At 45.0% G+C, this 50,544-nt stretch carries 47 protein-coding genes and 3 tRNA genes; 19 read left to right on the forward strand and 31 right to left on the reverse strand.

Annotated elements, in window-relative coordinates; all coding sequences use genetic code 11:
* Positions 1 to 508: 508 nt before the first annotated feature.
* The 14 genes from R7M92_RS21695 to R7M92_RS21760 form a co-directional block, all read right to left on the reverse strand.
* The gene (locus R7M92_RS21695) at positions 509 to 1,663 is read right to left on the reverse strand and encodes a flagellin (RefSeq protein WP_005382038.1); all 1,155 of its coding nucleotides are present in this window, start codon (positions 1,661 to 1,663) and stop codon (positions 509 to 511) included.
* 427 nt (positions 1,664 to 2,090) lie between these two features.
* Complete coding sequence (flgL, locus tag R7M92_RS21700; RefSeq protein ID WP_047102907.1) at positions 2,091 to 3,284, reverse strand: flagellar hook-associated protein FlgL; 1,194 nt, start codon at positions 3,282 to 3,284, stop codon at positions 2,091 to 2,093.
* A 13-nt stretch (positions 3,285 to 3,297) separates the two neighbouring features.
* Positions 3,298 to 5,238, reverse strand: coding sequence for a flagellar hook-associated protein FlgK (flgK, locus tag R7M92_RS21705; RefSeq protein WP_171345126.1), 1,941 nt, complete (start codon positions 5,236 to 5,238; stop codon positions 3,298 to 3,300).
* Between the two features lie 160 nt (positions 5,239 to 5,398).
* Positions 5,399 to 6,325 carry a flagellar assembly peptidoglycan hydrolase FlgJ gene (gene flgJ / locus R7M92_RS21710; RefSeq protein WP_031779079.1) on the reverse strand — a complete coding sequence of 309 codons (927 nt, stop codon included), beginning with the start codon at positions 6,323 to 6,325 and terminating at the stop codon, positions 5,399 to 5,401.
* A gap of 16 nt (positions 6,326 to 6,341) precedes the next feature.
* Entirely contained in the window at positions 6,342 to 7,433 is a 1,092-nt protein-coding gene (locus tag R7M92_RS21715) for a flagellar basal body P-ring protein FlgI (RefSeq protein WP_258635339.1), read from the reverse strand.
* Between the two features lie 43 nt (positions 7,434 to 7,476).
* The gene (gene flgH, locus R7M92_RS21720) at positions 7,477 to 8,256 is read right to left on the reverse strand and encodes a flagellar basal body L-ring protein FlgH (RefSeq protein WP_005382033.1); all 780 of its coding nucleotides are present in this window, start codon (positions 8,254 to 8,256) and stop codon (positions 7,477 to 7,479) included.
* A 30-nt stretch (positions 8,257 to 8,286) separates the two neighbouring features.
* Entirely contained in the window at positions 8,287 to 9,075 is a 789-nt protein-coding gene (flgG, locus tag R7M92_RS21725) for a flagellar basal-body rod protein FlgG (protein WP_005382032.1), read from the reverse strand.
* 18 nt (positions 9,076 to 9,093) lie between these two features.
* A complete protein-coding gene (gene flgF / locus R7M92_RS21730; RefSeq protein WP_005382031.1) occupies positions 9,094 to 9,843 on the reverse strand; it encodes a flagellar basal-body rod protein FlgF in 750 nt (249 codons plus the stop codon).
* A gap of 330 nt (positions 9,844 to 10,173) precedes the next feature.
* Positions 10,174 to 11,487 carry a flagellar hook protein FlgE gene (gene flgE, locus R7M92_RS21735; RefSeq protein WP_005382030.1) on the reverse strand — a complete coding sequence of 438 codons (1,314 nt, stop codon included), beginning with the start codon at positions 11,485 to 11,487 and terminating at the stop codon, positions 10,174 to 10,176.
* Positions 11,488 to 11,517: 30 nt separating this feature from the next.
* The gene (gene flgD, locus R7M92_RS21740; RefSeq protein WP_005382029.1) at positions 11,518 to 12,228 is read right to left on the reverse strand and encodes a flagellar hook assembly protein FlgD; all 711 of its coding nucleotides are present in this window, start codon (positions 12,226 to 12,228) and stop codon (positions 11,518 to 11,520) included.
* Between the two features lie 17 nt (positions 12,229 to 12,245).
* Complete coding sequence (gene flgC / locus R7M92_RS21745) at positions 12,246 to 12,659, reverse strand: flagellar basal body rod protein FlgC (RefSeq protein WP_005393132.1); 414 nt, start codon at positions 12,657 to 12,659, stop codon at positions 12,246 to 12,248.
* A 5-nt stretch (positions 12,660 to 12,664) separates the two neighbouring features.
* Positions 12,665 to 13,060, reverse strand: coding sequence for a flagellar basal body rod protein FlgB (flgB, locus tag R7M92_RS21750; protein ID WP_005382026.1), 396 nt, complete (start codon positions 13,058 to 13,060; stop codon positions 12,665 to 12,667).
* A gap of 303 nt (positions 13,061 to 13,363) precedes the next feature.
* Entirely contained in the window at positions 13,364 to 14,191 is an 828-nt protein-coding gene (locus R7M92_RS21755) for a protein-glutamate O-methyltransferase (protein WP_318134278.1), read from the reverse strand.
* Between the two features lie 11 nt (positions 14,192 to 14,202).
* Complete coding sequence (locus R7M92_RS21760; protein WP_005382022.1) at positions 14,203 to 15,129, reverse strand: chemotaxis protein CheV; 927 nt, start codon at positions 15,127 to 15,129, stop codon at positions 14,203 to 14,205.
* A gap of 76 nt (positions 15,130 to 15,205) precedes the next feature.
* Between R7M92_RS21760 and flgA the strand changes: the two genes are divergently transcribed.
* The 3 genes from flgA to R7M92_RS21775 all read left to right on the forward strand — a co-directional run bounded on the left by flgA (position 15,206) and on the right by R7M92_RS21775 (position 16,836).
* Positions 15,206 to 15,952, forward strand: coding sequence for a flagellar basal body P-ring formation chaperone FlgA (gene flgA, locus R7M92_RS21765; RefSeq protein WP_005382020.1), 747 nt, complete (start codon positions 15,206 to 15,208; stop codon positions 15,950 to 15,952).
* A 116-nt stretch (positions 15,953 to 16,068) separates the two neighbouring features.
* Positions 16,069 to 16,383, forward strand: coding sequence for a flagellar biosynthesis anti-sigma factor FlgM (gene flgM, locus R7M92_RS21770; protein ID WP_005382018.1), 315 nt, complete (start codon positions 16,069 to 16,071; stop codon positions 16,381 to 16,383).
* A 27-nt stretch (positions 16,384 to 16,410) separates the two neighbouring features.
* Positions 16,411 to 16,836, forward strand: a complete 426-nt coding sequence (locus R7M92_RS21775) for a flagella synthesis protein FlgN (protein WP_005382015.1) — start codon at positions 16,411 to 16,413, stop codon at positions 16,834 to 16,836.
* Positions 16,837 to 16,938: 102 nt separating this feature from the next.
* Here R7M92_RS21775 and flgP read toward each other — a convergent pair whose 3' ends face one another.
* Positions 16,939 to 17,370 carry a flagellar assembly lipoprotein FlgP gene (flgP, locus tag R7M92_RS21780; protein ID WP_005382014.1) on the reverse strand — a complete coding sequence of 144 codons (432 nt, stop codon included), beginning with the start codon at positions 17,368 to 17,370 and terminating at the stop codon, positions 16,939 to 16,941.
* A gap of 9 nt (positions 17,371 to 17,379) precedes the next feature.
* On the reverse strand, positions 17,380 to 18,018 hold the full coding sequence (locus tag R7M92_RS21785; RefSeq protein ID WP_005382013.1) for a FlgO family outer membrane protein: 639 nt from the start codon (positions 18,016 to 18,018) through the stop codon (positions 17,380 to 17,382).
* Between the two features lie 169 nt (positions 18,019 to 18,187).
* Here R7M92_RS21785 and R7M92_RS21790 point away from each other — a divergent pair, with 169 nt between their 5' ends.
* The 3 genes from R7M92_RS21790 to R7M92_RS21800 all read left to right on the forward strand — a co-directional run bounded on the left by R7M92_RS21790 (position 18,188) and on the right by R7M92_RS21800 (position 20,359).
* A complete protein-coding gene (locus R7M92_RS21790) occupies positions 18,188 to 19,321 on the forward strand; it encodes a flagellar assembly protein FlgT (RefSeq protein ID WP_005382012.1) in 1,134 nt (377 codons plus the stop codon).
* 175 nt (positions 19,322 to 19,496) lie between these two features.
* A tRNA-Arg gene (locus R7M92_RS21795) sits at positions 19,497 to 19,573 on the forward strand.
* Positions 19,574 to 19,852: 279 nt separating this feature from the next.
* A complete protein-coding gene (locus R7M92_RS21800) occupies positions 19,853 to 20,359 on the forward strand; it encodes a hypothetical protein (RefSeq protein WP_005382011.1) in 507 nt (168 codons plus the stop codon).
* A gap of 114 nt (positions 20,360 to 20,473) precedes the next feature.
* Here the strand turns inward: R7M92_RS21800 and R7M92_RS21805 are convergent, their stop codons facing one another.
* From R7M92_RS21805 to chiP, 4 genes are all read right to left on the reverse strand, one after another.
* Positions 20,474 to 21,436 carry an OmpA family protein gene (locus R7M92_RS21805; protein WP_318134279.1) on the reverse strand — a complete coding sequence of 321 codons (963 nt, stop codon included), beginning with the start codon at positions 21,434 to 21,436 and terminating at the stop codon, positions 20,474 to 20,476.
* Positions 21,437 to 22,076: 640 nt separating this feature from the next.
* A complete protein-coding gene (gene gltX / locus R7M92_RS21810; protein ID WP_005384075.1) occupies positions 22,077 to 23,504 on the reverse strand; it encodes a glutamate--tRNA ligase in 1,428 nt (475 codons plus the stop codon).
* Positions 23,505 to 23,681: 177 nt separating this feature from the next.
* Positions 23,682 to 24,278 carry a DUF2057 domain-containing protein gene (locus tag R7M92_RS21815; RefSeq protein ID WP_031780870.1) on the reverse strand — a complete coding sequence of 199 codons (597 nt, stop codon included), beginning with the start codon at positions 24,276 to 24,278 and terminating at the stop codon, positions 23,682 to 23,684.
* A gap of 123 nt (positions 24,279 to 24,401) precedes the next feature.
* The gene (gene chiP / locus R7M92_RS21820) at positions 24,402 to 25,523 is read right to left on the reverse strand and encodes a chitoporin (RefSeq protein WP_005382007.1); all 1,122 of its coding nucleotides are present in this window, start codon (positions 25,521 to 25,523) and stop codon (positions 24,402 to 24,404) included.
* A 478-nt stretch (positions 25,524 to 26,001) separates the two neighbouring features.
* Here chiP and R7M92_RS21825 point away from each other — a divergent pair, with 478 nt between their 5' ends.
* Positions 26,002 to 28,698, forward strand: coding sequence for a heavy metal translocating P-type ATPase (locus tag R7M92_RS21825; RefSeq protein ID WP_318134281.1), 2,697 nt, complete (start codon positions 26,002 to 26,004; stop codon positions 28,696 to 28,698).
* A 21-nt stretch (positions 28,699 to 28,719) separates the two neighbouring features.
* A complete protein-coding gene (locus R7M92_RS21830; RefSeq protein WP_005382005.1) occupies positions 28,720 to 29,169 on the forward strand; it encodes a DUF411 domain-containing protein in 450 nt (149 codons plus the stop codon).
* 65 nt (positions 29,170 to 29,234) lie between these two features.
* On the opposite strand, the gene R7M92_RS21835 is transcribed toward R7M92_RS21830, so the two are convergent.
* Together R7M92_RS21835 and R7M92_RS21840 are read right to left on the reverse strand one after the other, a co-directional pair.
* Positions 29,235 to 29,927: an oligogalacturonate-specific porin KdgM family protein gene (locus R7M92_RS21835; protein WP_005382004.1), complete on the reverse strand. Its 693-nt coding sequence runs from the start codon at positions 29,925 to 29,927 to the stop codon at positions 29,235 to 29,237.
* 439 nt (positions 29,928 to 30,366) lie between these two features.
* A complete protein-coding gene (locus R7M92_RS21840) occupies positions 30,367 to 33,018 on the reverse strand; it encodes a beta-N-acetylhexosaminidase (RefSeq protein ID WP_318134283.1) in 2,652 nt (883 codons plus the stop codon).
* Between the two features lie 494 nt (positions 33,019 to 33,512).
* Here R7M92_RS21840 and R7M92_RS21845 point away from each other — a divergent pair, with 494 nt between their 5' ends.
* Positions 33,513 to 34,385, forward strand: coding sequence for a TraB/GumN family protein (locus R7M92_RS21845; protein ID WP_253657014.1), 873 nt, complete (start codon positions 33,513 to 33,515; stop codon positions 34,383 to 34,385).
* A 151-nt stretch (positions 34,386 to 34,536) separates the two neighbouring features.
* Positions 34,537 to 34,920 (forward strand): hypothetical protein, encoded by a 384-nt coding sequence (locus tag R7M92_RS21850; protein ID WP_411974286.1) that lies wholly within the window; start codon positions 34,537 to 34,539, stop codon positions 34,918 to 34,920.
* A 442-nt stretch (positions 34,921 to 35,362) separates the two neighbouring features.
* Here R7M92_RS21850 and R7M92_RS21855 read toward each other — a convergent pair.
* Positions 35,363 to 35,439 (reverse strand) — tRNA-Pro (locus tag R7M92_RS21855).
* 259 nt (positions 35,440 to 35,698) lie between these two features.
* Here R7M92_RS21855 and R7M92_RS21860 point away from each other — a divergent pair.
* The 3 genes from R7M92_RS21860 to rluF all read left to right on the forward strand — a co-directional run bounded on the left by R7M92_RS21860 (position 35,699) and on the right by rluF (position 37,805).
* Positions 35,699 to 35,839 carry a DUF3149 domain-containing protein gene (locus R7M92_RS21860; protein ID WP_005382236.1) on the forward strand — a complete coding sequence of 47 codons (141 nt, stop codon included), beginning with the start codon at positions 35,699 to 35,701 and terminating at the stop codon, positions 35,837 to 35,839.
* Between the two features lie 132 nt (positions 35,840 to 35,971).
* Positions 35,972 to 36,553 carry a DNA endonuclease SmrA gene (smrA, locus tag R7M92_RS21865; protein WP_005382233.1) on the forward strand — a complete coding sequence of 194 codons (582 nt, stop codon included), beginning with the start codon at positions 35,972 to 35,974 and terminating at the stop codon, positions 36,551 to 36,553.
* Positions 36,554 to 36,647: 94 nt separating this feature from the next.
* A complete protein-coding gene (rluF, locus tag R7M92_RS21870) occupies positions 36,648 to 37,805 on the forward strand; it encodes a 23S rRNA pseudouridine(2604) synthase RluF (RefSeq protein ID WP_238952230.1) in 1,158 nt (385 codons plus the stop codon).
* Positions 37,806 to 37,869: 64 nt separating this feature from the next.
* Here rluF and ybaK read toward each other — a convergent pair whose 3' ends face one another.
* The 8 genes from ybaK to hemA form a co-directional block, all read right to left on the reverse strand.
* Positions 37,870 to 38,343 carry a Cys-tRNA(Pro) deacylase gene (gene ybaK, locus R7M92_RS21875; protein ID WP_005382231.1) on the reverse strand — a complete coding sequence of 158 codons (474 nt, stop codon included), beginning with the start codon at positions 38,341 to 38,343 and terminating at the stop codon, positions 37,870 to 37,872.
* 102 nt (positions 38,344 to 38,445) lie between these two features.
* The gene (gene ushA, locus R7M92_RS21880; protein WP_005382230.1) at positions 38,446 to 40,128 is read right to left on the reverse strand and encodes a bifunctional UDP-sugar hydrolase/5'-nucleotidase UshA; all 1,683 of its coding nucleotides are present in this window, start codon (positions 40,126 to 40,128) and stop codon (positions 38,446 to 38,448) included.
* Between the two features lie 220 nt (positions 40,129 to 40,348).
* Positions 40,349 to 41,200, reverse strand: a complete 852-nt coding sequence (gene kdsA / locus R7M92_RS21885) for a 3-deoxy-8-phosphooctulonate synthase (protein ID WP_318134287.1) — start codon at positions 41,198 to 41,200, stop codon at positions 40,349 to 40,351.
* A 53-nt stretch (positions 41,201 to 41,253) separates the two neighbouring features.
* Complete coding sequence (locus R7M92_RS21890) at positions 41,254 to 42,063, reverse strand: SirB1 family protein (RefSeq protein WP_318134288.1); 810 nt, start codon at positions 42,061 to 42,063, stop codon at positions 41,254 to 41,256.
* 6 nt (positions 42,064 to 42,069) lie between these two features.
* A complete protein-coding gene (locus R7M92_RS21895) occupies positions 42,070 to 42,453 on the reverse strand; it encodes a SirB2 family protein (RefSeq protein ID WP_005382225.1) in 384 nt (127 codons plus the stop codon).
* A 40-nt stretch (positions 42,454 to 42,493) separates the two neighbouring features.
* Positions 42,494 to 43,348 carry a peptide chain release factor N(5)-glutamine methyltransferase gene (gene prmC, locus R7M92_RS21900; RefSeq protein ID WP_017634841.1) on the reverse strand — a complete coding sequence of 285 codons (855 nt, stop codon included), beginning with the start codon at positions 43,346 to 43,348 and terminating at the stop codon, positions 42,494 to 42,496.
* Between the two features lie 3 nt (positions 43,349 to 43,351).
* Positions 43,352 to 44,440, reverse strand: a complete 1,089-nt coding sequence (gene prfA / locus R7M92_RS21905) for a peptide chain release factor 1 (RefSeq protein WP_005382222.1) — start codon at positions 44,438 to 44,440, stop codon at positions 43,352 to 43,354.
* A gap of 29 nt (positions 44,441 to 44,469) precedes the next feature.
* A complete protein-coding gene (gene hemA, locus R7M92_RS21910; protein WP_005384104.1) occupies positions 44,470 to 45,726 on the reverse strand; it encodes a glutamyl-tRNA reductase in 1,257 nt (418 codons plus the stop codon).
* A gap of 134 nt (positions 45,727 to 45,860) precedes the next feature.
* On the opposite strand from hemA, the gene lolB reads away from it, so the two are divergent.
* The 6 genes from lolB to R7M92_RS21940 all read left to right on the forward strand — a co-directional run bounded on the left by lolB (position 45,861) and on the right by R7M92_RS21940 (position 50,542).
* A complete protein-coding gene (lolB, locus tag R7M92_RS21915) occupies positions 45,861 to 46,499 on the forward strand; it encodes a lipoprotein insertase outer membrane protein LolB (RefSeq protein WP_318134290.1) in 639 nt (212 codons plus the stop codon).
* The gene (gene ispE, locus R7M92_RS21920) at positions 46,496 to 47,368 is read left to right on the forward strand and encodes a 4-(cytidine 5'-diphospho)-2-C-methyl-D-erythritol kinase (protein ID WP_213869001.1); all 873 of its coding nucleotides are present in this window, start codon (positions 46,496 to 46,498) and stop codon (positions 47,366 to 47,368) included. Before lolB ends, ispE begins: the two co-directional genes overlap by 4 nt.
* Before the next feature lie 27 nt (positions 47,369 to 47,395).
* Positions 47,396 to 48,340, forward strand: coding sequence for a ribose-phosphate pyrophosphokinase (locus R7M92_RS21925; RefSeq protein WP_005393176.1), 945 nt, complete (start codon positions 47,396 to 47,398; stop codon positions 48,338 to 48,340).
* A gap of 151 nt (positions 48,341 to 48,491) precedes the next feature.
* Positions 48,492 to 49,082: an aminoacyl-tRNA hydrolase gene (pth, locus tag R7M92_RS21930; protein WP_005384112.1), complete on the forward strand. Its 591-nt coding sequence runs from the start codon at positions 48,492 to 48,494 to the stop codon at positions 49,080 to 49,082.
* Between the two features lie 10 nt (positions 49,083 to 49,092).
* Positions 49,093 to 50,184, forward strand: coding sequence for a redox-regulated ATPase YchF (gene ychF, locus R7M92_RS21935; RefSeq protein ID WP_318134293.1), 1,092 nt, complete (start codon positions 49,093 to 49,095; stop codon positions 50,182 to 50,184).
* Between the two features lie 284 nt (positions 50,185 to 50,468).
* A tRNA-Met gene (locus R7M92_RS21940) sits at positions 50,469 to 50,542 on the forward strand.
* Positions 50,543 to 50,544: the final 2 nt, after the last annotated feature.

Genomic DNA, 50,544 nt, shown 5'->3' on the forward strand with positions numbered 1-50,544 from the left:
ATGGTGATTTCTCCAATTGATTTTCCGGTGTAGCGGTTTCCGACGTCTCGGAAAACCAAGTAGTTCTCTCAAAGTTATTTCTATTAACGACACCAAATTCAGAAGCTTTAGAAAAAAGTTTAAAAAAATAACATTGCGAGATTTAGCTAATAAAATTGAAGAAAAGTAAGAAAAAGTGCTCAAGTTTCCACAAATCGAGCCGAGAGGGATAAATTGTATAGAAAACCAGCAAAAGGAAACAATTGAAGGTAAGTTCGCAGACGATAGACGTGAAAATTAGAAAAGAAAAAGCCCCTTTTCCTTTGAGAGAACTGGGGCTAGGTTGGTCGCCAGAGCCTATGTGGAGATCAAGAGAAATGAACACATTTCCGGCATACCGAGTGCAACTTTACATTGAAAATGATTGGCAGGTGAGAGATGAGAGAGCCGCTCATTCTATTGTAAAGTTGCTTGCCAAAAGCCTGCATTCCCATCCACGTCTGAATGTATTGAGTACAGGCTAAGTAAACTACTGCAATAGTGACATTGCAGAGTTTGGCAACTGTTTCGCTTGAGCAAGAATCGATGTACCTGCCTGTTGCAAAATTTGTGCTTTGGTCATTTGCGTGGTTTCTTTCGCAAAATCTGTATCTTTAATTCGGCTGTTCGAGGCGTCAACGTTTTCTTGGATATTCGCCAAGTTGTTGATGCTGTGACTCAAACGGTTTTGCTTCGCACCTAAGTCTGCACGTTGCGAGTCTACGTATTTCAGTGCCGAATCCAGCACAGAAATCGCGTTTTGAGAGCCTTGTACCGTGGTCATATCAATATCTTGTACTGACGTTCTGATAGGTTCATCACTCAGGCCAAGCTCAGATGCTAATCCACCAGAAATGGAAATCTCGCCCTGAACGTTTGGGTGCGCGACAAAAACTTGCAGCTTGCCATCTTCACTTACAGACGCATTAATCATATCAGACTGACCATTAATGTAAGTGGCAAGCTCTTCGATGTCGTCGCCCGCTTTAGCATTAATATTGATTTCTAGATCATCAACATTGCCGTCTTCGTCTTCACCCATACCTGGTAGCGTGATCTTCAAGTCAGATTTAGCTGGGTCAACACTCCAGTTTTTATCTTTACCGTTCTCAGATAAGAAGGTCACACCGCCCATGCGAGTATCGTCCGCACGAATGCTGGTGAGTCCCATGATCATGGCTTCACCTGAGCTCGCACCAATCTGGAATGCCGCTTCACCGAATGAGCCGTTCAATAGACGACGACCACCAAATGAAGTGGTTTCTGCAATACGGTTTAGCTCGTCAATCAATGCCATTGACTCTTCGTTGATCGCCTGACGCTCAGCTGGAGAGTTAGTACCGTTCGATGATTGAATCGCAAGGTCACGCATTCGTTGCATGACAGAGGTTGCCTCATTCATCGCACCTTCAGCGGTTTGTGCAATCGAGATACCATCGTTCGCGTTACGCATTGCGACATCTAGGCCACGAGACTGTGCAGTTAAGCGGTTAGAGATCTGTAGACCTGCCGCATCATCTTTTGCACTGTTAATCTTATGTCCTGAAGATAAGCGCTCCATCGACGTGTTTAATTCATCAGTCGCTTTGTTTAGGTAACGCTGCGCGGTCATCGCGGAGACGTTAGTACTAACTGTTACAGCCATTTTGCTCTCCTGTTGAGTTCGCAAGCTTTTGCGAAGCGGCCAGCTTTACTCTCATTTGGATAAGCACTGACCGTAAAAGTTACTTGCTAAATCTGCCTTAAACGCAGGGTTTAGAATCTCTAAATCTGTTCTGATATTTTCAATACAATTTGTGTGCCAACTTGCGTAAATTATTTAACTAATTTTAAAAGAATCAGATAAACAATAAGTTAGCTTTATCATTAAGCTATTTCAGGTTTGTCAGACTCATCTTAGCCCAAGGGTATTGAACGCTGCCCTGTTGCCGCCCGACTTGCCTCCCGCATCATTGCCGCTTTGGGTAAAATCGTGCCGCATGACATCTCAGACTCTCAGGTTACGCCGACTTATCGCGCTTAAGGCTTTGCACATAAGGCATCAAAATCAGACAATGTGTATGAGTGTCATACTAGATGTAGTTAAACAACGTTAGATCTTTGGTCTTACCGAATGCTTGTTGCGATGCCTGTAACGCTCGCGAGTTTTCACTGAACTCGATCACGGCTTTAGAGTAATCCAAGTCCTCAAAGTTGCTCTTCGCTTTTGCGAGAGACAAATTAAAGTCTTCATGATTTTGCTCTTGGATATCCAGCGTACTCAATCGAGCACCGGCATCTGTACGCGCTTTATTCAAATGGATAAAAGCAGCGTGGAATTCTTCTGTCATTTGGTGCAATTTGGCGGTCGCCGACGTGTCCGAAACCGATTTGTCTGACCATGCCATTGCATCCTTGAAGGTATCGAAAATGCTGAACTCTGCCCGCTTTTCGATCTCAATGCTGTCACCAGGCGTAATTTGGCCTTTTACGTGCACTTTCAGGCCTTTGTATTCAATCCCTTTCTCTGGAGAAAACTCATCGGCATCCACTACTTTGCCGTTACGCTCTAATTGGTAACCAAATTTGCCGTTATTCATATCGACAAATGTCACGCGATACGCCGCATCATCCTTCGTATCAACGTTAGTGGCTCTGTTTAATAGCAACTCAGAACCGTTTTGTAGATCGTAATTCGGCTGATAATCGCCAAATGGGTTTGGTATCTCCATAAACAGCTTGCTGCCGGGATCGTTCATTGGCATCTCAAGCATGCTGGAGACTTTCATTTTGCGCTGATAATCGTCCCCAGCGTATTGCACGCTACCATCTTTATCGCGATAAAATGGTTGGCTTTTTGGCTTAGTGCCAGCAAACACGTAGTTACCAGATTCATCTTGCGAGTTCACCAAGTTAAGGAAGTTGTTCGCAATCTCTTCTAGCTCACGCTTCTTTGCTTGTCGGTCTTCCGCAGAAAACGCACCGTTAATCATCTCCATCGTTAAGCGCTTCGACTCGTCGGCAAAATTCTCCGCATTGGCGATATTAACTTCGTGGTTTTCTAGACGATTACGCACCAACACTATCGAGCTAAGATATTGTTGTAGCTGTTCTTGTTGCTGGCTAATGTTTTGGATGTAATGCGCAGCGAGGGGGTCGTCACTAGGTTTCAGTAACTTTTTCCCTGAAGCAAGTTGCTCTTGGTTGTGGTGAACCTTATTCTCTTGACGACGCAGATCATTTTGTACGGACTGATAGTTATGGAAACTAGAAATTCGGGTTAGCACTTATCTCTTCTCCTTACCTCAGTTGTAAAATGGTATTGAAGGTATCATTCGCCGCTTGCATCACACGTGATGAAGCCATGTACGCTTGTTGAAACTTCATCATGTTGGCCGCTTCTTCATCGAGGTTAACACCAGAAATAGAAGCAACGCGCTCTTGCGCCGCTTCATGCTCTAAACGAGCGACGGAGGCTAAACGGTTTGCTGTAGAAGACTTCAGTCCAACTTCGGTATTGAGGTTATGATAAACATCGATCAAGGTACTGGATTTTCCATCCATCATCTTGTCTGTTTGGATCTTCTGCATTTTTCGCAAGTTGCCGTTACCACCTTCAGAAGGCACCAAGTTTGCGGTGAATTTATCATTCATCAGTGCGCCTTCGCTCAACTCAAACACGGTTGCATCGCCGTTTTTATACAGCGGATGGCTTTTCGGCACTGAGATTTCAATCATCGGGTTATCTTTATCTATCGGGTATGAGTATTTGTCCGATAGTAAATTACCCTTGTTATCCGTGATCTTTAACCACGGCTTATCATGCTTCTCGTCGGCTGGTTGTACGGTAACCTCAAACTCTTTAACATCCCCCGCCTCACGAATTTTAAACTTGGCGTTACCTTGTGCAAAAGTGGTTGAGGCTTCATAACTTTGTGCGGCAATAGCTTTTGCATCATTGGTTTCCATCTTTATGATGGCTGCACCAGTTCTCGTTGGGCGGAGCAATACGCGCTCACCGGCGGCAAGGCCTTCACCAATTTGCACTTTCATACCATCCAGAACAAACGACGAATCCGAACGGTCGATGTTCAACGACATTTGCTCACCTTTCGGTGTTGTCACGCTGTATTGGTCGCCATCATAACGCAGCGAATATTCACCACCTTTGATCGCGGAAATATCCTCGATGTAAACCGCAACATCAGCTTGAGAGTCAGGCGCAGCAAAAACTCGAGATTTTGCCACCAGCTCAGAGTTCACATCGGTAAATACGTCTTTACCTATCTTACCGTTGAGATCCAGACCTTGAGATTGCAGCTGATTAATTTTGTAGGAGAAACCCGTCGCTAAACGGCCCATTTCATCTTGCAGTTGTGGGATGTGTTTGTCGCGCATTTCAAGTAAAGCGCCGATTTTGCCATCCATATCATCAGACTTGATCGCTTTAATGCCATTCCCTTCCACCATTGCTAATCGTCTTTGATGAACATCCGGATAGCCATCGATCATTTTGAGCTGGCTTGCTTCCGTACCAGAAACAAGTGTGTGTCCATTGCCGATATGAACATTAAACCCTTCCGCATTTTTGCGTGGGGTTACAGTAACTTTGGTGTACTCTGACAGCTCAGTAACCAGCTTTTCATGCTGATCCATTAGGTCATTATGTGGGCCGGGGGTGCGCATCATCAGTCGATGAATATCGCGAATTTCCAACGCAAGTTGGTTAACGCGCTCAATGCCCATATCCAATTTTTTATTGGTGACATCAGATTGCAGTCGAACGGTTTCGTGGAAATCATTTAATGTATCAGAGAAGATTTTCGCCTTTTCCAATACCACTTTTCGTGCCCCTAAATCGTTCGGGGTATCTGCCATGGTTTTTACCGCATCGAACCACTCATTCAGGTTCTCGGGAATTTTCTTCGATGCTACGGAGCTCAACATGCTAGAGAGCATATCAAGATTGTCTTGGGTATCCGTTTTGTTGGCATTGTTGGTCGACGACAGGTTCAGTTCATTCACGGCAAACTGATCCCACGAGCGGCGAACATTTTCCACATGCACACCCATGCCGTAGGTAGAACCACCAAACATGCGCGGATCATTCGTGCCTTGGATAACAGACTGACGGCTATAACCCTCTGTATTAACATTAGAAATGTTATGACCAGTGGTGTTTAATTGTCTCTGAGCAGTAAGCACACTTTGAGTACCTACATTCAGAAGATCTGACGCCATACATGCCCCCGAAAACGAAATATAAATCGGCAAAACCGATCACCTAGACACATTAAAAGCAAAAGATGTGCCAAGTGATAGAAAGGCGTAAATGTTCAGATAAAGTGAAGGCTTGCACTATGGCAAGCCTTCGAGAACGTCATAAATTGTCGCAGAAACATTACATACTTTCGATTTTATCCTTCACCTGCAGGACTTTATCTGCGTAATTCGGATCGGTCGCGTAACCCGCACTGTGGATACCGCGAATAAACGACTCTGAATTCCCGCGTTGCTGTAATGCTGTCTCGTAACGTGGGTTGTCATTCAAAAATCGTACAAAGTCATTAAAGCTGTCTTCGTAACTTGAGTAGGAGCGAAACGCTGCCGTCTCTTTCACTGGCGTGTTATCGTGGAACTCTAAAGTTTGAGTCGTCACTTTGTCACCCTGCCAGCTTCGATCTGCTTTGATATTAAATAAGTTGTTGCTGCTGCCACGCGCGTTCTTCACGACCTTTTGTCCCCACCCCGTTTCCAAAGCGGCTTGCGCAAGTAGCAGAGATGGCTCGACACCTAAGGCTTTCGCAGCTTTCTCCGCGTATGGCTTCATCGAGTTAACAAAGGATTCTGGTGAATCGAATCGAGTGGGTTCATTGCTTGGTCGAGATAGCTGACCAGACTCAATCAAGCGCTGTTCAATCTCGCGCGCTTTTTTCGGGTCAACACGACGATATTCCGCAGCATTGTTTGCCGCATCACGCATAGCCGTTTCTTTTTTGTCGTTCCCTTGCCCAGCCGTTAATTGCTTAACAATCATATCGGCCAGTCCCATTGAACCAGACGAACTCAATTCACTCGCCATCTGTTCATCCAACATTTGTCGGTAGAACTTCTCGTTTTGGCTGTTCATCATGTTGGACTCAAAGCCCTCATTGGCTTCACGCATGGATTTCAACATCATGGAGGTGAAGATCGATTCGAACTGACGAGCAGCCGCATGCAATGCTTCTTGCTCGCCATCTTTTCCCTCTTTCACTGCTTTTTGACGCAGAGTATCCAGAGAACTGATGTCATGGATAAAACCAATGTCGTTAGGATTGTTCATTATACCTACCTCCTAACCATTAAATGATGATCAACTGGCCTTCAATGGCACCAGCTTGCTTCAATGCTTGTAAAATTGCCATCAAGTCCGAAGGCGCAGTCCCGACTTGGTTCACGGCACGGACCAAATCATCCAACGTTAAGCCTGGTTCGAACTTAAACATTTTGCCTTGCTCTTCGCTGACTTCGATATCCGAGTCTGGTACGACTACGGTTTGCCCACCAGAAAAGCCGTTAGGCTGGCTAACATTCAGGTTTTCTTTGATCGCAACCGTCATGCCGCCGTGCGTTACTGCTGCTGGTTTAAGACGCACATGCTTACCAACTACGATGGTGCCCGTGCGAGAGTTAACGATGATTTTGGCTGCACCATCTGCTGGGTCGAACTCTAGGTTTTCGATTGCCGATAAGAACGCAACACGCTGGCTGACGTCACGAGGAGCACGCACGCGCACTGATGTCGCGTCAACAGCGCTCGCCATTTGTGGGCCAAGGAAGTTGTTTACAGCATCCGCCATACGTTGAGCCGTTGTGAAGTCTGACTCAAGCAAGTTGAACGTGATGTAATCACCACGACCAAATGGGTTTGGAATTTCTCGCTCTACTGTCGCACCACTAGAGATAAGACCAACGGTTGGATTGTTACCTACGATTTTAGAACCGTCAGCGCCTTCAGCACTGAAGCCGCTCACTACTAAGTTACCTTGAGCAACCGCGTAAACTTGACCGTCGAGACCTTTGAGGAACGTTTGTAGTAGCGTACCACCACGCAAACTTTTAGCACTTCCGATGGAAGAGACTGTCACGTCCACTTGCTGACCCGGTTTAGAGAAAGGCGGCAATTCTGCCGTAACCATGACTGCGGCAACGTTTTTAATTTTTGGCTTTGTGCCCGGCGGCATCTGAATGCCGAAGTTTTGCAGCATGGCGGCGAAACTTTGCTCTGTAAACGGGTTCGCTTCACCCGTACCAGGTAAGCCTGAAACCAAACCATAACCCACGAGTTGGTTGCTTCGTACACCTGCCACTTGCGCGACGTCTTTGATACGTGCGGCTTGGGCTACGGTAGAAAACAGAGCAACGCTCATCAGTACTAAAAGGAGTTTTTTCATGCTTACTTATCTCTTGCAGTCAAATTGCCGTCAGCAGGGCGTGTTATAGCGCTACATTAAAGAATCGTGCCAAGAAGCCTGGCTCTTGCATATCTTGTTGCAAACCAGTGCCAGAGTACTGAATTCTTGCGTTAGAAACGCGATTTGATGCAATGGTGTTGTCGAAATTAATATCATCCGGACGAATAGTGCCACTTAAACGTATGTACTCATCACCTGTATTTAGCGTCATCCACTTCTCACCGCGGATCACGAGGTTGCCGTTTGCCAGTACTTCAATCACCTCAACAGTAATGTAACCACTGATGCTGTTGCTCTGCTTTGCAGAAGAGTCACCTGCAAATGAGTTGGAGTTGTTTAAGTCATAAGAGAAATTATATTTTCCGCCAATTTGCAGCTCTTCTCCGCCCACTTGAAGCGGGTCCATTTGCGCTTCATTGGTTTTCGATAAATCGGCATTTGCGCTTTTCGTCGCACTGGTTGTCTCATCAAGTGTTACGGTAATAATGTCGCCAATACCACGTGGTTTAGAATCGTCGTAGAGATCGGTAATGTGCTCGGCGCTAAACAACGAACCTGTTGCAGCAGCGTAATGCTCAGGTTTGTTTTTCGGATGAATTGGAGCCCAAGCAGGGTCGCCAGCAACCGGATCGCTTCTACCACGTAAAGTATCTACAATACCGCTGCTCTCTTCTTTCGATTTATCACCTTCTACTGCGTCGACCACAGTGGTTGCTTGTGTCACTTCATCCGTTTCAATCGGTTCCAACATGGCACAGCCCGACATCGTAGCAATCAAAGCGAGTAGGCAAATACGTTTCATCGTGAGCTCCTCAAATCTTGCTCTTAATCGTTACAATTGCTGGTTAACGAAGCTCATCATCTTATCGACTGACGAGATCACTTTTGAGTTCATTTCGTAAACGCGCTGGGCTTCGATCATATTGACCAACTCTTCTGTTACATTCACGTTGGACGCTTCCAGCATGGATTGACGAATTTCCCCCAAACCGTCCAAACCAGGAACACCCTCTTGTGGATCGCCACTGGCACCCGTTGGTAAGTAAAGGTTCTGACCAATTGGCTCTAGGCCACCCGGGTTAACAAAGTCTGTAATGGTTAGCTGACCAACGACTTGGTTGTCTTGCTGACCTCGGACGCGAACCGACACTTCACCATCCGTACCGACAGTAATAGAAATCGCATCTTCTGGAATCACAATTTCAGGCTCTACAGGGTAGCCAGAACCCGACGTGACTAACGTGCCTTCACCATTGAGCGTGAACTGACCGTTACGGGTATAACCGATGTTGCCGTCCGGCAATGTCACTTGGAAAAAACCGTCGCCTTCCACCATCATGTCCAGTGCGTTGGTCGTTGTCTGTGCATTACCGTGCGTGTGCACTTTTTGCGTCGCAACCACTTTAGAACCCGCACCTAGCATCAAGCCACTTGGCAGTTCCGTGTTCTGAGATGACTGGCCGCCAGGCTGGTTGATGTTCTGATAGAACAAATCTTCGAATACTGCACGGCTCTTTTTGTAGCCGACAGTAGAGGCGTTCGCCAAGTTGTTCGAAATCGTGGCAATGTTGGTTTGTTGGGCGTCTAGACCTGTTTTACTTACCCATAGTGCTGGATGCATAGTGAACCTCTAACTCTGTTAACTCATACGAAGCAGTGAATCTGAAGATTTATCCATTTCTTCAGCTGTGCTCATCATCTTGACTTGCATTTCAAACTGACGTTGTAAGTCAATCAATGCGGTCATTTCACCTACGGCATTCACGTTACTGCCTTCTATCGCTCCCGTCTGGAGACTAACAGTCGCGTCTGCTTCGTAAGGTTGGTTTGGAGTTTTATGGCGAAATAAGCCATTGGTGTCTTTAAACAAGCTTTGATCATTAGGCTTAACAAGCTTAATGCGATCAACCGCTTGGAATTCTTCTGCCGGGGCACCTTGAGGAAGTACAGAGATGGTGCCATCCCGACCGATTTCAATTTTGGAGAGAGGAATAGGCAAAGTAATCGGCGCGTCGTTTTCACCCAGCACCAAATGACCACTTGCGTTCGTAAGCATGCCATTTTGATCGACTTTTAGGTTGCCGTTACGGGTCAACCCTTCTTTCCCTGTGTGATCGAGTACCGATATCCAACCGCTGCCTTCAATCGTCACATCCAGATCACGCCCTGTTGTAATCACGCTACCTTGAGCAAAGTTATGCCCTGGACGCTCTGTCATGCTGAACACACGTGAAGGATGGCCTTCACCATAAGCCTGCATTGAGCGAGCCTGTGCTAAATCAGCCCGAAATCCGGTCGTGCTTACGTTAGCCAAGTTATTAGCGCGCAATTGTAGTGCCTGCATATTTTGCTTGGCGCCACTCATTGCGAGAAACAGTGCGCGATCCATAAATTACTCCAAAAAATCTCTCTGTACACGGAGTAAAAGCAATAGTTATGCCAAAACAAAAATAGGCTTATCAATCAATACTTTGAATTAACAATCAACAATTAAAAGAGGTCAATAGGGGCAGAAAACTGTAACGAGAGGCAAGGTTTTGATCCATACGGCGGCAACAGCGGCAAATCGTAGATCAAAGCATGCTTAGCCTGAGTGAGGTGTATTCAGGCTAAGCATCAGATGAATGTCATGATGAAAGTGAACAAAGCGGTAATTACTAAGAAGCAACCACACGCCATTGCTTACTCAAGCAGAGTATCGAATGACCCAGCTAGTGCTCTAGCGGATCTGTAAGATATTCTGTTGTAGTTGGTTGTGTACTTCTAGCGAACGTGAGTTTGCTTGGAAGTTACGCTGAGCAGAGATCAGGTCCACCAACTCCTGCGTCATATCAATGTTTGACTGTTCCAGCATACCGTTATTGATGGTGCCGAAAGAGCCTTTATTTGATTCACCCCAGATCTTGTCACCAGAGAACTGCGTTGAATCCCATTGAGTGCCGCCTTTCTTATCCAGACCTTGCTCGTTTGGAACACGTACGAGAGCAACACGACCCAATGTAACGTTTTCACCGTTTGAATAAGTCCCCAATACGCTGCCGTTTTCATCGAAGTCAACTTTGGTTAGGAAGCCCGTTGTTGCACCGTCTTCGTCAAACTTAGTCAGTTCGAACGGAGCCGCAAACTGTGTTGCTGAGCCTAAGCCGAAGTTAAGCGTCTGCGCAGGATCAGCACCATTCATATCGACTGGTGTCGTATTCGTCGCTGGATCGCCCAGAGCCACAGAAGTGATTGGCTGACCATTGTTCAAGCTCGCCAACGTACCATCGTTGTTGAACTTCATGGTATGCCCCACATGACCTGTTGGCGTTTGCGCATCACCAGCCGCAACATTTAAAGGCTTTTCACCTTCTTTATCTGTCACGGTGTAGTAAGTGTTCCATGTATTTGGCTGAGTCTGATCTTTCAAGTAATACGTCGTTAGCTTGTAAGACTGACCCATCGAGTCATAAATTGTCGAAGAGGTTGAACGGTTGTATGTATCTGGGTCTGAAAAATCAAACTGAGTCGGATCTTTCAAATCGCCGTTAGCTGGCAAGTTCACGCCCACTTCAATGTTTGCTGTTTGCTTTGGCTTACCAAATTCAGCAGGAATATTGATAGGTTGTGGCTCGTATGAAGAAACCTCACCAGAGCTTGGGTCCACTTGGTAACCTAATAAGAACTCGTCGTTCGCGGTCACCATGTAGTTTTCTTTATTTAAGTGAAATGCACCATTACGTGTCAGTTCATTCTGTTGTGGAGTTAGACGCTCTTTCGCTACAGCGAAAAAACCTGTCCCCGAAACACGCAAATCCATTGGGTTGTTGGTGTAAATGCTAGAGCCTTCATGGAACTGCTGTGCCACTTGGCTTGCTTGCGCACCACCACCCGGTGTGGTTTTTGCGTTAGTAAATAAAGAGTTAGAGTAGACATCAGCAAACTCAGCACGGGACTCTTTAAAGCCGTAAGTGTTGGCGTTCGCAATGTTGTTACTGGTGGTGTTCAAATCCAGTTGGGCGGCGGACAAACCGCTTAAAGATACATATGACATTCCAAAATCTCCTAATCTAGCGAGCTATGACTACGCTTTACCGACTTCCAATACTTCTGCAAGTCGAACTGGCGATTCAAAACCAGCCAGATTGAGTAATACGTTTCCGTCACCTTTGCCAAGCAATACGCTGTTTACGTTGGCATACGTCGATACTGGGAACTCTTGCGACTCCCCTTCAACTAAGCCAGACGCTTTCACTTTGTATTTGCCAGCTGGCAGTGGATTTCCGCTTTCATCTTTACCGTCCCAAAGCACACGCGTGTCGCCGGCTGGTTTCGCCCCTACCTCAAAGGTACGAACCAGTTGGCCAGCTTCATCCTCTACACGAACAAACAGATTATCGATAGATTGTGAAAGCTTAACCATTGCCGCCATTGGTGCGTCGTCCTGCTTCACACCTGCTGCTCCTGGGACCAATACGTCACGCCCTACCAAAGAGGAAGCTTGTAACGCTTGATTTGATGTCATTGACGAATTCAAACTCTCAAACTGAGTGTTCATCTTGCCAATGCCATCAACGGTCGCAAATGAAGCCATTTGCGCAATCATCTGGTCATTACTTACCGGCTTAAAAGGGTCTTGTTGAGACAGTTGCTTCGTGAGCAATGATAAGAAGTCTTCCTGTTTTAGATCCTGCTTACCCGTGCTCTCTTCCGCTTTCTTGTTACTCTCTTGTAGACTTTTAAGCTGGTCGATATAGGACAAGCCGCTTTGACCAACGTTGTTAATTCCGGCCATACGCTACCCCCTTATCCTTATTGACCCATCTGCAGCGTACGCAGCAGCATTTGTTTACTAGAATCAGCGACCTGTACATTAGTTTGGTATGCACGAGAAGCTGAAATCATGTTTGCCATTTCTTCCATTACATTGACGTTAGGCTTGTAAATGTAGCCTTCTTCGTTTGCAAGGGGATGGTCTGGGTTGTACTCCGCACTCAGCGGTTTATCACTTTCTACAATACCCATCACTTTCACTGGCACCGTATCACCGCCACGCATGGCGTTACTTAACTCTGCACCAAACACTGCATGACGCGCTTTGTAAGTGTCTTTCGCAGAGCTGCTGACACTGTCGGCGTTCGCCAAGTTGCTTGAGGTAGTATTCAGACGAACGGATTCAGCGCTCATTGCGGAACCTGTCACATTGAAAACGTTAAATAAGCTCATCTAAATTATTCCCCTTTGATTGCTTTGGTTAAGTTCTTGAATTTGCTGCCTAGAAAGTCGAGTGATGCTTGGTGTCTGATTTGGTTTTGCATAAACAAGTTACGCTCTAAATCCAAGTCTACCGTGTTGCCATCTCCCGTATCTGGTTGCGTAGGAAGGCGATATAACTTGTCCCCAACCAACGTCGTAGTGGCAGGAATATGCCGACCATCTGTGCGACTAAGACCAATGCTTGCCCCAGATGTTGCCGCTTGCAATTCCTTCGCAAAGTCTAAACCTCTTGCTTTGTAACCAGGCGTGTTTGCTTGTGCGATATTGGTGGAAATCACCTCTGCATTGCGCTCACGTACGCCCACCGTGTGCTGGTGGATGCCTAGTGCATTGTCAAAAGATATAGCCATGTTTGCCTCTACAATTAAGAACTGACCGTGATTGATAACCAAAAAGCAATTAGCATGCCAAAACCTAAAGCATTACACCAACCTAGTGGTTACCGTGAATTGAAATAGCAATAAGTGAGCCAAAGTAACTGGAATGTCATGTCGTATCACTTTGTTCACTTAATAAAGATACACCGTGTTGAGGGCACAAGGCAAAAACGCGCTTCAACTAATTGAGTGATACATGAAACGCTCGGCGCAGAAAGGTCACAAACAAAAAAGCCTGACACGAAGTCAGGCTTTTCTATCAATGAAGAGATACCGCTATTTAAGCTTGTAAATGATGCCCGGATTACAGCGCACCATTTCAAATTTATCAGTCAGACCAGTTAGCGACTCTGATGCCCCTAACAGCAAGTAGCCACCAGGGTTTAAACTGCTCGCCATTTGGTTAAGCACTTTAGACTTCATTTCTGGAGAAAAGTAAATCAATACGTTACGACAGAAAATGATGTCGAACTTACCCATCAGTGCGTAACTGTCCATCAAGTTTTGTGGACGAAAGTTCACCAAACGCTTGACGTTATCTTTGACTCTCATGCGACCACCGTCCGCATTTTCAAAGAAGGTGCGACGACGTTCTGGTGAAAGCCCGCGACCCAAAGCCAAGTTGTCGTACACCCCTGCACGACACATATCGAGCATACTTGTCGAAATATCTGTGGCTGTAATGGACACGTTTGGTAACAAGCCAGGCTTGCGCTGTTGCGTTTCCAGGATCGTCATTGCAATAGAATACGGTTCTTGGCCCGATGAACTGGCAGCAGACCAGATCTTAATTGGGCGCTTGCTTGCCGCTACTTCTGGCAATAATTTGTCAGCTAAAACCGTGAACGGATAAGTATCTCGAAACCACAAGGTTTCGTTAGTCGTCATCGCATCCACAGCGGCGACTCGTAATTCTCGATTACGCCCTGTAACAACATCACGAAGCAAATCTGATAACGATGCGAGCTTAAACTTCGTCACTAAAGGACTCAGTCGGCTACGCACGAGGTATTGCTTGCTATCACCTAACACGATGCCACATTGCGATTCTAGAAAACGGCTAAAGTCACGATACTCTTGATCACTGATTGTAATAGCAGTCATTAATGTCTCTTTTATTGTGTTAATGCAGATTTAACCGCGTTACCCAACTCATCTGGGTTAAATTTCGCAATGAAGGTGTTGGCACCTACACGCTCAACCATAGCTTGGTTGAATACACCACTTAATGAAGAATGGAGGATAACATAAAGGTCTTTCAAATCGGCATGTCTGCGAATTTCAGCCGTTAAGGTATAGCCGTCCATTTCTGGCATTTCAATATCGGAAATAACCAACGAAATTTGATCGTAGATATTGCCTTCTTGAGCCATTTCAATCAACTTATTGTACGCTTCTTTGCCGTCTTTGACAGATACGACCTCAAAACCGATGGATGTAATCGCACGCTCTACCTGTTTACGCGCGACCGTCGAGTCATCAGCAATCAGTATGCGGCGTACAATAGGCTTTTCTTGTTCTGCTTGTGCGATTTCTTCGCCAATAGCGGAATCCATCGTTTCATCAACTGGCGCAATTTCTGCCAGGATTTTTTCAACGTCAAGGATTTCAACCAGCTCATTGTCAATGTTTGTCACGGCAGTCAAGTAGTGCGCTTTACCTGCGCCGTCTGGCGGTGGCAAAATCGCTTCCCAATGCATATTGATAATACGCTCAACCGATGATACCAAAAATGCTTGGATCGTACGGTTAAATTCTGCAATAACAACAAAACATTTATCTAAATCAGTGGTTGGGCGGCCACCAATTGCCAGGCTCAAATCAATAACGGACACGGTATGGCCGCGGATATGAGCGATACCTTTAACCAGAGGGTGTAGATTTGGCATTGAAGTCAGCTTAGGGCACTGTAGTACTTCTTTCACTTTGAATACGTTAATGCCGTAGCGCTGTCGGCCCATCAGTCGAAAGGTCAATAATTCCAATCGGTTCTGACCGACGAGTTGCGTACGCTGATTCACCGAGTCAAGAATCCCCGTCATATGCTCATCTCCATCTCAAACTTTTTGTTTTTAAATGATACTCTACCACTGGCAAGCACGATACCAGGGAGACAGTATGGCGTATTTCACTTTCACTTCGACACCATTGACTATGACAATATGTAGAGCGCTAATTACAAAGTACGCTAAGTCTATCGGCATTTTGCTCAGTATGTTTAGCTTTTTTGTTCATTCAGCTTCAGATAATCAGATCGAGCAAATAAAAACAGCAGCAGAACAACATATTCTTGCTACGGTTGATCAGCCTGATGGTGGCGAGCTATCTGTTAATGCGGCAGAGATCGACTCGAGAATAAAAGCAACGGATTGCCCTGTTCCGTTAGACACATCTGCCTCTTCCACCAGCAGCACGAGAAGTAACATCAATGTGTTAGTGGAATGCCAACCGGATGACTGGAAAGTCTATGTTCCTGTGAGGATCTCGGTATCAGTACCAATGATCGTCGCGACACGAACACTAGGGAGAGGAGAAATCGTCAGCGCATCGGATGTTACCACTTCCATGATCGAGCTACAGCGCTTTCGTAAAGATGGATTTTCTAGCTACGATCAAGTGGTTGGGGCCAAGCTAAAGCGTAATGTTCGCTTAGGCGATGTCGTAGAGAGAAATGATGTTTGTGTGGTATGCCGAAATGAAAAGGTCATTATCAAAGCGGTGAATTCTGGCATGACGATCACAACGCAAGGCACAGCATTGCAGGATGGTTCAGCTGGCGATCAAGTAAGAGTGAAAAATGATAAGTCACAACGTATAATAGAAGGCATAGTGACTGACATTGCGGAAATCACTGTTAATTTTTAATACCCACTGGTAGCGTGTTTAAACTGATCAATAAAAATGCAAAAAATGACTAAAGTTATTTTTGCGCTGGTCGATAGTCTGGATACCAGTATTACGATACAAGGCAAAGGTTAAACATGGCAGGTATAGATAATATACGTTCAGGGCAAATGATGACGACAACAAGTCGCGCACCTGCACGTAACGATTCCAATGCTACCAGCACGACAGAATCAAAAAAGGCGCCAGCGCAACAAGACGCAGTATCACTCAGCCAGCAAAGTAAAGCCGTCAGTAAACTCCAGAAGGATATGGCAGCTTCTCCGGCATATGACAGCGCCAAAGTTGCAGCAATCAAAGAAGCTATCACAAACGGTTCATACAAAGTCGATCCTGAAAAATTGGCTGACAACATGATTAAGTTTGAAAACGAATTGCAAGGCAAAAGCTAACTGACTTAGGCCGAAGGTAAGTATTTTATGGCAGCATTAGTCGATCTCGTTAATTTCCAGCTAGAAAATGCTAAGGCACTTTCCGCTGTTTTACGCCAAGAAACACAAGCAATCACGGCGCGTGTCTCTACCGAGATTGAGAACATTGCCAAACAGAAGATGACGCTCATTGATCAGCTCAGAACAACTGATCAGCGAATCGCCTCTCACCCGCACGTCAATCAACTTACTGAAGATGAGCACCTAAGTCAGGTTGTTGCTCAGATCCAATCGATCGTCCTCGACTGTCAACAAGTTAACCAAGTAAATGGCGAATCGCTTAGTCGCGCACAGCTGAGCTTCAATAAACTCAACAACATGCTCCAGCGAACTCATGGCAAAGTTGGCATGACCTACAATGCGGGCGGAAAAACCCACACCATCTCGACGCTTGGCACCAATATAAAAGCTTAAACGTCACTCCTACCCTCAATTCCCGCGCTCACGTAGATATAAAAAAGCGACTCATTGTTACCAATCAGCCGCTCAAAAAGATTATCTGTCTAGTGAAATGGTTTAAAACAAAGTTTGCTGACGCTTCTCAGGCACTTGCTGAACTTCTCCATAATCACGTAGCTTATCCATCTTACGGATATCCAGACGCAGCTCAGTCACATAACTGTCTTCAACAAGATAACTACGCACAACTTCTGCACCACGAATTACACCATCGACGGCACCAGTGGTGCTTTCAATACCCAAACGCTGGTCTTGCAGCTCTGCACGTCCACTAACACGCATGCCATAAACTTGCTCTGCTAGCTCACGATAAGCATCAATTTTTGATGCGCGCATTGCTCGTACACGCTTTTCTTCTACTGTGCGGCCTGTTTGCTCACTGACGCTGGCGTAGCCCACCGCCACTAAGATTTCATCTTGACGCATCTGTTGTAATGGCTGACACCCAACCAATATCAGTGTGGCAACAATAAATAATAACTTCTTCATGCTTCTATCCTATGGACGGAGAATCACAGTGTACGGCTGACGAATGGTAGGGTCAGAACGAATCAACACACCATCTTGTGTGCGGATGCTATTTAACGTATCTAAGTCACGCCCAATACGGTCAGCCGGAAGGAAACCTTGCGCTGTCGCTACAACTACACGGCTTTGCATGCCAACCACGCGTGCATTGACAAGCACTCCCCCCTCTTGGCGCAGCATCGTTCCGGTCAATACATACTGAATTTGCTGCTCTTGAGCTAAATCTTGCCAATCACGACTTAAAGCAAAATCGCCCTGTTGCGTCACTTGAATAGAGCCCGTAGTTTTGAAATCAACCACTTTAAACCCTCGGCGCTGAAACTGATGGATAAAACCTTCAGAGACCGAGTTACCTAACCAGTTTGTTGCATCCATATTTTGTAGATCAACAAACGAGGTAATCGCAATCGGTGTCCGCGCTGATACTGCCACATTAGAAACCATCAGGTCTTCTGTCATGCTCTCAATGAAAAAGTCCATCGTATGACGCGGACTATCCATCAGCATGAACTGGCTTCCCGAGTAAGGTTCTTTACCATTGTAAATCGGTGAGTACGCGCACGATGTCAGAAGCGTCATCATCGATGCAGCGACAAGCCACTTTTTCATGGTTTGATTCTCCAGATAATCTTAGGTGATACCGTTCTTTATTAATTCCTTTCCAAGAAAGTGAATATTGGAACAGTCTTTGCTTTTCTTTGTTTGCCTAACGAAGAAAAACCCACCAAACTTCACTGAATTTGTTAAAGCAATATTTATACCCGAACGGTTGTAACCAATGAAAAAAATATTAAACAGTCTGTTTTCAATCACTTTAGTGATGCTTGTGCCTTTTAAGGTAATGGCATCTTGGTATGAAGTCACAGGCGTTGCCACCATCGTTTCTTCAGAAGAGACGGCAAGGCTCCATGCGTTGGAAGACGCGCTGTTCAAAGCCGTCAATTTTTCGGGCGCAGATATTGGCAGTATTAGCAACTTGATGCCGCTATTAGAAGAAAGTCGCAACGAATACCAGTTTACCAATCATGAAGTCCGTTACATTTTGGTGGAGTCTGAACGCAAACGTCGCGGTAAAGTCGAGGTAAAAATCCGCGTTGATATTTATCCATCGGCAACGGGTTGCCACACCGATCAATACAAAAAGACAATGCTGGTCGGCAATATTGAGGTCGCATCACCACAACAAGCAGTGATGGGACAAATTTATCAAGTTGGTGACGATTTTAGCCACGTAGTGAACCGTCAACTTGATCAAACCTCACGCAGCTTTGTGTCTGTTGGTACAACGGACTACTCAATAAGCAGCAACTATCCTGCTCGCACTCAAATGATCGCGCAAGACAATGGCGCACAATACATCATTGGAGGGGTCATTACTGATCTCACTGCAACGGTCGAATCTCAACTATTGCAAGATGACATCATCAATCGTCAGTTTGCGTTAGAAATGAAAGTATTTGATGGTAAAACTGGCCATGAAATCTTCAACAAAGCCTACCGTGAGGTCGCGCGTTGGCCATTTGCTAAGACGAGTCAAGTGGACACTCGTAGTGCACGTTTTTGGGCATCGACCTATGGCGAGATGATGCTTCGCGTTAGTCGCAATATTATGTTGGATCTGGAGTCGGAGCTATCTTGCAAAATTACACTGCCAGAGGTTGTGGCAGTCTTCGGAAATACCGTAACGATGGATCTCGGCCGTATGCACGGCGTAAAAGAGGGAGACAAATTGCAGCTTTGGCACACCGCGTCGTTTATCGACCAAAATGGATTGCCAAGAAACAAAGTCTCGCAAAGCGAAATTACATTAACGGTATCACGCATATACGAACACGAAGCGGAACTGACGATTGATCAGCCAAATTTAGCATCTAGCGTTCAAATTGGCGACGTAATGAACAAGATCCTATAAAAGCAAACATTAAGTCTTGAGATATGCTCACTTTTGAATATCATAGGCAGCGCATCTTATTTGATTATACCAATGACCGTAGCGAATCGTTCAACGTGATGCTGATACAGATCTGGTAGATTGCTAGATTTGAACTCAGTAAAACAGTGCAATGAACTGCAACTATTGGTATTACGCCCCCATGGCACAGCTGGATAGCGCAGTCCCCTCCTAAGGGACAGGTCGTAGGTTCGAATCCTACTGGGGGCGCCATATCATAGCCTTAGCTCCCACTTGAGCTAAGGCTTTTTTGTATCTTCAATTTCAAGCCTCGCACTGCTCCCCCTAGTACATCGTGTTAGGTAATCTTCCCAGTAATCAATATGATCGGATCAGGTGTTTCGGTTACGGGATAAAGTCTTCTACTGATCTGACTTCTTCCCCTTGAAATCATTTCAACAAGCCCTATTTACAGTTTTGTATTTTATTACTTTAATTATCTATGAGTTTTGCTTACCCTTTTAGCTATTAATAAAATTATTAGTTAGCACTATGTCTAAGAGCAATTTAATAACTAACACTGGACACCGCTTTATTTCTAAAGGCAAGACAGCCTTTAAGATACATATCCATACCCCCGAGGATACGGTACTACACCGCTCGGTAGGATTTGTTCGTATTGGAGAAAAGAAAGGCTTACAAAAAGCCATTAAGCTGAGAAACGAGTTAGGCCGGCAAATGTGGGGCAAATTCTGGCGACGTCTTTTGAAAGACCCTTACCTAATGACCAGGCTTCCACATAGCGTTGAGCCTAAAATCGTTCACAAGCCTAACCCTACTCTTGAAAACCCTGACAACCGAGATACGTGTTACATCGCCAAGTGGCGAGAGTTCAATGATGACGGTGAGTATAAATATAAAACGGTGGTTCGCTCTATTAGTAAGTACGGCAAACTTGCCGCCTACATGCAAACCAAAAAAGCGTTGTTAGAAGCACATAAAGATAACTTGGAGATCCTGACATTTATGGGGCGTTTAAACAGCATTGATCTTAAGTAATACCTAGCCACTTTGAACATTTCAGTCAGTTTTTAAAGAGAAATAAAAAGCCCCAAAGAGCGAACTCTTTGGGGCTTTCAGCTTCAGTCTTCTATACTACGGTCGAATAGGAGCTTATTGCTGAACTTGGTATTCAAATTCTGGAACAACGATTTCTACGCGACGGTTTTGTTGACGACCTTCACGAGTGTCGTTTGAAGCGATTGGGTTGTTTTCACCTTCGCCACGAGCTTGGATACGTGATGAATCAATACCTTTTTCAACGAGCGCGTTAGCAACAGACTCAGCACGTTTTTCAGAAACCTTTAGGTTGTAAGCTGCTGGACCAGACGTATCTGTGTAACCTACAACTTCAACGTTCGCTTGTGGGTGCTCGTTTAGGAAAGCAACTAGGTTATCAAGTTTTGCAGCGCTCTGTGGTTTTAGAGTTGTGCTGTTTAGATCGAAGCTACCTGTACCAATTGTTTGAGTTTCGAATGTTTTCGTAACTACAACTGGCTCTTCTACCACTTCTTCTACAACCACTTCTTCAACAACAACTGGCTCTTCTACGATTACTGGCTCATCGTTGCCGCCGAATTTGAAAGAAACACCTAGTGTTGCAGTGTTACCTGTCGCACGAGTTACATCGTTGCTGATGTCAGTCAGTGTTTGGTATTCCGCACGAGCTGTTACGTTTTGGCTTAGGTTGAATTCAAGACCAGCCGCGCCTAGGTAAGAGTAATCATCTTTGCCATCAAACATTACGTAAGCGCCACCCACTTTACCGTAAAGTGCGATGTCTTCAGTGATTGGTAGGCTAAATTTAGGAGCAAGAGTGATCGCTTCTACGTGGCCACCGAAAGAAGTTTGGTTAAAATCACCGATGTTGTCGAAACCCGCTTCTACTGCGAAGTATTTATTCATTTCGTAACCAACAAAAGCGCCAAGAGTAGAATCGTCTTTGTCACAAGCCTGGCCCGCTACACACGCGTCTTCCATCCATGACTTACCCATCTTACCACCAACGTATACTTCTGCTTGTGCTGCTGAAGCCATAAGTAGAGACGCTGAAATTACCGCTGCTAATTTTTTCATTATTGATTCCTCTAAAGAAGTTCTTTTGTTAGATGCCGAAATGCGCCGTCTGACTGACGTTGTATTTCAATTCTTTTTATTCATTCCTTGAGTGAGATACTTAGTCAGCTTCTTTTTATGCACATGCATTTTTTTTATGGAAGCAACTTACGTACATTTCCTGTTCAGTGATACACATCGCCATCTCGGTATCGCTGACGGGATGAACTATAACGCTAAGAAATCGCGAGAAAAATCCCAATTCTGTCAATTTATTGTCATCAAAAATCTCGACAACATGTGATCTTAAGCAAAAAAATCCCCACGCAACCACGACGCAAACGTTTGCTTTAATTTTTGGAACAACATAGCTAAAGCAAAGATTTTTCTTAAAAATGAGACAAATAAAATGGAACTTTAAGGAACATGGATAAAAATCAATCAGATATTTGATATATAATCGCTCGTTTTTTATTCATGCCAACGATATTTGGATTAAAAAATCTTATCCATATTGAGGTAAATTACAGGTGAAACCATCTCTTCATTCACCAATATGAGAGAAAGTTTCTCGTTATCTAAATTGAAGATACAAAAAAGCCGCGGTTGCTCACCGCGGCTTTGTGACTATTTATTCAAAAGAACGTTCAGTTCAAAGCAATTATGCGTTTGCTTCACGCTCAGCAATGAACTCAAGCGCCATCTTAATGCGAGCAATACAGCGCTCTTTTCCAACCAGCTCCATTACTGCATCGACAGAAGGAGACTGACCCCCGCCTGTTACAGCAACACGTAATGGCATACCGATTTTGCCCATGCCGATTTCCAACTCTTCACATACTGCTGCGATAACGCCATCTTTGATGTTCGCTGTCGTCCATTCAGTTAGTGCTTCCACTTTCGCTAATGCAAGTTCTAGAGGCTCTTTAGCCACGCCACGCAGGTGTTTCTTCGCTGCGCCCGCTTCAAACTCAGAGAAATCTTCATAGAAGTAACGGATTTGCTCAGCTAGCTCAACTAGTGTGTTGCAACGCTCACCCACCAGCTTGATCACGTCAGTAATAGCAGGACCATTCGTTACGTCTAGTTTTTGTTGGTCTAGATGCCATTGTAGATGCTCAGCAACGTACGCAGGATCTGAGTTCTTGATGTAGTGGTTGTTCAACCATTGCAGTTTGTCAGTGTTAAAAGCAGACGCTGACTTAGATACTGCGTTTAGGCTAAATAGATTGATCATCTCTTCTTGAGAGAAGATTTCTTGGTCCCCATGAGACCAACCAAGGCGCACTAGGTAGTTGTTTAGTGCCGCAGGCAGGTAGCCCATATCGCGGTATTGCATGACTGATACAGCGCCGTGACGTTTAGACAGTTTCGCGCCGTCATCACCCAGGATCATTGCACAGTGTGCAAATGTAGGTACTGGCGCACCTAGTGCTTCGTAGATGTTGATTTGACGAGGCGTGTTGTTGATGTGGTCTTCGCCACGAACAACGTGAGTGATACCCATGTCCCAGTCATCCACTACTACACAGAAGTTGTAAGTAGGTGAACCGTCTGTACGACGAATGATTAGGTCATCCATTTGATCGTTGCGGATTTCAATGCGACCACGGATTTGATCATCAAATACTACGCTGCCTTCTTTCGGGTTACGGAAACGGATAACACATGGATCGCCATCTTTTGCCGCTTCGTTTGCTGCTTTGATTTTTGGATGGTTAGCATCGTAGCGAGGCATTTCTTTATTTGCTTCTTGCTCTGCACGGATTTCATCTAGCAGCTCTTTAGACGCGTAACATTTGTAAGCTTTGTCTTCAGCAAGAAGCTTATCAACCATTTCGTTGTAACGGTCAAAACGTTGAGTTTGGTAGTAAGGACCTTCATCCCACTCCAAGCCTAGCCATTCCATGCCTTCAAGAATTGCATCAACCGCTTCCTGAGAGTTACGCTCAAGGTCTGTATCTTCGATACGTAGAACGAATTCACCACCTTGGTTTTTAGCGTATAGCCAAGAGTAAAGTGCAGTACGCGCACCACCAACGTGTAGATAGCCAGTTGGGCTAGGAGCAAAACGAGTTTTAACCGTCATTTGAGTTCCTTAGGGGTAATGAGCAACGAGAGATCTCTCGTTGTAATGTCAAGGATAAAAGTGGCGACATTTTACCACCGTAAGTCAATTCTACAATCGGTTTGACACCAGAAATAAAAACAGGGCAGAACCAAAAAGGCACAGCCCTGCTATTTACTGTTAAAGCACGAGACGAAATTACTTCAGGTTACGCATTGCCCATTGCATAAATTCTTGCTGCTCTTCACGGCTCAATTCATTAAACGATGCTTTGATTGTTTTGGTTTCCGCTGGAGAAGACGCAATGCTTGCCTTAGTCGATTCTTTATTCATTGCGTTATTATAGTCGGCAACTTCTCGTTCGTAATCACGAAAACCTTGCAAACCACCTTTACGAAGTTGAACCATAGAGAATGCCACTTCTTTTCCGTTTTTGTCTTTCAATACCACTTTAGGATCGAGTTCGAAGGCTCTCGCCTCTTCAATAGTACGGAATGTTTGATAAGCCAGAGAAAGCTCGGTGTCTTTTTCTGCATCAAACTCTAATACCAGCGGCTGCGAATCGAATTTACGGCGCTTTCCATCTTCAAATACGATTTGTCCAACCGTTACCGCTAATTGGTTTTCCCCATCCTTTAACTCGATGCTGTTGTTCTTGGATATCCACTCAGGGTAGACGAACTCGCCGTTGAGAACGCGAGGAACTAATTCAGATTGCAGAGTGAGTTGAGCAGCAAAAGCTGGCGCCGAAAGCATTGCGCAAAGTCCGAGAAGTGTCGTTGTTTTTTTCATCATGGTTTCTCACTTTATACCAATTTAGATAAGCCTCTAAAATTTACAGGCCAGTCATTTCAAAGGCTTATTTGAATAAGTATCAAGATAAAAAGGGCGTTTCCGCCCTTTTAGCTGCTTCTTTAGTTAGAAGTAGTATTCAACGCCTACAGAGAACTCGTCGTAGTCAGCAGACTTCCAACGTGCTTCTGTTGGTTTATCTAATTGAGACGCACCGTCGCCAAAGTCTAGAGTACGAGCACGTACGTACAGCACTGCCGATGGGTCTACGAAATACATAACTTGTGCTGATAACACATCGTCCGCTGTATCGTTAATTTTCTTACCATCACGCTCTAGATCAAAGTTAGCGGCGTAAGCCAGTTTGTATTGCCAATCACCCGTGGTGTACATGATAGCGGCAGACATTGCATCTTGCTTTTCACTCACACCATTGCTTGCGTCCGCCTCCATGTATTTGTATTGGGCGAAGAAAGAGATCCCGTTATCAAACCAGCCTTGTGCCCCTACCAAGTACGTGTTGTTTTCCCACGTTTGGCTTTCCATCTTGATATTACGGTTACCTTCATATGCCGCATCTAACTGGATAGGACCAATTTTGTAGTGTGCTGCGATACCACCCCAGTAGTCATCCCCTTCACCTAGACCTGCTTTATCACCTGCACCAGCTGCGATATCTAGGGAGAATTTGTCAGCAAACATTGGAGAGTCCCAGCGGATAGTGTTTGATTGACGGTCTTGGTACTTGGCGCCACCAATAGCACCACCCCAGTCGTATACATCGCCCAGGCCAGGGTTAGATGCTGGCCAGTCAACCAATTCGTACATAGGTGTCAAAACGCGACCCAGGCGAATTTGCCCCCAAGATGCACTTTCAAAACCGACGAATGTGTCACGTTCACCAAGACCTGCGCCCTCGCCACCAAAGCTAGGGTCTACATAACCGCCTTCGATTTGCCAAATAAAAGTAGGGTCGAAGTTAGCAAATTGTTTCTTACCACGGAAACCGATACGAGATTCGTTGTTTAGCTGCATGCCACCCAAGTCATCGTCCGTTGCTTTGCTGCCAGAATCGTAATCGCGGTACGCGGCCTGCATCGCGATGATCCCGTAAACTTCATAAGAAAATGAATCTTTGGTTAGAAACTCTTTTGCTGCGTCACTGTTTGCACCATCAGCAAATGCAGCACCACTGAACATCATGCCGGTAATTGCCGTGGCAAGTAGGCTTTTCTTTAGGTAAGACATTATAAACCCCTATATTTTTAGTTTTTTCCATTTTCAAATTCACTAACTAGGACATGGCAGGAACTTGAAACAGTGTTTGGACGGGGCAAATATGACAAACTTTTTTCGTACTAAAAAACTTTCCCTACAGCAATCTGAGCGACTTCAAAATGAGAAGATCAAAAATAAAATAAATCAATAAAAAACAACTATTTAACATCAACTATAAAAAATAAAAAACGTTAAAAGTACGTTTTGACACTGAACTGACATTGAGAGCATCTAAAAAACGTGAGCGACTTCATTCATCTTTTAGGTGTTTTAACGGAACTTTATATTCAAAGAGAAAAAACCTTGAGATCACTCGCAAGTAAAATGACCGTGCACTTGTGGGATTCGAGAGATTTTGACGAAATTGTTGTGAGTAGCAAATGGGTATTGACCTTACCCTTGCAGGAAGGTTTAAGCTCATAGCATCACTACTATTGAGGTGCAGATTATGTATCAGTTAGTTATACCTTTATCAGGGCTCAACTGCATGGGCTGTGCGAGAAAAGTTGAGAATGCTTTACATGCGAATCACGATGTGGAGATCCTCAATTTGTCCCCGACGCAAGTAGAGGTCAAAACCGAGTCTTCTCTTAAAGAGCTCGTCTCGTCGATTGAATCTCTTGGTTACCAAGCAGGAAATCACTACGAACTAAGCCTTTCAGGCTTAAGCTGTGGCGGTTGCGTCAAAAAACTTTCATCTTTATTAGAATCTAATCAAGACGTTATTTCTTTTGAGGCTTCAACAACGCACTTAGAGATTCGTACCCTCCTCTCCGAGCAACAAGTGATCGACTTAATAGCAACACTCGGCTATACCGCCAACCTTGATTCTGTTGAAGTAGAGAACGAAAGCTCACCAGAGACCGAACAGGTAGAAAAGCAAAGCAATATTAAAGATACGCAGGTGCCACCAGCGAGTATTCAATTGCAAATGCTGATTCAAGGCATGACGTGTGCGAGTTGCGTATCTTCAGTAGAGAAAGCACTTACTAACGTAGAAGGCGTTGAGAAAGCACAGGTCAACCTTGCAGAACAAAGCGCACTAGTATTCGCAAGCCAAGACTCTGATGACCTCCTTAACGCAATTGTTGAATCGGTAAAACAAGCCGGTTACCAAGCAGAGATCCTACAAGACGCCGCAACCCAGCAAGAAAAGCAAGCACAGCAACAACGTCAGCAACAAAAACGCTTTAAACTGGATGCTATTGCTGGCCTTGTCGTCGGTGCCCCTTTAATGATTTGGGGCGTAGCTGGCGGCAATATGATGATTCGCAACACCAACGACCAATTAGCTTGGGGCGCGATCGGTATCGTATGTTTACTCCTTCTTGCCACAGCAGGGAAACACTTCTTCAGTAACGCTTGGTTAGCAGCTACTCACAAGCGCGCCACCATGGACACGTTAGTCGCGCTCGGTACTGGCGCAGCGTGGTTCTATTCGATGCTTGTGGTGATTTTCCCAGACTGGTTCCCTCTTGCTTCACGCCACGTGTACTTTGAAGCGAGTGCAATGATCATCGGCTTAATTTCTCTTGGTCACTATATAGAAGCAAAAGCCAAAGCAAACACAACACGCTCATTGCAAGCTCTGATTAACCTGCAACCTCAGCAAGCTACGGTAATCACGGAACAAGGCGATCAACAAATCGCGGTTGAGCAAATCACGTTAGGCATGAAACTGCGTATCAAACCAGGCGAGAAAGTGCCTGTTGATGGTGTTGTGATTCAAGGTGAATCATACATTGATGAGTCGATGCTCACTGGTGAACCAGTACCAGTGTTAAAAGCGCAAGAGGCTCAAGTGTCTGCTGGGACATTAAATACCGATGGTGGATTAGTCATTGAGGCAACGGGCATTGGCGCAAATACCATGCTGGCTCGTATCATCCGCATGGTGCGCACAGCGCAAAGCAGTAAGCCAGCCATCGCGAAACTGGCAGACCAGATTTCATCGGTGTTTGTCCCTGTCGTTGTTGGCATAGCAATACTGGCCGCGCTCGTTTGGTTTGCCGTTGGCCCAGAGCCAAAAGCGAGTTATATGCTGGTGGTCACCACAACCGTCCTGATCATCGCCTGCCCTTGCGCCCTAGGCTTAGCAACCCCACTTTCTGTCACGGTGGGAGTGGGTAAAGCCGCAGAGCTCGGCATTCTGATCAAAGACGCCGACGCCCTTCAATTGGCAAGCAAAGTCGACACGGTTGTATTCGACAAAACTGGCACGCTTACCCAAGGTAAACCTAGCGTTCAGCAAGTGTTTACTCACGCCACCAGCCAAGAAGATCTATTGGCTTTAGCGTATGCGGCAGAGCGTCAGTCTGAGCACCCACTGGCAAAAGCGGTATGTGATTACGCCAAACGACACGACGCAAAGGATGTCTCATTAGACAAGTTTGAGAACGTTCGCGGGCGCGGCATTTTGGCGACGTATCAAGATAAACCGCTGCTCATTGGTTCGCTTCAATTTATGCAAGCAGAGAACGTCGAGACTAGCGCACTAAAATCTGCCATCGATGAATGCGCAAAAAATGCGTGGACTCCGGTAGCTGTGGCATTGAACGGCGAACTGATCGGTCTGATCGCCATTGCCGACCCGATCAAATCAGATGCGAAACAAGCGCTCTCTGCATTAAAATCGCAAGGCATCAAAACGGTAATGCTGACGGGCGATAGCCAACACGTTGCCAATGCTATCGGCCAAGAACTTGGTATTGATGAAGTGATTGCCCAAGTAATGCCAGATGAGAAAGCTCAGCACATTGAGCAACTTCAATCTCAAGGACATGTCGTGGCAATGGTGGGGGATGGCATTAACGACGCCCCTGCTCTCGCGTTATCCAACCTCGGTATTGCTATGGGTAGCGGCAGTGATGTCGCCATTGAAAGTTCGCAAATGACCATCCTGAACACGTCACCAATGGCGGTAGTACATGCGATTGAACTCTCTCGCGCTACACTTAAGAACATGAAGCAAAACCTATTTGGTGCCTTTGTTTACAACTCGTTGGGTATTCCAGTTGCCGCTGGTGTGCTTTATCCAGCGTTTGGATTTTTGCTCAGTCCTGTTGTCGCAGGAGCGGCAATGGCACTGTCTTCAATTACTGTCGTTAGTAATGCAAATCGACTACGACTGTTTTCAGTAAAATAACCACTTCTTTTTGAGGGTATTATGAAGTTGAAACTATTGACCTTTGCAATGCTTGCGACCGTGTCCGCCAACGTATTGGCAGCCGATGTCATTAACCATAAATCGCCATACTGTGGCTGTTGTGGAGAATGGACAAAACACATGGAAGAGAACGGCTTTACGGTCGAAGAAAAATTGCACGATGACATGAACGCCATCAAACGCGATCTAGGCATCAAGAATGAACAGCTTTACTCTTGCCACACGGCAGAGATCAACGGCTATCTGTTTGAAGGTCACATTCCAGCCGAAGACATTAAAGCGTTTTTGAAAAATCCACCACGTAACGCAAAAGGCCTATCAGTACCGGGCATGCCAATGGGCTCCCCTGGTATGGAATATGGCGACAAAAAAGACAGCTACACCGTTTACGCCTTTAACGAAAAAGGCCAAGTGTTCGAATATAGCCACCACGAAGGCAACGACCAATAAAAACAAAGCCCAGCGAGATAAACCGCTGGGCTTTTTCTTAATGGACAGTTAAGACAAATATAAAATTAGAAGCCGTAAGAGGCACCAAATACAAAAGCGTTATTCACTAGACTGTCACCACTCGCGTTTTCTGCACCGTGTGCTTGACTACGGAACTCAAAGTAAGGTTGAACACCTTTACGAGTCCACGTTGCACGAAGCTCGTGGTCCATGGTTTCCGCTTCAATCATGTAGACGTTGTTGTAGCTTAGCGTCACATCCTCATTCATCACGTAACCGATGCGGTTGTCCATGCGGTAATCTGTATCCGCATCTGCGTCTGTCGCATCAATGTGCGCACGAGTACGGTTACTTAAGGAGATGCCGTTATCGAAGTTGTAACCGATCTTAACCAATGGACGGTACTGTACATTCTCGCCAGCAGAGAACAGGTGTTGGTAACCAGCGGCAACCCATAAATGATCGGTAATATTAAATGACTGCTCACCACCCACAGTGATTGCTGGTGTTGTGTTACCTGCGCCACCGTTTTCTGTTTCCAGTTTACCCAACTGAATACCATCAAATTCGGTGTAAACCGTAAAGCCGCCGAATTGGTTATCAAAAGTATGACCAGCTTCCAGTGTAGACGTAACGTCCGAACCATGAATTCGACCATCATCGTGGAATTGAACATTACCTGTTACGTAAGAAGAACCAGCAAAAGCGCTAGAAGCGAAAGCGAGAGAAAGAGCACTCAGTGCAAAAATGTTTTTCATAATTACTGCCTTTATTTATTCACGTTATGCGATAGTTTTAGAGGGCATCTCTTCCCTTTTATCGCAAACTTTGGAATGTGCCTCCTTGGCGTTCGCAATATTGTTTCAATTAATTCGCGATGGAAAATAAAACATTTTAAAAAGTGATCTTGTTCAAACCGACGCTCAACAACCCTGATAAAAACATGGAAAATACAGTCACTTATCGTATTTTTATAAAATTATTCAAAAAATAGAAGTGTGATCGTAAACAGATAATTTATTGATATTTAGCAGATTAAGTCGATCCAGTTCACAATAACCTTGACCATTACAACCCAAAACTTATTTATCAATGAAAAATAATTAGACATCGATCACGCTTAATTTCCTCAAAAAATAAAGAAAGCCCCAACATGATGTTGAGGCTTTGCCAAAAAATTAACTTACAAGAATTGAGTTATTTCACGCTGGTCACTCGACTTGCTTTCTCACCGGTTGCTGACACGGAACGGATAAACACTTCACCTTTCACATTTGGACGAGCATTATCTGCGTAAGTTAGCCAGTTCTTGCCGTCTAGAGAGTATTGAAGCGTCACCCCTGGGAACTGAACGTTCATTGCTAGCTTGCCATCTTCTACTTTCGCACCTGGTACAGGCAGGCGGTAGTCGATACCTGATTTTTCTAGCTTAGCCAGTTCACGTTGGCCAAGTACGTTCGCAAAGCGGTTGTAGTCTTGGTTTAGCGCGACTTTGTCTACTAGGTTAGAGTTTTGCGAGTATTCAACACCCACTTTGTAGTCGTTTTCCCAATCAGCACGGTGCCATGCACGCTCAGCGGCTGCTAGTACGCGAGGGAATACCATGTACTCGTATTGCTCGTCGTTACGTACTGTCTCAGACCACAGCTGTGCTGATAGACCATAGAAAGGTTTCGCTTCGATTTCACCTTTACCAGTGAAGCCGTTACCATCGCGGTCTACAGAGGTTTCTGCGTTCTGAGGCATGTTCTCTGGTGCAAAACCAAACATCTTACGAGTATCTGTTGCACGCGTCGCCCAGTAGTAACCACGCTCTTTCGGGTCAACTTCGTACGGCATGTCCATGTATACGTAGTCTGGGTTAGAAACGATAACGTCGTAACCTTTCTTAGACCATTCGTACACTGATGATGTGCCGCCCCAGTAAAGAACGTCCCAGAAGTTAACACGCGTGTTTTCTGTTGCGAACGCTTTCTCACCTTCACTGTACTTAAGGCCATCTTGCCAAGCTTGGAAGTTTGGAATGCCTTTCTCTGCCACCATCTTCGACACTTCTTCTGCAAAGTGGCTTGGTAGATGAGCAAAATCGCTTACCGTACCGTCTGCAATTAGCGTCTGACATTGTGGTGACTGTGCGAATGGCTTGTCTTGCTTAGACAAATCAATGTTACCCTTCCAGCTTACTTTGTCTTCTGCGTTGATGTCTTGCAGACCAGCGCCTAGCTTGATGTTCTTCGCTTCGTCACCACCAAAGTGCCATGTTGTTAGCGGCGTGCCCGCTTCTTGGTGCATTGCTGCTACTTCTGAAATCACTTTATCAACAAAGCGAGTTGAAGATTCCATACATGGGTTGATGAAGCTTTGCTTGTTGTAGAACTGAACCGTCGTTACGTTCGATGTATCTTGAGGATCCATCAGGCGGTACTCGTTCGCTTCTGCTTCTTTACCTTCTTCCATTAGACGGTCGTAACGTGCTTCCATTGATACCACTGCTGCACGAGCGTGTGCTGGCATATCGATTTCAGGAATCACTTCGATGTTACGCGCTTTCGCGTACTTCAAGATGTCCACGTAGTCTGCTTTGCTGAAGAAGCCAGAACCAAAGTTGTCTGTCGTTGCACCTGAGCCAAGCTGAGGCAGTAAACAGCTTTTCTCGTCCAAATCGAAACAACGGTTAGCACCAACTTCAGTCAGCTCAGGCAGACCCGGGATTTCTAAACGCCAGCCTTCATCATCCGTTAGGTGAAGGTGAAGTTTGTTCATCTTGTACGCGGCCATTTGGTCAAGTGTTGCAAGAATCGCGTCTTTAGAGTGGAAGTTACGAGCCACGTCCACCATCACACCACGGTAATCAAAACGCGGCGCATCTTTAATAGACAGTTGTGGTAGAGAATCAGCATTTTGGCTATCTACCAGGCCAAAGATAGATTGTACTGCGTAGAAAGCACCTGCTTGGTCAAACGCTTTAATCGCAATACCGTCGCCTTTGATGCTCATTTCGTAAGCACCAGATTTTGCCAATTCACTGGTGAAGTCTGCAGGAACAACAGTGATGCTTACAGGAAGATCACCACGAACATCCACACCTACCACTTCTGCACGACCTTGAATTGCTGCGTATTGAGTCGCATCGAATGCGTCTTTAGGCAGCGCAATACCCGCCGCGATATCTACCGTACCTTTACCTGCTTCAACAGACATTGGCGTTGGTAGTAACGTGGTTGATACGTCTTGTTTTGCTAGATCTTCGTTCTTCTCGAAACGAGACACAGCGCTCGCAAATACGTTGTTGTCATCTGGCGTACGTTTTAGGTTGTTACCCTCAAGGCCAGTCACGAAAGATGCAACGTCTTCTGTGTTAAGAGAAGCGATCATCTTAGGCTCTGCATTTGGTGCAGCAACGAAAGCGCCTGGCATGAAGTCAGTTTCAAATAGCTGCCAGTATTCAGCAACAAGAGGAAGCACAACCTCTTCACCCGCAGCAAAACCATCAAACTTATCTGTTGGTTCTAGTTTGTGTAGATCACCCGTTACGCGAGAGATTTTGAACTGTTCGTTTTCAACATCCAGAATCAGACGAATGCTGTGGAAGTAAATAGCCCAATCTTTTGAGTCAACCGCTTCACCTTGGTTAACCAGCGTCATGTTTACCTTGTTACAAGACGCCCACTCAGCCCCTAAGTCCTGACAAGCAAGACCTTCGTTTGCACCGTGGTTAGTCAACACTTGGTATTGAATATCAAGATTATTAGCCAACGAATTTACAACTTGTTGTTCAGAGCTTTTCAGCGCAGAGCAACCTGCTAATGTAGTGATAACAGAAACAGCAATCAGACTAGGTTTAAACATCTTACTTCCCCAAAAAAGTCAGTGGTTCAAAACGACAATGATAAAAATCTCGGCCCCTCAAATGCGAGGTACCTAACCGTTACATTCAACATACAACCTGTTATTTCTAAGCGTAAAATAAATAGAAATAGGAAGTGATCCAGTTCAAAAAATGACACTCAGCAAAAACAATAAAAACCTAATTTTCATGGAGTTACAATACACGTTAAAATCGAACAACTTGTTTTGACGAGTTTGCTGCGATCTAGGTCACTTATATTCATGAGTTACGACTGATTTTGTAAGATTTGGATCACGCCTAATTATTTTGTGAACCATTAGTAAGCGAATTACCTATTTACCTTTCGTGAAGTGACTCTCATTTATTCGTCGTCAAAACTCGTCAATATTTTTAGAAATGACGATTTTGTCGAATACACCACTGGAGAAATTGCACTTAACCTCACACTATTTTGCGTATAAAGTTTAAAGGTATCTTATCTGAGGGCCACTCTATGTTTCGTCTCTTGACGCTCATATCATCTCTACTTGTTACTTTGACTCCTTTTTCCTCTTATGCAGAGCCACAGCATTGGTTAGCGAAAAAAGGGGAAACCGAACTTATGATTATTGGCTCGGTACATGTGGGGGATAAAACGATGTACCCACTCCCTAGAACGGTCATCCAGCACTTAAGCCAAAGCGCAGGGTTGATTATTGAAGCAGACGTCAGGAATTCTGAAGGCTTGGTTTACCCACAAACAACCATTCTTTCGAAAGATGTTTTAGACAGAGCTCAACGTCGCCACTTAATTGAAATTGCCCAAGATTTAGGTTTGCCAGAAACTCAACTCCTAAATTCCCCACCTTGGATGGCTGCATTCACCATCCAACTCGCTTTAGTCAACAAACTGGGGTATGTCTCTGATAAAGGGGTCGACATGCACTTAATAGGACTCGCTGATAAAAAGCAAATCCCGGTCATTTCACTAGAGTCCGTGCAATTCCAAATCGATTTAATCGCAGGTCAATCAGAAGGCGGTAAAGAGATACTTCTCTCGTCAATTGAAGAATATGATGGCGGAGAAGAGTTGGTTCAATGCTTGATAGAGAGTTGGAAGAGCGGTGATGGTAGCATGTTGGTCGAAGCCTCTTTGACCGATCATACAACAGAAGAGTTTAACCAAGCCTTTTTATACGAGCGTAATCGAGATTGGGCTAAAAAACTCGACACTGGCAGTGTTCTACCTCAGCAAGCGGGTCGTTACACCGTTGTTGTTGGTGGCTTGCATTTAGTAGGTAAAGATAACCTGATTGAACTGCTTAAAAATCGGGGTTTTAACATCAAACCACTGGGTAAGACGCGCCAAGCAAATTGTGATATCTAGTGATTGTTTGAAAAATGCCATTTAAATACAATTATTTAAATACAACCATTTAAAATTCATTCAAACTTTCTTATAAAACGCCGTTAAGCTAAGTGGATACAAAACAACTCATATGAAATTTAAATATTTATTCCTATACACGATTGGAGTTATGCTCACTTCTTCGTTGTCTTATGCTAAACCGCCATGCAACGTAGAATCTTTTCAAGCTATTGATATAACTCCGGAAGTAAAGGGCGGTGTTTTAGATAAAGAGAGTGGTCAATTTCTTATTACCGAAAAACCAATGATACGTTGCGCGAACATCACGTTTTCAACAGCCCACACTCGAAATCGCGTTGCACATATGATGAACCAAGGCTTTGAAGCGGTTTACTATGATGGAAATACAAGCAAATCTCACTCAGTAACGTTTGATGAAGACGATTTAAAAGCGGGTTACGTCAAGATTGGTCCAAATCACCCAAAGACCGCTTATGTCTGTTTCACTACTTCTGAAACTCCTATCAATACTATCTCGTGTGACATCAAGTAATAAATTTACTCGCTCTAAAAAATGAAAAGGCCCTACATTTCTGTAGAGCCTTCCTCTCAATATGTGTCGGTGAAGTGCCACATTCGAACATCAGACGAACCCCAATTTGATTCGATACTATTGAAGTCTAAAATTACTAGCGCCAAAAACGACGAAAGCCTGCTCATTGAGCAGGCTTTCTAAAAGTGGTCGGTGAAGTAGGGATTCGACGCGACTGGGCTTCCAGAGGACTGGCATTCCAGACCCCGATCCTCTGGTTCCAAATAAATATCACCAAATACGAAAAAGGCTCTACATTTCTGTAGAGCCTTTTTCTCAATATGTGTCGATGAAGAGCCATATTCTAACTTCAGGCGAACCCCATTTGGTTCGCTACTATCAAAGTCAAATTTGCTGCCGCTAAAACGACGAAAGCCTGCTCATTGAGCAGGCTTTCTGAAAGTGGTCGGTGAAGAGGGATTCGAACCCCCGACCCTCTGGTCCCAAACCAGATGCGCTACCAAGCTGCGCTATTCACCGAGATGTTTAACTGAGGAATTGTCCCCGTCAACGAATGCGTATATTACGGATTCTGAACTGTGGCGCAAGTGCTTTTTACAAAAAAACCTTAGGTCTTAATTCGTTTGATGAATAACTGAACACTAGCACGTAAAATGTGACTGATAACTCACAACAAAATACAGTTTATTAACCTTAGCAACATAATTGATCCAGATCAGTGTGCAACAAGACACCGCCATTTAGTTTATTCCTGTCGGGAACATCTTGGAGGAAACGTATGGACTTTTGGCTTGATCTCCTATTTGGTAATGCAGTGGGTCTATCGTCAATGATAGTAATTTTTGGGGCAATTGGTCTGATGTTATTTTACGGCGGTTTCTTCATATACAAGATCATGAACGACAAATCTCCTCACTAGATCTCGCTTAGCTCTAGAAACGCTTTGCACCGGAGTCGGTTACTTGCCTACTCCGGTTTTTTATTTGATCTCAATGCACCACTCATTGATATAATCCTATTATTCTTCCCTGTTCTTAATGAGATTACTGCTATGTCTCACGACGACGATTTTGATCTATTTCAACAGATGATGGGCGATGTAAAGCCAATCACTCAAGACACCACCGAACACAAAAAAGTACACCAAGTAACAGAAGCACAGCTCGCAAAACGCGAAGCAGCAATCTGGTTAACGGAAGATGACCCAGAATACCTATCACTTGATCACGCTGAAATGCTCAAGCCAGAGGACTTTGTTGAGTTCAAACGTGATGGTGTACAGGACGGGGTTTACCGCAAACTTCGTCTTGGTAAGTATCCAATCCAAGCTCGCTTGGATTTGCACCGTAAAACATTGAAAGAAGCACGTGATGAAGTCGTGACGTTTTTAAAGCAATGCCTATCAATGGACATTAGAACGGTCGTTATCGTCCATGGTCGAGGAGAACGCTCAAATCCACCTGCAATGATGAAAAGCTTTGTTAGCAGTTGGCTACGACAAATAAAGGAAGTCCAATGCGTCCATAGTGCGCAACGCTTTCACGGTGGAACTGGAGCCGTTTACGTCCTACTTAGAAAAAGTGCGGAAAAGAAATTAGAAACCCGCGAACGTCACCAAAAACGGTTAGGCTAAATTTCACCCTAATGCTAGAATGCCCGCCCTTATTCTTCCTTCCCCTTAGAGGAAGGGAGCTTCATTCGCCGTTGTGAAACGTTAGGAGACAAAAATGTCACAAGACAACGCTAAACGATTAAATAAATTCATCAGTGAAACGGGGTTTTGCTCACGCCGTGAAGCAGACAGACTGATTGAGCAAGGCCGTGTCACCATTAATGGCAACAAACCTGAAATGGGGACAAAAGTGCTACCTGGTGATGATGTTTGTGTGGATGGTAAGCCAGTGGCAGCAAAAGAGAAGCCGATTTATATCGCTCTCAATAAACCAACAGGCATCACCTGTACAACTGAGAGAGACGTCCCTGGAAACATCGTTGATTTCATCGGCCACCAAAAACGTATCTTTCCGATCGGCCGCTTAGACAAACCCTCTGATGGTCTGATCTTTTTGACCAACGATGGCGACATCGTGAACAAAATCCTTCGCGCAGGCAACAGCCACGAAAAAGAGTACGTCGTACGCGTGGACAAGCCAATTACAGGCGAATTTCTCAAACAGATGTCGAGTGGCGTTAAGATTCTCGACACAGTCACCCTACCTTGTAAGGTAACAAAAGAGACTAAATTCTCTTTCCGTATTGTGCTCACTCAAGGACTTAACCGTCAGATCCGTCGCATGTGTGAAGCGCTGGGCTATGAAGTATTCAAGCTGCGTCGCGTACGCATCATGAATATCTCTCTTGATGGTATTCCCAATGGGAAATGGCGTTATCTAAGTGACGAAGAAGTGGCAGAGATCCTAGCAATGTGTGAAGGCTCGGTAGGTACAGAAGAAGCATCAAAAACAGACTCTAGAGGTCGCAACATTCGTAAAGCGACCGACGCGAAGCTGTTTGATAGCCGTGAAGAAAACCAAGATTCTACTGCTCGTCGTAACCAGAAGACACGAACTTTCCGTGGTAACAATGCTGATGAATTCCGTCATGCACCAAACTCGAAAAAAGGTCAACAAAAGCGTCGTCAGCGTGATGATGAAGGCGGACGTCCAGCTAAAGGACATTACAAAGTGAAACCACAAGGTGAACGCAGCAGACCGCAAGGCGAGCATGGTAAATCACACCGTAAACCAGATGCATCGAGCAATACGCATTCAGCAAACAAGCCTCAATCACCGAGTAAGCCCAAGCAGCATTACATGAACCCAAATGCCGCGAAACCAAGTAAACCAGCTAAACGCACTGGTGGTACATTGAGTCTGAAGAAGTAACGCTTCACTGACAGGCAAGATCAAAAAAGGACGCTCATGAGCGTCCTTTTTATTTGTCATGAGTTTACAAACAAAGAGGTGCAAACTGACCGCGAGTTAAGCTCAGCAAATCTCTCGGGGCTAACTCAATTTCTAAACCACGTTTACCAGCACTCACACAGATTGTGTCTTGCTCTGCTGCGCTTTCGTGCAAAAAAGTAGGTAAGGCTTTCTTCTGCCCTAGTGGGCTAATTCCACCAACGACATAACCTGTGGTCTTTTGGGCGATTTCCGGATCAGCCATATCGGCCTTTTTGCCCTTCGCTGCTTTCGCCGCCAGTTTTAGGTTCAGCTTTTGATCAACAGGGATAATCGCAACCGCAAGGTTCTTTGGCTCCCCGTTCAAGCAGAACAACAAGGTTTTAAATACTGTTTTCGGATCCTGTCCTAGCACTTCAGCAGCTTCTAAACCATAACTATCGGCTCTAGGATCGTGCTCATACTGATGAATCGTGTGTGGAATTTTTTTCTTTTTCGCAAGATTAATGGCCGGAGTCATCAAGATTCTCCTCATAAAAACAAAAAGCGCAGATTGAATTGGATCTGCGCTTTTAGTTAATGATATCAGCGAGTTTGAGTCAATCGCTTTTTCTCTGTTGGGTTACTGATCAATCGCCGTATCAACTAAATACGTGATTTCACCTGAAGGGGCATACTCATTAACATCAATAGGGCTATGTGTTTCTAAATAATCCTTCAAAACCTCAGCATCGGTAAAACCTGTATTTACATACCCTGGATGATCGTCGATTTTAGGGTAACCATCTCCACCAGCAGCATTATAGCTTGGTACGGTAAAGCGGTAATTACCATCTAAGCGAAGTTGCTTATTACCAATGAACACATTGGTTACCTCACCATTATTGATACTCATCGCAATGCCGGCAAACTGCGCGTAAGCTCCAGAGTCGACAGGTTTAGTTGCAACGACATTTAGGTAATCCAATACTTCTTTGCCCGTCATATCAACGTAAGAGACCATATTGCCAAATGGCTGAACAGTCAGCACATCTTTGTAGGTAATCTCACCTGCTGCAATCGAATCGCGAACGCCGCCAGAATTCATTACGGCGAAATCTGCTTTCGCACGTTCCATGTGAGCCGTTGCAATTAATCGACCTAAGTTTGTTTGCTGGTAACGAACCACATTGCGGTCACCCTCAAGCTTACCGTTAGATTCTGCAATCTTCACGTTTAGTTTGCCCTGACCTTTTTCTTGATAAGGACGAAGAAACTCAAGCATCATTTCGTCTTGTTTAATCTCATCTTGGATCAAGACTCGTTGCGACTGACCATCAACTTTAACTTTCTTTTTCAAGTTTACAGGGATTAGATCGTAGCTCACCATCGAGAGTTCGCCATTACGAAACTCGTAATCGGCGCGTCCCACATATTTCCCCCACTCATGTGCCTGAACAATAAAGGTACCATTTTGTTTATCGGGCTGACATTCATCACCTGGTTTAAAGTTCTTTTTGATAACGTTTGGACCTTCCATGCACACAGGTTCTTGTGAGTGTCCTCCAACGATCATGTCGAGATCGCCGTCATTCAAATAACGAGCTAACGCCACATCGCCAGGAGCATTGATGCCTCTATTACCATTTTCATAGTGTCCCATATGCGTGACAGCAAAAATCAGATCTGGATACTCTGTTTCTTTCAGTTCTGCAATCAGCTTCTTGGCTTCTTCTTTTGGGTCACGGAAGTCAATTTGTTCAATGAATTCAGGGTTGCCAAGTTTCGCTGTGTCTTCGGTTGTAAGGCCAATGACCGCAATTTTAATGCCCTGCTTTTTAAACATCGCGTATGGTTGGAATAAACGCTTGCCAGTATTTTTATCGTAAATATTGGCAGACAACATCGGAAAGTTTGCCCACTCTTGCTGCTTGAATAGCACGTCCAATGGATTATCAAACTCATGATTACCTAGAGCCATCGCATCGTAACCAATTTTGCTCATGCCTTTAAAATCCGGCTCGGCATCTTGTAAATCAGACTCAGGTACTCCTGTGTTGATGTCACCACCAGAAAGCAGTAACACGCTGCCCCCCTCAGCCTGTATTTCTTCGCGCAAATCATCGATTAACGTTTTACGCGCCGCCATGCCATATTCACCGTATCGATTTTGCCAAAAGCGACCATGATGATCGTTAGTGTGCAACACGGTCAATTTATAGGTTGTATCGGCATTCCATTCTGGTGCAGGTTGCGTAGCACACCCAGCTAACGAGGCCAAGATAGCGGCACTCAAAACAGTTTTGATCATCAGACGCTGATTCATTTATTTACCTTTTTCTTATTGGGATTACTGAAGCACATTTTAAGCATTCGATCTATTTGAAAACCACGTGCACCCTAACACATTGATTTAATAATTATGATGCATTGTTTAGCAATAACAAATTCATCCGTAACAAGTTTGAGAATTCACGGCTTTTCAGATAAAAAAATAGCCAACACTCGGTTGGCTATAGTATTTGTTACCACCAGTCATCTGGCGTTTACTTGATATCTATATCTGCAAAGCTCTTGATCAGATCATCAAGCGATTTCATTTGTGCTAAGAATGGCTCTAACTTGTCTAGAGGCAGTGCAGATGGGCCATCACAACGCGCTTGGTCTGGGTTTGGGTGCGCTTCGATAAATAGACCTGCGATGCCTGTCGCTAGACCCGCTTTTGCAAGTTCAACTGTCTGCTCACGACGGCCGCCAGATGCTGCGCCTGATGGGTCACGCATTTGTAGTGAGTGCGTTACGTCAAAGATGATTGGGCTACCTTTCGAAGCATTTTTCATCACACCAAAACCAAGCATATCAACCACTAAGTTGTCGTAGCCGTGGCAAGAACCGCGCTCACATAGGATGATCTTGTCGTTACCGCATTCTGCGAACTTCTCAACGATGTTACCCACTTGACCAGGGCTCATAAATTGAGGTTTCTTCACGTTTATAACCGCACCTGTTTTGGCCATAGCTTCAACAAGGTCAGTTTGACGAGCTAGGAATGCAGGAAGCTGAATAACGTCTACCACGTCAGCGACAGGTTGAGCTTGCGCTTCAGTGTGAACGTCCGTGACGATCTTTACACCAAAAGTGTCTTTCAGCTCCTGAAAGATTTTCATACCTTCTTCCAGACCTGGACCACGGTATGAATGAACAGAACTGCGGTTTGCTTTGTCAAACGACGCCTTAAATACGTAAGGAATACCAAGTTTTTCCGTTACTTTTACGTAGTGCTCACAGATCTGCATCGCAAGATCACGAGACTCAAGAACGTTCATACCTGCAAATAGGGTGAATGGCTTGTCGTTAGCAACCTGAATGTCGCCGATATTAACGATTTTCTGTTCCATTTTGATTCTCTTTTTCTGTCCACGATACGCCACAGTTCGGCACATCGATAAAATTAGTGAAGTGTGACGTGCGTTCCACTCATCACATTAACTTGTGATTTTAGTAGCTCAGAAGCCGGATCGTCAGGGCATTGGTCAATAAAGTACTGAAAATCTGATACCGCTACTTGAGGGCACTCTAGCTGTTGGAAAATAAAACCACGGTCACGAATTTCGTATGGGTCATCTGGCACAAACGTTAGAGCAAGATTCGTACAACGTAATGCCAACGTATAATGCTCTTCACGCAACATCGCACTTTTAATCAATGCCAACCAGCGACCAATAATTGTTGGGTTGTCAGCTTCCTCAAAATGTTCAGGCTTTAGCTGAGCTAACGGTCCTTCCTGACCAATAAGCCAAGCTTGAAGAATCCTTTCACCTACATACTCACCATTAAATGGATTGATGTAGTCTGGCTTCTTATGCATCCAGTCGACTTTTAACAAGAACTGAGTAGGGAAAGTAACTCCCTTCAGCGGGAAACCCAGCTTTTTGCCTAGGTATAACAAAATCGAACCTAAGCTCACAGGAATACCTTTTCTGCGCTCCAACACTTTATCGATGAAGCTGTTGTCCGAAATAAAGTATTCCTGCTCGTCGCCTTTGAATCCCCACTCGTGGAAAAAAAGTCGTAGGAATGCATCAAATCGTTGCTCTTCATCGGTTTCATGAACAAGCGTGGCTTCTGCATCTTTGTAAAGACGCTCTAACTCTTGTTTCGCCCAATGTACTTTGGTTTCTGGGTTAATCGCTTTGTTTAGCTCAAGCGCACCTTCCACCAACGGTATATTGTCAAAATCTTCGTCAAAAAACTCTAACATGACGTCTTATCCAAATAACGTAGGGCTCTTAGACACAGCAATGTTTGCAGCCATGACCAACCAACCTAATGCGCCGAAAAAGCCAAATATCTTCAGTAGGTTGTTTTTCGCAAGTTTCAATGAGAAGAATCCAAGCGCAATGTACGCCAGTACGCAGGTGATTTTGTTTGTTAACCACGGTGCGGCATCGGTAAACGGGATGAAACCCGTAATGAAAATAAGCGCGATACCTGACACTAGCAATGCAGTATCAACGATGTGGGGAAACACTTTCAAAAAGCGATTATTTCGCTTCGGTGAGTTCATCATCATTAACACGAATCGGATCGATAGTAGCGTCGCGCTGAGCGCAATCGTCACTAAGTGTATGTGTTTTAGAGCTACGTACATTTTTCTTCTCTTTTTAGTTAGTGTTTGCTGACTTCCATGATTAACTGGCCAGACAACCAAGTGTTACTCGATCGTTACCGCCATAATCTTTTTCCGTAGCGACCTGTTGGTAACCAAAGCCACGCATTATCTCACGCACCGCCTCACCTTGATCATAACCATGTTCAAATGCCAGCCAACCGCCCACTTCAAGATACTGACGAGCAAGATCCGAGATATGACGAATATCAGCTAAGCCATTCTCTTTAGCAACTAATGCAGATTTTGGCTCAAAGCGCACATCACCTTGGGATAAATGTGGATCTTTTTCATCAATATATGGCGGGTTGGAGACAATTAAAGCAAACTTCGTACCTTCTGTAATAGGCTCAAACCAACTGCCTTGAGCAAAGGTCACATTTTTGATGTTTAGCTGCTCAGCATTGTACTCTGCAAGTGCTTTCGCTTCTTGCTTAAGGTCTACGCCCATCACTTGACGCTTTGGCATTTCAGATGCAAGCGCGATGGCGATAGCTCCCGTCCCCGTTCCAAGATCTAAAATAGGCCCAGTTTGCTCGTAGGTCTTATCGAGTGCAACTTCGACCAAACGTTCTGTATCCGGTCTAGGTATCAGGGTAGAAGGAGAAACTTTAAACGGTAAAGACCAAAACTCTCGCTCACCAATAATATAAGCGACGGGTTCACCAGTTAAACGTCGTTCAAGTAGAGCGTCAAACTGAGATTTTTGCTCTGCTTCTAACGCTTTTTCTGGCCAGGTCAGCAGGTAAGTTCGTGGTTTGCCAAGGACATGGCAAAGGAGTACAGCTGCATCGAGAGAAGGCGACTCTTTGCCGCCTTCTGCCAGTTTCGCCGTCGCACTTTTCAGTGCTTGCTCAATCGATTGAACTTGGCTCATCGATTAGCCGTTCTCTGCGAGCGCCGCAAGTTGGTCTGCTTGGTGCTCTTGAATCACAGGATCAATCAAGCTTTGCAGGTCACCTTCCATCACTTCGTTCAAACGATAGATGGTTAGGTTGATACGGTGATCAGACACACGACCTTGTGGGTAGTTGTATGTACGAATACGGTCACTACGGTCACCAGAACCTAGAAGGTTACGACGTGTATCAGACACTTCTGCGGCACGACGCTCTTCTTCAGCTTGAACGATACGAGCAGCAAGAACCGCCATTGCTTTCGCTTTGTTCTTGTGCTGTGAACGCTCATCCTGACACTCTACTACCGTACCCGTTGGTAAGTGGGTAATACGGATTGCAGAATCCGTGGTGTTAACGTGCTGACCACCCGCGCCAGATGCACGGAACGTATCGATTTTCAGGTCTGCCGCTTTGATTTCTGGCAGATCCGCTTCTGGGATTTCCGCCATTACTGCTACTGTACAAGCAGAAGTATGCACACGACCTTGAGACTCTGTTGCTGGAACACGCTGTACACGGTGACCGCCTGACTCAAACTTCAACACGCCGTATGCACCGTCGCCGCTTACTTTCGCGATCATCTCTTTGTAACCGCCGTGCTCTGCTTCGTTAGAAGACATCACTTCAATACGCCAACCACGCTTTTCTGCGTACTTGCTGTACATACGGAATAGATCACCCGCGAAGATACCCGCTTCGTCGCCACCCGCACCTGCACGAATTTCTAGGAAACAGTTACGATCATCGTTCGGATCTTTTGGCAGAAGAAGAATCTGTAACTCATCAGTAAGACGCTCAATCGTCGCTTTTGCTTCTTTGATTTCTTCTTGCGCCATTTCACGCATTTCTTCGTCGTCTTCGTTTGCCATCTCTTCAGCGGCGACAAGATCTTCTTGTGCTTGTTGATAAGCTTGGAAGCACTTGGTTACTTCTTCTAGCTGAGAGTACTCTCTTGATAGAGCACGGAATTTGTCCTGGTTTCCAATTACATCAGGATCACCAAGAAGATGTTGAACTTCTTCGTAACGTTCTACTAGCGTTTCTAGCTTAGTCAGAATAGAGGCTTTCATAGTGTCGTTTTCTTAATAAAAAGCGTGAGTTATAGATCATCCAAGCCAAGTGTTTGGCGGATAATCGTTAATTTTGCTGGTTCGCCTTGCTCAGCTGCACTCTGCAATGCGCGAGTTGGAGCGTGAATCAGTTTGTTGGTGAGTTTATTACTCAGCTCGCGCAGCACTTTCTCCGGATCTGCGCCTGCCGCTAAAGATTGCAAACTTTTGCTCAGTAACTCTTCACGAATTTCGTTGGCTGATTTGCGATAGTCGCGAATACTATCGACGGCTTGCAGTGAACGCAACCATGTCATAAATGCAGCGCTTTCTTCACTAACAATCGCTTCAGCTTGAATCGCTTCGACTTTACGCTGCTCAATGTTGCTGTCGATGATAGATTGCAAGTCATCAACAGAATACAGATATGCGTCGTTCAGTTCACCGACTTCCGACTCTACATCTCGCGGCACCGCAATATCGACTAACAAGATAGGTTGATGTCGGCGCTGCTTTAGAGCCGTTTCGACCATACCTTTGCCAATAATAGGCAATGGGCTCGCCGTTGAGCTAATCACAATGTCCGCTTTCGCCAAATGTTCAGGAATTTCGTTCAAACTGATCACTTCTGCGCCAAATTGGTCCGCTAAGCCTTGCGCGCGCTCTTTAGTGCGGTTCGCGACAATCATTTTTGTGCAACCGTTGGACGCTAAATGCTTCGCGACCAATTCAATCGTCTCACCCGCACCAACTAAAAGCACGGTTGAATCTGATAACGACTCAAAAATATGTTTTGCCAGTGTACATGCCGCATAAGCCACGGACACGGCATTACCACCTATATCTGTCTCTGTTCTCACCCGTTTGGCGACTGAGAACGTCTTTTGAAACAGTTTATCAATCGAGGCATCGACGGCTTGATGATCTCGCGAGTCAGAAAATGCTTGCTTTACCTGCCCTAAAATTTGAGGCTCACCCAACACCAAAGAGTCAAGACCGCACGATACGCGCATCAAATGCTTTATTGCAGCTTGTTCTTCATGAACATACAAACTCGGCATTAAATCTTCGCGGCTCACTTGATGAAATTGAGCAAGCCAATCGATCAACTTGTTTCGCGCTCCTTGCTTAACATCGCAGTACAACTCAGTTCGGTTACAGGTTGAAACAATCACACTGCCGTTAACCGCTTCGTGCTCTCTAAGTTGCTCGAGTGCAGGGCCGAGTTTATCCGGACCAAACGCCACCTTCTCTCGCAAGTCGACAGACGCTGTATTGTGATTAATTCCAATAGCAAGCAAGGACATCTAACGTGGTATCTCTGGGATAGGTTATAAAATAGGTCCAGAATTTTACTGTAAGCACGCATTTATTGAAAGGGTAAGCCGGATTTGTTTTCCTAAGTGCGACTTTTCAATGCTATAGTTGTGAGCGATTCCCGATGAAACAGATTAATAAGCCATCAAACATGACGTTACGCTCCTTTATTCTTTTTTTCTTGTCGAGCTTACTGCTCGCTGGTTGTTCGTCCGTTCCTGAAAGTGTTACCAGCGTTGAATGGCAAGCTCATGAGCAGCGACTCGAAACCATCCAAGATTTTCAAGCAACGGGGAAACTTGGTTATATTGGCCCAGACCAAAGACAAAATTTAAACTTCTACTGGAAACATTCTTCAGCACTAAGCCAGTTGCGTTTAACAACGATTCTCGGACAAACGGCATTAAAGCTCACCATCACCCCACAAGGCGCCACAGTAGAAACTTACGACGATCAGATCCTTTCTTCTCGCAGTGCTAACCAGCTGATTTACCGTCTTACAGGGTTAATGATGCCCGTCGAGCACATGCCTGACTGGCTATTAGGTCTACCTACCGATGCCGACAAATTCCAACTGTCTCCAACCAATACACTGCAAGCGTTAAACAAACAAATTGGTTTAAATGATTGGAGTATCGCTTATCAACGATATGGCGACGTTCAATGGCATGAACAGTCTCTCCCTCTGCCAAATAAGCTGAAACTCACCACAGCTGATGTCAAAATAAATCTAGTGATCACAAAATGGAACATCACCCAATGATTGAACTTTCAACACGCTGGCCATCACCAGCGAAATTGAATCTCTTTCTATATATCAACGGCCGTACAGAGAATGGCTACCACGAGTTACAAACGTTATTCCAATTCGTCGATCACGGCGATGAGCTCACCATTCAAGCGAACCATTCTGGTGATATTACGATTTCTCCAGAGATAGAAGGTGTACCTCTTCAAGACAATTTAATTTGGAAAGCAGCAACCGCGCTTCAAACTTACTCAAACTGCCCTTTTGGCGCGCATATTGAGCTACAGAAAGTGCTGCCTATGGGTGGAGGCATTGGTGGGGGCTCATCGAATGCAGCTACAGCATTAGTGGCACTGAATTACTTATGGCAACTGAATCTAACTGACGACGAACTGGCTGAAATAGGTTTAAAACTAGGCGCAGACGTGCCCGTATTTGTGCGCGGATTTGCAGCTTTTGCTGAAGGTGTTGGTGAAAAACTCTCTCCTGCTTATCCCGAAGAAAAATGGTATTTAGTCGTCAGACCGAATGTATCTATCGCAACCGTCGACGTTTTTTGTCATCCAGATCTGACGCGAAACACCCCAAAACGAGATCTAGAAACACTTTTAAATACGCCAAGCGTAAACGATTGCGAAAAAATTGTACGAATGCTCTACCCAGAGGTTGATAAGCAACTTTCTTGGCTGCTACAATACGCGCCGTCAAGATTGACGGGGACAGGATCTTGCGTTTTTGCTGAATTTTCGAGCAAATCTGAAGCAGAAACTATCCTTGCACAACTCTCTGATAAAGTCTCGGCATTTGTCGCTCAAGGGCGCAATATTTCGCCACTAAAAGAGACTTTGGCTGAATACCAATCAGCCTCACACCGACCTATTTAAACTGGACGCAAACCCGAGGTTTCCACCGTGCCTGATATGAAGCTATTTGCTGGTAACGCAACACCTGAACTAGCCCAACGTATTGCTGATCGTCTTTACATCTCTCTTGGTGATGCATCTGTTTCTCGCTTTTCTGATGGCGAAGTTGCAGTTCAAATCAATGAGAATGTTCGTGGTAGCGATGTTTTCATCATTCAATCCACTTGTGCACCGACTAACGACAACCTAATGGAATTGGTTGTTATGATTGATGCAATGCGCCGTGCTTCAGCAGGCCGTATCACTGCAGTTATCCCTTACTTCGGCTACGCTCGCCAAGACCGTCGTGTACGTTCTGCGCGTGTGCCAATTACTGCAAAAGTTGTTGCTGATTTCCTATCTAACGTTGGTGTTGACCGCGTTCTAACTATCGACCTACACGCAGAGCAAATTCAAGGCTTCTTCGATGTACCTGTAGACAACATCTTCGGCACGCCAGTGCTACTTGAAGATATGCAGGCTCGCGGTCTAGATAACCCTGTAGTGGTATCTCCTGACCTAGGTGGCGTTGTTCGTGCTCGTGCAACAGCAAAAGCACTAGGCGACATCGACATCGCAATCGTAGATAAGCGTCGTCCACGTGCAAACGTTTCTGAAGTAATGAACCTAATCGGTGATGTTGAAGGTCGTGACTGTGTGATCGTTGATGACATGATCGACACAGGTGGCACACTATGTAAAGCAGCTGAAGCACTAAAAGAGCGCGGTGCTAAGCGTGTATTCGCTTACGCTACTCACGCAGTATTCTCAGGCAACGCTGCGGATAACATCAAGAACTCAGTTCTTGACCAAGTTATCGTGACTGACTCTATCTCTCTGTCTAAAGAGATGGCTGCAACAGGTAAAGTGACAACACTAAGCCTATCTCGCATGCTGGCTGAAGCGATTCGTCGTATCAGCAACGAAGAGTCAATCTCTGCAATGTTCAACTAATACGAACATTTCAGTTACACTGATTTCAAAAGCACCCCTCTTTGGGGTGTTTTTTTATTTGTACTGATAACTAGAAAATCCCTTGGTCGCCCACCGCGAGTTTTCTGTGCTATCATACTGCGCTTTTTGAGATTCCAGAGAGATCCTAACCTTGAGTCAACAAATCAAACTTCTTGTTGGTCTTGCTAATCCAGGACCAGAATACGCCAGAACTCGTCACAATGCGGGCGCTTGGGTTGTAGAAGAATTAGCACGCGTTCACAACGTTACACTGAAGAACGAACCAAAGTTTTTTGGTCTAACAGGACGCATTATGGTCAATGGCCAGGATCTCCGTTTGCTTATCCCAACCACCTTCATGAATCTATCAGGTAAATCGATCGCAGCGCTTGCGAAATTTTATCAAATTAAACCTGAAGAGATCATGGTTGCTCATGACGAGCTAGACTTACCGCCAGGTGTCGCTAAGTTTAAAAAAGGTGGGGGGCACGGTGGACACAACGGTCTGCGTGACACCATTAGCAAACTGGGCAATAACAAAGATTTTTATCGTCTTCGTATTGGCATTGGTCATCCGGGACACAAAGATAAAGTGGCGGGTTTTGTATTAGGTAAAGCGCCAGCTAAAGAGCAAGAGCTTTTAGATGCAGCAGCTGATGAGGCTGTTCGTTGTCTAGATATCCTGATTAAGGATGGCCTATCTAAAGCACAAAATCGCCTCCACACGTTCAAAGCTGAATAAGGTTACTATCATGGGTTTTAAATGTGGCATCGTTGGTCTACCTAACGTAGGTAAATCAACTCTGTTCAACGCACTAACTAAAGCGGGTATCGAAGCAGCAAACTTCCCGTTCTGTACCATTGAACCAAACACTGGTGTGGTTCCTGTGCCAGATCTACGTCTAGACGCACTAGCTAAGATCGTTAACCCACAGAGAGTTCTTCCAACGACGATGGAGTTCGTGGACATCGCTGGTCTTGTTGCTGGTGCATCACGTGGTGAAGGTTTAGGTAACAAATTCCTAGCTAACATCCGTGAAACAGACGCGATTGGCCACGTTGTACGTTGTTTTGAAAACGAAAACATTGTTCATGTTTCAGGTAAAGTTTCACCTATTGAAGATATCGAAGTGATCAACCTTGAACTTGCGATGGCTGATCTAGATTCTTGTGAGCGAGCGATTCAACGTAACGCGAAGAAGGCAAAAGGCGGCGATAAAGACGCAAAATTTGAACTAACCGTACTAGAAAAACTGTTACCAGTACTAACTGAAGGCGGCATGGCACGCACAGTTGAGCTATCTAGAGAAGAGTTAGCAGCAATCGGCTATCTAAACTTCCTAACACTGAAGCCAACTATGTACATTGCAAACGTAAACGAAGATGGCTTCGAAAATAACCCATATCTAGATGCGGTTCGTGAGTTCGCTGAAAAAGAAAACAATGTCGTTGTACCTGTATGTGCAGCTATCGAATCTGAACTATCTGAACTGGAAGATGAAGATCGCGAAGAATTCCTAGCAGATATGGGGATCGAAGAGCCGGGCCTAAACCGTGTAATTCGCTCTGGTTACGAACTACTGACTCTACACACCTACTTCACAGCAGGTGTTAAAGAAGTACGTGCTTGGACAATCCCTGTTGGTGCAACTGCACCTCAGGCGGCAGGTAAGATCCACACTGACTTCGAGAAAGGCTTTATTCGTGCAGAAGTAGTCGGTTACGACGATTTCATCCAATTCAATGGTGAAAATGGCGCAAAAGACGCAGGTAAATGGCGTCTAGAAGGTAAAGACTACATCGTAAAAGATGGTGATGTTGTACACTTCCGCTTCAATGTTTAATTAAATGAATGAATTCTAAACACTTCATTTACACTAAAAGCCAGCTGTTAAGCTGGCTTTTTTAATACCTTAAGTAAATGAACAAAAATAAATTACGCAACTGCAAGCTAATTTATTTCCAGTTTTAGATCATAAACACGCCTCTTTGTTTAAAAAGGAAGCGAACGAGGTTTTTTCCGAAATTTATTAAAAAAAACTGTTGACGGATCTCACTCAACTTCGCATAATGCGCGCCGTTCCCAACGACAAGGCAACAAAGCGTTGAGAACAAAAAATATGGTTTTGGCTACGTAGCTCAGCTGGTTAGAGCACATCACTCATAATGATGGGGTCACAGGTTCGAATCCCGTCGTAGCCACC

The organism is Vibrio sp. Vb2880 (assembly GCF_033337975.1).
GTDB lineage: Bacteria > Pseudomonadota > Gammaproteobacteria > Enterobacterales > Vibrionaceae > Vibrio > Vibrio alginolyticus.

Coding starts and splice junctions, on each gene's coding strand:
- flgP (WP_005382014.1), bottom strand. CDS start 17,370: ATGAAGAAGTTATTATTTATTGTTGCCACACTGATATTGGTTGGGTGT.
- R7M92_RS21785 (WP_005382013.1), bottom strand. CDS start 18,018: ATGAAAAAGTGGCTTGTCGCTGCATCGATGATGACGCTTCTGACATCG.
- R7M92_RS21760 (WP_005382022.1), bottom strand. CDS start 15,129: ATGACGGGGATTCTTGACTCGGTGAATCAGCGTACGCAACTCGTCGGT.
- flgA (WP_005382020.1), top strand. CDS start 15,206: ATGGCGTATTTCACTTTCACTTCGACACCATTGACTATGACAATATGT.
- flgM (WP_005382018.1), top strand. CDS start 16,069: ATGGCAGGTATAGATAATATACGTTCAGGGCAAATGATGACGACAACA.
- lolB (WP_318134290.1), top strand. CDS start 45,861: ATGAAACAGATTAATAAGCCATCAAACATGACGTTACGCTCCTTTATT.
- ybaK (WP_005382231.1), bottom strand. CDS start 38,343: ATGACTCCGGCCATTAATCTTGCGAAAAAGAAAAAAATTCCACACACG.
- gltX (WP_005384075.1), bottom strand. CDS start 23,504: ATGACGGTTAAAACTCGTTTTGCTCCTAGCCCAACTGGCTATCTACAC.
- flgC (WP_005393132.1), bottom strand. CDS start 12,659: ATGAGCTTATTTAACGTTTTCAATGTGACAGGTTCCGCAATGAGCGCT.
- R7M92_RS21755 (WP_318134278.1), bottom strand. CDS start 14,191: ATGACTGCTATTACAATCAGTGATCAAGAGTATCGTGACTTTAGCCGT.
- ushA (WP_005382230.1), bottom strand. CDS start 40,128: ATGAATCAGCGTCTGATGATCAAAACTGTTTTGAGTGCCGCTATCTTG.
- ychF (WP_318134293.1), top strand. CDS start 49,093: ATGGGTTTTAAATGTGGCATCGTTGGTCTACCTAACGTAGGTAAATCA.
- prmC (WP_017634841.1), bottom strand. CDS start 43,348: ATGAGCCAAGTTCAATCGATTGAGCAAGCACTGAAAAGTGCGACGGCG.
- R7M92_RS21815 (WP_031780870.1), bottom strand. CDS start 24,278: ATGATGAAAAAAACAACGACACTTCTCGGACTTTGCGCAATGCTTTCG.
- R7M92_RS21895 (WP_005382225.1), bottom strand. CDS start 42,453: ATGTACGTAGCTCTAAAACACATACACTTAGTGACGATTGCGCTCAGC.
- rluF (WP_238952230.1), top strand. CDS start 36,648: ATGTCACAAGACAACGCTAAACGATTAAATAAATTCATCAGTGAAACG.
- R7M92_RS21890 (WP_318134288.1), bottom strand. CDS start 42,063: ATGTTAGAGTTTTTTGACGAAGATTTTGACAATATACCGTTGGTGGAA.
- R7M92_RS21715 (WP_258635339.1), bottom strand. CDS start 7,433: ATGAAAAAACTCCTTTTAGTACTGATGAGCGTTGCTCTGTTTTCTACC.
- R7M92_RS21840 (WP_318134283.1), bottom strand. CDS start 33,018: ATGTTTAAACCTAGTCTGATTGCTGTTTCTGTTATCACTACATTAGCA.
- flgH (WP_005382033.1), bottom strand. CDS start 8,256: ATGAAACGTATTTGCCTACTCGCTTTGATTGCTACGATGTCGGGCTGT.
- chiP (WP_005382007.1), bottom strand. CDS start 25,523: ATGTCTTACCTAAAGAAAAGCCTACTTGCCACGGCAATTACCGGCATG.
- flgE (WP_005382030.1), bottom strand. CDS start 11,487: ATGTCATATGTATCTTTAAGCGGTTTGTCCGCCGCCCAACTGGATTTG.
- smrA (WP_005382233.1), top strand. CDS start 35,972: ATGTCTCACGACGACGATTTTGATCTATTTCAACAGATGATGGGCGAT.
- R7M92_RS21860 (WP_005382236.1), top strand. CDS start 35,699: ATGGACTTTTGGCTTGATCTCCTATTTGGTAATGCAGTGGGTCTATCG.
- R7M92_RS21825 (WP_318134281.1), top strand. CDS start 26,002: ATGTATCAGTTAGTTATACCTTTATCAGGGCTCAACTGCATGGGCTGT.
- flgG (WP_005382032.1), bottom strand. CDS start 9,075: ATGCATCCAGCACTATGGGTAAGTAAAACAGGTCTAGACGCCCAACAA.
- R7M92_RS21830 (WP_005382005.1), top strand. CDS start 28,720: ATGAAGTTGAAACTATTGACCTTTGCAATGCTTGCGACCGTGTCCGCC.
- hemA (WP_005384104.1), bottom strand. CDS start 45,726: ATGTCCTTGCTTGCTATTGGAATTAATCACAATACAGCGTCTGTCGAC.
- R7M92_RS21800 (WP_005382011.1), top strand. CDS start 19,853: ATGTCTAAGAGCAATTTAATAACTAACACTGGACACCGCTTTATTTCT.
- R7M92_RS21850 (WP_411974286.1), top strand. CDS start 34,537: ATGCTCACTTCTTCGTTGTCTTATGCTAAACCGCCATGCAACGTAGAA.
- flgK (WP_171345126.1), bottom strand. CDS start 5,238: ATGGCGTCAGATCTTCTGAATGTAGGTACTCAAAGTGTGCTTACTGCT.
- ispE (WP_213869001.1), top strand. CDS start 46,496: ATGATTGAACTTTCAACACGCTGGCCATCACCAGCGAAATTGAATCTC.
- R7M92_RS21845 (WP_253657014.1), top strand. CDS start 33,513: ATGTTTCGTCTCTTGACGCTCATATCATCTCTACTTGTTACTTTGACT.
- R7M92_RS21695 (WP_005382038.1), bottom strand. CDS start 1,663: ATGGCTGTAACAGTTAGTACTAACGTCTCCGCGATGACCGCGCAGCGT.
- prfA (WP_005382222.1), bottom strand. CDS start 44,440: ATGAAAGCCTCTATTCTGACTAAGCTAGAAACGCTAGTAGAACGTTAC.
- R7M92_RS21835 (WP_005382004.1), bottom strand. CDS start 29,927: ATGAAAAACATTTTTGCACTGAGTGCTCTTTCTCTCGCTTTCGCTTCT.
- R7M92_RS21775 (WP_005382015.1), top strand. CDS start 16,411: ATGGCAGCATTAGTCGATCTCGTTAATTTCCAGCTAGAAAATGCTAAG.
- flgB (WP_005382026.1), bottom strand. CDS start 13,060: ATGGCTATATCTTTTGACAATGCACTAGGCATCCACCAGCACACGGTG.
- R7M92_RS21790 (WP_005382012.1), top strand. CDS start 18,188: ATGAAAAAAATATTAAACAGTCTGTTTTCAATCACTTTAGTGATGCTT.
- flgD (WP_005382029.1), bottom strand. CDS start 12,228: ATGGCCGGAATTAACAACGTTGGTCAAAGCGGCTTGTCCTATATCGAC.
- R7M92_RS21805 (WP_318134279.1), bottom strand. CDS start 21,436: ATGAAAAAATTAGCAGCGGTAATTTCAGCGTCTCTACTTATGGCTTCA.
- kdsA (WP_318134287.1), bottom strand. CDS start 41,200: ATGGAACAGAAAATCGTTAATATCGGCGACATTCAGGTTGCTAACGAC.
- flgF (WP_005382031.1), bottom strand. CDS start 9,843: ATGGATCGCGCACTGTTTCTCGCAATGAGTGGCGCCAAGCAAAATATG.